At 59.9% G+C, this 57,671-nt stretch carries 39 protein-coding genes and 1 rRNA gene (1 of these 40 running past the window's edge); 14 read left to right on the forward strand and 26 right to left on the reverse strand.

The window, feature by feature from the left end:
* Both EXY20_RS03470 and EXY20_RS03475 read right to left on the reverse strand, forming a co-directional pair.
* A 16S ribosomal RNA gene (locus tag EXY20_RS03470) occupies positions 1-103 on the reverse strand; the annotation flags it as partial.
* A 654-nt stretch (positions 104-757) separates the two neighbouring features.
* Positions 758-2,605, reverse strand: coding sequence for an exosporium glycoprotein BclB-related protein (locus EXY20_RS03475; RefSeq protein ID WP_167858957.1), 1,848 nt, complete (start codon positions 2,603-2,605; stop codon positions 758-760).
* A 213-nt stretch (positions 2,606-2,818) separates the two neighbouring features.
* On the opposite strand from EXY20_RS03475, the gene EXY20_RS03480 reads away from it, so the two are divergent.
* Positions 2,819-5,860: a hybrid sensor histidine kinase/response regulator gene (locus EXY20_RS03480; RefSeq protein WP_135547728.1), complete on the forward strand. Its 3,042-nt coding sequence runs from the start codon at positions 2,819-2,821 to the stop codon at positions 5,858-5,860.
* Positions 5,841-6,986 carry a response regulator gene (locus EXY20_RS03485; protein ID WP_135547730.1) on the forward strand — a complete coding sequence of 382 codons (1,146 nt, stop codon included), beginning with the start codon at positions 5,841-5,843 and terminating at the stop codon, positions 6,984-6,986. The genes EXY20_RS03480 and EXY20_RS03485 overlap by 20 nt, the downstream gene beginning before the upstream one ends.
* Before the next feature lie 33 nt (positions 6,987-7,019).
* On the opposite strand, the gene EXY20_RS03490 is transcribed toward EXY20_RS03485, so the two are convergent.
* The 4 genes from EXY20_RS03490 to EXY20_RS03505 form a co-directional block, all read right to left on the reverse strand.
* The gene (locus tag EXY20_RS03490; protein ID WP_407944888.1) at positions 7,020-7,238 is read right to left on the reverse strand and encodes a cold-shock protein; all 219 of its coding nucleotides are present in this window, start codon (positions 7,236-7,238) and stop codon (positions 7,020-7,022) included.
* Between the two features lie 110 nt (positions 7,239-7,348).
* Positions 7,349-7,549: a cold-shock protein gene (locus EXY20_RS03495; RefSeq protein ID WP_135547733.1), complete on the reverse strand. Its 201-nt coding sequence runs from the start codon at positions 7,547-7,549 to the stop codon at positions 7,349-7,351.
* Between the two features lie 524 nt (positions 7,550-8,073).
* Entirely contained in the window at positions 8,074-8,910 is an 837-nt protein-coding gene (gene hisJ / locus EXY20_RS03500; protein WP_135547735.1) for a histidinol-phosphatase HisJ, read from the reverse strand.
* Positions 8,907-9,821, reverse strand: a complete 915-nt coding sequence (locus tag EXY20_RS03505) for a helix-turn-helix transcriptional regulator (RefSeq protein WP_167858958.1) — start codon at positions 9,819-9,821, stop codon at positions 8,907-8,909. The genes hisJ and EXY20_RS03505 overlap by 4 nt, the downstream gene beginning before the upstream one ends.
* Before the next feature lie 120 nt (positions 9,822-9,941).
* Here EXY20_RS03505 and EXY20_RS03510 point away from each other — a divergent pair, with 120 nt between their 5' ends.
* The 3 genes from EXY20_RS03510 to EXY20_RS03520 all read left to right on the forward strand — a co-directional run bounded on the left by EXY20_RS03510 (position 9,942) and on the right by EXY20_RS03520 (position 17,004).
* A complete protein-coding gene (locus EXY20_RS03510) occupies positions 9,942-11,903 on the forward strand; it encodes an ADP-ribosylglycohydrolase family protein (RefSeq protein ID WP_167858959.1) in 1,962 nt (653 codons plus the stop codon).
* Between the two features lie 414 nt (positions 11,904-12,317).
* Positions 12,318-15,275, forward strand: a complete 2,958-nt coding sequence (locus EXY20_RS03515) for a DEAD/DEAH box helicase (protein ID WP_235885336.1) — start codon at positions 12,318-12,320, stop codon at positions 15,273-15,275.
* A gap of 340 nt (positions 15,276-15,615) precedes the next feature.
* A complete protein-coding gene (locus EXY20_RS03520) occupies positions 15,616-17,004 on the forward strand; it encodes a glycine--tRNA ligase (protein WP_135547743.1) in 1,389 nt (462 codons plus the stop codon).
* Between the two features lie 142 nt (positions 17,005-17,146).
* Here EXY20_RS03520 and EXY20_RS03525 read toward each other — a convergent pair whose 3' ends face one another.
* The 5 genes from EXY20_RS03525 to EXY20_RS03545 all read right to left on the reverse strand — a co-directional run bounded on the left by EXY20_RS03525 (position 17,147) and on the right by EXY20_RS03545 (position 23,103).
* Entirely contained in the window at positions 17,147-17,338 is a 192-nt protein-coding gene (locus EXY20_RS03525; RefSeq protein WP_135547745.1) for a hypothetical protein, read from the reverse strand.
* Between the two features lie 298 nt (positions 17,339-17,636).
* Positions 17,637-18,020 carry a hypothetical protein gene (locus EXY20_RS03530; protein WP_135547747.1) on the reverse strand — a complete coding sequence of 128 codons (384 nt, stop codon included), beginning with the start codon at positions 18,018-18,020 and terminating at the stop codon, positions 17,637-17,639.
* Between the two features lie 180 nt (positions 18,021-18,200).
* The gene (locus EXY20_RS03535) at positions 18,201-20,852 is read right to left on the reverse strand and encodes an ABC transporter permease (protein WP_135547749.1); all 2,652 of its coding nucleotides are present in this window, start codon (positions 20,850-20,852) and stop codon (positions 18,201-18,203) included.
* Entirely contained in the window at positions 20,849-22,387 is a 1,539-nt protein-coding gene (locus EXY20_RS03540) for an ATP-binding cassette domain-containing protein (protein ID WP_135547751.1), read from the reverse strand. The genes EXY20_RS03535 and EXY20_RS03540 overlap by 4 nt, the downstream gene beginning before the upstream one ends.
* Positions 22,384-23,103, reverse strand: a complete 720-nt coding sequence (locus EXY20_RS03545; protein WP_235885337.1) for a response regulator transcription factor — start codon at positions 23,101-23,103, stop codon at positions 22,384-22,386. Before EXY20_RS03545 ends, EXY20_RS03540 begins: the two co-directional genes overlap by 4 nt.
* A 225-nt stretch (positions 23,104-23,328) precedes the next feature.
* Here EXY20_RS03545 and EXY20_RS03550 point away from each other — a divergent pair, with 225 nt between their 5' ends.
* From EXY20_RS03550 to EXY20_RS03560, 3 genes are all read left to right on the forward strand, one after another.
* Positions 23,329-24,066: a superoxide dismutase family protein gene (locus EXY20_RS03550; protein ID WP_135547753.1), complete on the forward strand. Its 738-nt coding sequence runs from the start codon at positions 23,329-23,331 to the stop codon at positions 24,064-24,066.
* Between the two features lie 59 nt (positions 24,067-24,125).
* A complete protein-coding gene (locus tag EXY20_RS03555) occupies positions 24,126-25,679 on the forward strand; it encodes a copper amine oxidase N-terminal domain-containing protein (RefSeq protein ID WP_135547755.1) in 1,554 nt (517 codons plus the stop codon).
* Positions 25,680-25,768: 89 nt separating this feature from the next.
* On the forward strand, positions 25,769-26,830 hold the full coding sequence (locus EXY20_RS03560; RefSeq protein ID WP_167858960.1) for a stalk domain-containing protein: 1,062 nt from the start codon (positions 25,769-25,771) through the stop codon (positions 26,828-26,830).
* Positions 26,831-26,888: 58 nt separating this feature from the next.
* Here EXY20_RS03560 and EXY20_RS03565 read toward each other — a convergent pair whose 3' ends face one another.
* Positions 26,889-28,409: a DHA2 family efflux MFS transporter permease subunit gene (locus EXY20_RS03565; protein ID WP_207671217.1), complete on the reverse strand. Its 1,521-nt coding sequence runs from the start codon at positions 28,407-28,409 to the stop codon at positions 26,889-26,891.
* Positions 28,410-28,561: 152 nt separating this feature from the next.
* On the opposite strand from EXY20_RS03565, the gene EXY20_RS03570 reads away from it, so the two are divergent.
* Positions 28,562-29,230, forward strand: a complete 669-nt coding sequence (locus tag EXY20_RS03570) for a TetR/AcrR family transcriptional regulator (RefSeq protein ID WP_167858961.1) — start codon at positions 28,562-28,564, stop codon at positions 29,228-29,230.
* A 58-nt stretch (positions 29,231-29,288) separates the two neighbouring features.
* Here EXY20_RS03570 and EXY20_RS40225 read toward each other — a convergent pair whose 3' ends face one another.
* Positions 29,289-29,423, reverse strand: coding sequence for a hypothetical protein (locus EXY20_RS40225; protein WP_268965920.1), 135 nt, complete (start codon positions 29,421-29,423; stop codon positions 29,289-29,291).
* Between the two features lie 200 nt (positions 29,424-29,623).
* On the opposite strand from EXY20_RS40225, the gene EXY20_RS03575 reads away from it, so the two are divergent.
* Positions 29,624-30,871, forward strand: a complete 1,248-nt coding sequence (locus tag EXY20_RS03575) for an S-layer homology domain-containing protein (protein WP_135547761.1) — start codon at positions 29,624-29,626, stop codon at positions 30,869-30,871.
* A 59-nt stretch (positions 30,872-30,930) separates the two neighbouring features.
* On the opposite strand, the gene EXY20_RS03580 is transcribed toward EXY20_RS03575, so the two are convergent.
* The 10 genes from EXY20_RS03580 to EXY20_RS03625 form a co-directional block, all read right to left on the reverse strand.
* Positions 30,931-31,209, reverse strand: coding sequence for a YqkE family protein (locus tag EXY20_RS03580; RefSeq protein WP_135547763.1), 279 nt, complete (start codon positions 31,207-31,209; stop codon positions 30,931-30,933).
* Between the two features lie 540 nt (positions 31,210-31,749).
* Positions 31,750-32,985, reverse strand: a complete 1,236-nt coding sequence (locus EXY20_RS03585; RefSeq protein WP_235885338.1) for a Gfo/Idh/MocA family protein — start codon at positions 32,983-32,985, stop codon at positions 31,750-31,752.
* The gene (locus EXY20_RS03590; protein WP_135547765.1) at positions 32,982-34,862 is read right to left on the reverse strand and encodes a hypothetical protein; all 1,881 of its coding nucleotides are present in this window, start codon (positions 34,860-34,862) and stop codon (positions 32,982-32,984) included. Before EXY20_RS03590 ends, EXY20_RS03585 begins: the two co-directional genes overlap by 4 nt.
* Before the next feature lie 64 nt (positions 34,863-34,926).
* Positions 34,927-35,760 (reverse strand): phytanoyl-CoA dioxygenase family protein, encoded by an 834-nt coding sequence (locus tag EXY20_RS03595; RefSeq protein WP_135547767.1) that lies wholly within the window; start codon positions 35,758-35,760, stop codon positions 34,927-34,929.
* Positions 35,761-35,803: 43 nt separating this feature from the next.
* Entirely contained in the window at positions 35,804-40,234 is a 4,431-nt protein-coding gene (locus EXY20_RS03600) for a carbohydrate binding domain-containing protein (RefSeq protein WP_135547769.1), read from the reverse strand.
* A 59-nt stretch (positions 40,235-40,293) separates the two neighbouring features.
* Positions 40,294-41,175, reverse strand: coding sequence for a carbohydrate ABC transporter permease (locus EXY20_RS03605; RefSeq protein ID WP_235885339.1), 882 nt, complete (start codon positions 41,173-41,175; stop codon positions 40,294-40,296).
* Between the two features lie 66 nt (positions 41,176-41,241).
* Entirely contained in the window at positions 41,242-42,093 is an 852-nt protein-coding gene (locus EXY20_RS03610) for an ABC transporter permease (protein ID WP_235885340.1), read from the reverse strand.
* A gap of 108 nt (positions 42,094-42,201) precedes the next feature.
* Entirely contained in the window at positions 42,202-43,890 is a 1,689-nt protein-coding gene (locus EXY20_RS03615) for an extracellular solute-binding protein (RefSeq protein ID WP_167858962.1), read from the reverse strand.
* 131 nt (positions 43,891-44,021) lie between these two features.
* Positions 44,022-45,320 carry a Gfo/Idh/MocA family protein gene (locus EXY20_RS03620; protein ID WP_135547773.1) on the reverse strand — a complete coding sequence of 433 codons (1,299 nt, stop codon included), beginning with the start codon at positions 45,318-45,320 and terminating at the stop codon, positions 44,022-44,024.
* Between the two features lie 92 nt (positions 45,321-45,412).
* Entirely contained in the window at positions 45,413-46,921 is a 1,509-nt protein-coding gene (locus EXY20_RS03625) for an extracellular solute-binding protein (protein WP_135547776.1), read from the reverse strand.
* A 190-nt stretch (positions 46,922-47,111) separates the two neighbouring features.
* Between EXY20_RS03625 and EXY20_RS03630 the strand changes: the two genes are divergently transcribed.
* Positions 47,112-49,373 (forward strand): helix-turn-helix domain-containing protein, encoded by a 2,262-nt coding sequence (locus tag EXY20_RS03630; RefSeq protein ID WP_135547778.1) that lies wholly within the window; start codon positions 47,112-47,114, stop codon positions 49,371-49,373.
* A gap of 38 nt (positions 49,374-49,411) precedes the next feature.
* Here the strand turns inward: EXY20_RS03630 and trhA are convergent, their stop codons facing one another.
* Positions 49,412-50,062: a PAQR family membrane homeostasis protein TrhA gene (gene trhA, locus EXY20_RS03635; protein ID WP_135547780.1), complete on the reverse strand. Its 651-nt coding sequence runs from the start codon at positions 50,060-50,062 to the stop codon at positions 49,412-49,414.
* Positions 50,063-50,255: 193 nt separating this feature from the next.
* On the opposite strand from trhA, the gene mraY reads away from it, so the two are divergent.
* Both mraY and EXY20_RS03645 read left to right on the forward strand, forming a co-directional pair.
* The gene (gene mraY, locus EXY20_RS03640) at positions 50,256-51,197 is read left to right on the forward strand and encodes a phospho-N-acetylmuramoyl-pentapeptide-transferase (protein WP_407944891.1); all 942 of its coding nucleotides are present in this window, start codon (positions 50,256-50,258) and stop codon (positions 51,195-51,197) included.
* A 63-nt stretch (positions 51,198-51,260) separates the two neighbouring features.
* Positions 51,261-52,445, forward strand: coding sequence for an MFS transporter (locus tag EXY20_RS03645; protein WP_135547784.1), 1,185 nt, complete (start codon positions 51,261-51,263; stop codon positions 52,443-52,445).
* A gap of 21 nt (positions 52,446-52,466) precedes the next feature.
* Here the strand turns inward: EXY20_RS03645 and EXY20_RS03650 are convergent, their stop codons facing one another.
* Positions 52,467-53,678: an MFS transporter gene (locus EXY20_RS03650; RefSeq protein ID WP_135547786.1), complete on the reverse strand. Its 1,212-nt coding sequence runs from the start codon at positions 53,676-53,678 to the stop codon at positions 52,467-52,469.
* Positions 53,679-54,018: 340 nt separating this feature from the next.
* Here EXY20_RS03650 and EXY20_RS03655 point away from each other — a divergent pair, with 340 nt between their 5' ends.
* Positions 54,019-56,058: an acyltransferase family protein gene (locus EXY20_RS03655; protein ID WP_135547789.1), complete on the forward strand. Its 2,040-nt coding sequence runs from the start codon at positions 54,019-54,021 to the stop codon at positions 56,056-56,058.
* A 589-nt stretch (positions 56,059-56,647) separates the two neighbouring features.
* Here the strand turns inward: EXY20_RS03655 and EXY20_RS03660 are convergent.
* Positions 56,648-57,671: the 3' portion of a histidine kinase gene (locus tag EXY20_RS03660; protein WP_135547791.1), read on the reverse strand. The gene runs 1,298 nt beyond the window's last position; 1,024 of the gene's 2,322 nt are visible here — the last part of the coding sequence; the start codon falls outside the window, past its right edge — the gene reads right to left on this strand; the stop codon is at positions 56,648-56,650.

Genomic DNA, 57,671 nt, shown 5'->3' on the forward strand with positions numbered 1-57,671 from the left:
CCCGTCCGCCGCTAGCCCATCCCGAAGGATGAACCCGCTCGACTTGCATGTATTAGGCACGCCGCCAGCGTTCGTCCTGAGCCAGGATCAAACTCTCCATAAAGGTAGTTCGAACTTGCTCTTCAAAACACTAGCTTACGATCCGAAGATCGCTGTTGCTTGCTCACTCGTTGTTCAGTTTTCAAAGGGCAATGACTTGCTGTTGTTCTTGCTTGTCCGTCGCCCGTAAGCGACAGGAATTACATCTTAGCACGTTTCGACATTCGATTGCAACCCTCAATTTTTACCAGTTGGCTGCTTTCTCGCGGTTCGCACCGCTTGCTTCTCGTGCCGTCCGAGCCTGCTCTCGCGGCCGGAAGACCAATATAGCACAGACGCAAAAGCGATGTCAACCCATCGTCCCAACTTTTTATTCAGACTGTCAGGACCGCCAAGCAAGGCCGTCGGAACAGCCCGACCCCAAAAATAACCCAAAAAAAATGGCTTATTGCCGCCATTTCGCCCATGAATCAAAAATAGCCAGTGAATTCATTGGCTATTCGCACCAAACAGCCCTCCAAACGCACATTATAGCCAAATAGCCAATAAAATCGCTGGCTATTTCAGAGAGACTGCCCGAATATCGTGAAATAGCCAGTAAAACATGGCCTATTTCGAAACACACGCTTTGCTGAAGCAACGCCGGCGCGCGAAACGGCCTCCGGGCGTTAGCCCGGAAGCCGCAGCCGCAGCTTGCCGCCAAAATAGCGGAGAACCGTTACTGAATGCTGACGCCGGCACTTGCGTAGCCGTTCATCGTATTTATCAACATGGCTCCGGATGCCGTAGCGGAAAACACCAGCAGCAATCGCGTACCGGCTGTGACCGGGATTGACAAGCCGGTAAGCGTGCCGTAGGACATTGTACCGTCCATCAGCAATGCTGTCAGGCCAGGCGTCAATTGAACAGCCGTGCCGGCGATCGGCGCAAACACATTGCTTCCAGCGTCCGCACTATAAAGTTGGGCTTGTATGTTTATTGTCGTTCCCACAAAAGCGTTGGCAAAAGTGCTGAAAGTTGCCGACACCGCTTTGATCGTACCCGCCTGCGGCACAACAAATGCGTAATTGAGATCGGTACCTGCCGAACCTGTCAAATCGATTGAGCTCCCGACGAGCGACACCGCGACTGACTTGCCGAATCCGATCGCCGCCACGTTACCGGACAGTCCTCCAGCTGCCGTAGTCAAACTGACCGGCATCCCCGACGCATACGGGATGATCGCGCCTGCACCGCCGGCGCCGCCGCTGCCGGCCGGGCCCGTATCGCCTTTCGCCGCCAGAAGTGTATAGTGGGCCGATACATTCGGCAAGCCGACCGGCGGCGCCGTATTCACGATATAAGTGCTGCCCTCGTAGGTCACGACTTTATTGACCGCATAAGTCGGCGCATCCGCGACATTATAGGCAACAACTCCCGCCAGCCCGGCTCCCGCCGGACCTTGCGCGCCTGCGGCGCCTGCCGGGCCTTGAGGACCTGCCGGCCCCGCAGGACCTTGAGGACCCGCCGGGCCTTGCGCGCCCGCGGCACCTGCCGGACCTTGCTCGCCTTTGTCCCCTTTAGCCCCCTGCTCGCCCTTGTCGCCTTTCGCGCCGTCTTTCCCGTCCTTTGCCGGGACAACCGGCTCCTGCTTCTGAATTTCGGCCGCGTCGACAAAAGTGGCGGCGCCGTTCGCATACACGACCGTCACCCGCTGCCCCGGCCGCAGCTCCGAGCCTTCGCCTTCCGAACCGTAAACGATCGTATCCGCGTTAACCTGGAACCGTTCGATCGCCCCGTCGTCCGTGAGCAGCGACAGCGTGCCGTCCGCCAGTCCGGTGAACGTGCCTTTGGCCACCTTGCCCGGCTGCTGGGCGAGATACACTTCCGCGTTGCTCAGCACTTTGGCAACCTGCGCCCGCGTGATCGGCTCGAGCGGCCGGAACGTCCGGTCGGGGAACCCGTCGATGATCTCCAGCTGAACGGCGGCGTTGATATAGCCGGCCCCTCCCGGAGACACGCCGGAGGCGTCGCCGAACGGCACGGGACTGTCGCTGAGCGCCGCGGCGGACGTTTCCTTCCCGAGCGCCCTCACGACAAGCTTGGCCACCCACTCGCGCGTAGCCGCCTCCGCCCCCCAGTTGCCGGCGGACGACTCTTCGCCTGGCGCGATCAGCCCTTTTGCGATCGCGAACTGAACCCAGTTCTTCGCCCAGGCGTCGGTGCCGAGCGGCAATTCGCCTTCCGCCGCCCCCGGGCTTTCGATCCCCATGAAACGAAGCGCCATAACGACAGCCTCTTGGCGGCTGACAGACTGGTCCGGATTGAAATTACCGCCGTCCCCTTCCGCCACGCCGAGCGCTGCCAACTTCGTTATGTACTTGTAGGCCCAGGAATCGGCACCCACGTCGGCAAACGAAACGTTCGCCGCCGCCGACACAACGCCGGCCCGCGCCCACGGCGCAGCGCCGATCGCCTGACTGAACAGCGCCGCGGCCAGCACCGTATGCATGACCGGCTTTATCATCCGTTTGAGAAAACGATTCCGCTGCAAATGTTGCTCCGATCCATTCGATTGGTGTACCACGCCAATCCTCCGCTCCCATAGTAATATCGCTGCAAGCCCACCGGCCCGCACCGTCATCGGCAACGATACCAAAGGCCGCTTAACGTTCGCTTAACAGCTTGCCCGTCGGCCGTCAGCAGCGCCTACGGTTTTCGGGCCCGACGGTCATTAAGCAATTGTTAAGCGGGAACAGGTACACTATAATGGCACGTATCGAAGGAGGCCCGGCGGCATATGCGCAGGTTCGGATTTTGGGCGGGAATCATCGTTCTGACTGCAATCGTCGCGGCAGCGATGTGGATTTCCGCATTCGCGGGCAAGCATGCGCCCGCGGCGGTCCAGGGCGTACTGGACTTGAGCGGCTGGAATTTCGCCAAGGACGGTTCTGTGCCGCTCGACGGCGAATGGGAGTTTTACCCCAATCGATTGCTTGCTCCGGGCGATGTGCAAGGCGCCGCCGCCTACAAGCGTTATATGACGGTGCCGGGCAAATGGGAGCAGCCGCAAATCAATCGCGGGACGCCGATGAAAGCCGCGGGCTACGGCACGTACCGGCTGCTCATCCGGCTCCAGCAAACCGACAGGCAGTTCGCCGTCGCCAAAAACTATGTGCGGTTTGCCGACAAGCTCTATGTCGAGGGCGTGTTGATGGGGCAATCCGGCCTTCCCGGCGAATCAAAAGCAAGCTACACGCCGCGCAACGTACCGTATACCGCCTATTTCCATGCCGACCGGAACGAAATCGAGCTGCTGCTGCAAGCGGCCAATTTCGATTACCGGAGCGGCGGCGTCACCAACTCGCTGTATTTCGGTCTTGCCGAAGATATCGCGGCAGGCAAAACGCTGCAAACATCGTTCGAATGGACGGCTTCCCTCGTTTCGCTGCTGTTCGGCCTGTTCGCCTTGTCGCTCCATCTCTGGTTTCATCGGAACAAGCTGCTGTTGCTGTTCGGCGCATACTTTTTCATCTCCGGCCTCAGCATGATTACGAACGGGGAACGGATTTTCATGCAGCTGTTCCCGCATCTCCCCTTCGAATGGACGTTCAAAATCAAGCTGTTGGCAACGTTTCTGCGACCGGTGGCGCTGTTCTCGATCGTGCGCGTCATGTTCAAGCCGTTCGCATTCAACAAGCTGTTCCTGACGCTGGCGATCGCGTATGCGCTGTATTGCGCCGGCATTGCCGCGCTTCCGTTCCGGATTTACTCGCTGCTGCAGGACGCGGCATATGCCGGCGTTCCGCTATCGCTGGCCGTGCTGGTCGCGCTGCTGCTGATCGCTTACGCCCGCGGAAACTACGGCACGCTCGACAGACGGGCGTTTCAGCTGTTTTTTGCCGCCGTCTACTGCTTGCTGCTTACGGAAGTAAGCATCGTCCTGAGCAATGAAAACAAGATTTCGGGCATCGTCACGAATGTTGCGATCGTGCTGGTTTGCCTGTTCATCGTCATGATGCAGGCGCGGCAATATTTTGTGGCGTACTCGTCCATGAGCCGGTTGACGCGGCAGCTGCAAATGGCCGACCGGATGAAAGACGAATTTCTGCTATTGACGTCCCACGAGTTGAATACACCGCTGCACGGCATTATCAATTTGGCGCAATCCGCGCTCGAAGAGAAGTTCAAAAAATCCGGCGAAGCGAAGCAGCACGAACGGCTCCGCCTGATTCGCAGCACCGCCTACCGGATGTCGAATCTGGTCAAGGACGTAATCGACGCCGCCAAGCTCAAGGAAGGCCGGCTCGATCTGGAGCCGCGCATCGTCGATATCGTCGCGTGCGCATCCGTGGCGATCGAGGTGTTCGGTTTTCTTGCCAAGGGCCGCAACATATCGTTCGATTCCGACTTCGCTCCGAGCGCCCGCCTGATCGTCGCCGACGAAATCCGGTTCATGCAGGTGCTTTACAACGCGATCGACTACGCCTTGCGGCGCGTACAGGACGGCACGATCGCCATCGGAAGCCGCAAGGTGCAGGACGGCTCCTTTGTCGAAATCGCGATCGACCCTGCGGGCGTGGAGCGCGAATCGACGGCGGACAACGGCTCCGTGGCGGTTGGCCTGTCGATCGCAAGCGAGCTGATGGAACGAATGAACGGACAGTTTGCGCTTGACGAAGCGGCGGGAACGATTCGCCTCCGCTTGCCGGCAGCGGCAAAAGCCGCACCGAAAGAAGGCGCGAAAGCGGCCTCCAAGCCGCCTGTCCCGCCGGGCCCGCGAACGACGGCCGATCGCGGCGGGCCCAAAGTGCTGCTCGCCTCCGCCGACCCGCTCAATCTGGAGCAGCTGTACGGCATACTGGAAATGGAAGGGTACGACGTGTCGGCCGCCTCCTCGGACAAAGAGGCGCTGGCGCTCGTCGCCCGCAAGGAAAGGCCGGACATCGTGCTGCTGGACGTGCTGCTGCCGGAAGCGAACGGTTATGGGGTATGCCGCGAGATTCGCCGCCATTTTACGCATGCGGAGCTGCCGGTGCTGTTCATCAGCGCGCGGAATACGCCGGCGGACATCGAAGCGGGCATAACCTCGGGGGGCAGCGACTTCATCGCAAGGCCGCTCGATGCCGGCGAAATTCGCGTCCGTATCCGCACGCTGCTGGCGATCAAGCGGCTGGCCAAGGAGTCGGCCCGGAACGAAATGGCGTTCCTGCAATCGCAGATCAAGCCGCATTTTCTTTACAACGCGCTCGGCACAATCATGGCCCTCTGCTATACGGACGGTCCGCGCGCCGGAGAGTTGATTTCGGTATTCAGCCACTATTTGCGCGTCATCTTCCATCTCGACAACACGGAGGAAACCGTCACGTTGCGCAAGGAGATGGAGCTGGTGCAGGCGTATGTCGATATCGAAAAAGCGCGGTTCGGCGAACGGCTCCGCTTCGAGCTCGATGCGGATACGGAGCTTTACGATTGCCGCGTCATGCCGCTGACGATTGAGCCGCTCGTGGAAAATGCGATCCGGCACGGCATTACAAAACGAATCCAGGGCGGTACGGTCCGATTAACCGTTCGCGGCCAAACCGGTTATGTGCAAATTACGGTGGAGGACGACGGCGTAGGCATGACGCCCGAGCAGGCGGAGACGGCGTTCGAGCGGCACGATGCCGACCAGGGCGTCGGCTTGCTCAATATCCGGCGGCGCATCGCCCACCTGACGGACAAGCGTCCGGTCATCGAAAGCGAACCGGGCCGCGGGACGAAAGTGACCGTCTGGCTCCCGATGGAGCGTCCCGGCACAGACGAAGGAAGTGACAAGCAGGATGAAAGCGATATTAATTGACGACGAGGAGCATGCGCGCAATTTGCTGGCGTTGTTTCTGCACAAAATCGGCGGTGTGACGATTGTCGGCCAAGCCGGCAATGCAAGGGACGCGCTGGCCTGCATGCGGGAGCGGCTGCCCGACGTCGTGTTCCTCGATATCGAAATGCCGGAAGTAAACGGCCTCGAGCTGGCCGAAACGATCAACGGCGAGTTCGCCGACGTTCATCTCGTATTCGTGACGGCCTATGACCGTTACGCAATTGCCGCCTTTGAACAGGAGGCGCTCGATTACATCCTGAAGCCGCTGGAAATGAAACGTCTGGAGCGTACGGTGGCCCGGGTCCGCAAGGAGCTCGAGAAGGGCGCGCCCATAGCCGCTCCCGCTTCGGCAGCCTCCGATGGCGATGCGGCGCCGAAGCTGCATATCCGCTTGTTCGGCGGCTTCGAGGCGACGGACGGCAGCGGGCGACGGTTCAAGATGCGAACGTCCAAGGAAAAGGAACTGCTCGCTTATTTGGCGGCGCATGCGGACAGCCGTCCCCACCGAGACGTCATTCTGGAGCAGTTGTGGCCGGAGGAACACCACCAGAAAGCAAAAGTTTACTTGCACACCTGCGTCAGCTACTTGCGCAAAAATTTGAAGGCGCTCGGCACCGGCCCTATTGTGTTGTTCGAGGATCAGCGCTATTTTCTCGACGTGGATCGGGTCGCTATCGATTGGCTCCTATTCCGAAGGAAATTGGAGGCGATCAGACGGCAAAAAACTCCCGCGCCCGACGAAATCGAAGATGTCCTGGCGCTTTGCGGGGGGCCGCTGTTCGGGGATTCGGACTACATGTGGGCGGAAGGAATGGCGGAGGAGTGCGACCAGGAGACCGCACACTTGTTGCTGTCGCTGGCGAAAGCTTATTGGGATCGCGGAGAGGCGGAACAAGCCGCACAAACGGCGGAGCGTCTCTGCAGCCAGGATCCGTACAACGAAGAAGCGCACCGCTGCTGGATCGCCAGCCTGCAGAAGCTCGGCCGTCACCAGGAAGCGGTCCGGGTGTACCGGAAACTGGAGCAGACGCTGCGGCAGGAGTTGCAGTTGGAACCCTCCGGCATAACAAAAAGGCTGTTGCAAGGCAACAGCCGGACCCCGTGACGGGTTGGTTACCCGGCTCTTGTCCGGGCGCGATTATTGTTTGATCTGGTTGTGGCTCGTATTCGCGAGGGCGATCAGATTGCGTTCGCCTTTCACCATCACGGAATGACATTGGGGGCATACGGGAGCGACGGATAACGAAAAGTTATCTCGCATCCATCCCTTGCAGTTTTCATTCGAGCAAGACCAAACTGGCGTCATTTCCAATGGGGTATCGTCAAGCGGTCTTTTCCGGGAATGATACATGTGCATCCCTCTTTCCGTTCCGGATTCGGTGCTGCGATTCGCAAGCGCCGTTTCGAGCCTGTTGCCGAAAAAATAAGGCCCCAAACAAATTGTTTGGGGCCTTATTGCGCATCGATTTACAGTTTAACGACGTTCTCGGCTTGCGGGCCGCGGTTGCCTTGAACGACGTTAAACTCGACGCGTTGCCCTTCGTCCAACGATTTGTAGCCGTCGCCAACGATTGCGCTGAAGTGAACGAAAACGTCTTTGCCGCCTTCCACTTCGATGAAGCCAAAGCCTTTTTCTGCGTTAAACCATTTTACTGTTCCTGTTTCCATTTCGAATTACCACCTTTTGGTTATTAACATGATCTTTTTCATTTGCAAACAAATAAAAATTCACACATCGTACATAGTTATTGAGATGAAGCAATAACCATCTACGCTATGTGAATTTGGTTAATATCTAGAATATACACTATCCTAACACCAATTGCAAGCCCCATTTTGAAAAAAAATGAGAAAAACCGTCAGAGAAGATCATCCTCACGGTCCTTTTTGGTTTGGAGTCTGAAAGGGCGGCTTTTTTGCCCGCGGCCATCGGGGCAAGCGCCATCCCCCCATTTGCCAACTAACCCCTTGCCAAATAGGCCATGTTTTCTTGCCTATTTAACCAAAAACGGGCAGCCTCTTCAAAATAACCAGCGAAATCACTGGCTATTTCGCTTGAAGTGCCGATTTGAAGTCGATCGGGAGGAAATAACCAGTGTTTTCACTGGTTATTTCCGATGAGCCGGGCAATAGGAGGCAAATAGGCCATTTTTCATGGGCTATTTTCGTTGCCGAGCAAGAAATCGTAATTCTTATCTACCAATATTGCTTTGTGCGGCAAACCACTCCCAGCCGAAGCCGACATGATCCGGTTTATGCGAATCCGAGCCATACACACAAGCGATGCCCCGCGCCCGGCAAGCGGCGAGAAACCAGGCCGGTACGTACGGCTTGCCGCATGTCGCCACGCGCATCCCGGCCGTGTTCACGTCGATGCCGACGCCGGTCGCGGCCAGCAGCGGCAAAATCGCTTCCAGCCGGCGGCGAATGTGGTTTTCGTCGATCGGCGGCAGCGCCGACGCGAACTTTTCGATCAAATTAATATGGCCGATCCGCTTGCGGATGTGCGAAGGGAGATGACCCGCCCGCGCGATCGCCGCTTCCACATGGTCGTAATATTCGTCGACGACATTCGTCATCGTGCCGTAATAAGCCAGCAGATGCTCGGCAAAGTGGTCGGGTTTGTAGTCGACGCACTGCATGACCCCGCCTCGCCCGCGCAAATAATGCACGGAATACACGACATCCTCCAGCTCGCCCTGCCACTCGTCGACGATCCGCTCCGTAAAGCCGAACGCCCCCGGCAAATAATCGAGCTCCAGCCCGACCGTCACGTCGAGCCGTCCTTCATATTGGCGTTTCATCGCTTTGGCGTACGCCATATAAGCCGGCAGTTCGTCCATCGGCATCGCCAGCTCGCGGAACAGCTCCCCATCCTCCACCCACCCTTGCGGCAGCGGCGGATGCTCGCTGATCGTATACCGCTCGAAGCCGAGTGCGAGCGCGCGGTCTAGATACGCCTCCTGCTCCGCATCGTTGCCGTGGTAACAAAACTTCGTATGCGTGTGGCCGTCCCATTTTAGCGTCAACGGGGGTTCTCTCCTTTATGCTGTGATTTGTTCGCTTCGCGATAGGCGGAAGGCGCCAGGCCTTCCAGCTTCTTGAACACGCGGCTGAAGTAGAAGGTGTCCTGAAACCCGACCGCTTCGGCCACTTCCTGCAAGCTGCAAGGGCCGGCGTGAAGCAAAAATTTTGCCCGCTGGATCCTCAGTTGGTGAATATAAGTGACTACGGAGATGCCGGCGTACTTTTTGAACACCTGGCAGATGTACTCGTAATTGCGGCCGATCGCCTGCTCGATCGTTTCCTTCGAATTGGGCTGCATGTACGATTCTTCCAAATGATTGACGATCCGGCGAAACGTCAGAAAGGGTACCGGCACTTCCGTTTCCGCGTTCTGACGCAGCACTTCGTCCGCCAATTGTTCCAGCATACCGGCCAGCACGATCGACAGCCGGAAACGAAAATAGCCTCTCGGCTGGCGGAATTCACGCAGCAGCCGCTCGAACTCGCCGAGCAACCGGAACCGTTCCGTCGTCCGATGACGGCGCGGCAAAAGCAGGCTGTCGACGTCGCGGGTGCCGGACGTGCGCAGCAGCGATTCGGGGGCATGGACGATTCTGCGTTCGTCGCTAAGTATCGTCCCGTTCTCCCGTTCGGTCAAGCCGGGATCGGCCGTAAATTGCGCCCAAAAAAACAATCCGCCGTCGCTCGGCTTCCAAATGTAATGCGGGTCCCACGGCAATAACAACAGCGTGTCGCCGGACAAGAGCGTGAGCTTGTCGTCGCCGACCGCCAAATGCACCGGGCCGTCCGCCACCACAATCAGCTCGTAATGGGGATTGCTGTGCACTTCGCCGGGTTTGCCGTTCGTCCTGTCGTGGTGTCCCGCCCACTTGACGTCGAGCGCCGCGTGGCGGGCGAGCGAAAAGTAGCGCAAGATGCCCTCCGTTTCCCGATATTGGCGGCCGGCCAAATCGCAATAACGTTCATGGAAGCGGCCGCTTGCCGCCTGTTATGATGATTATATCGGAGACCCCGCAGAAAGGAAATGATCCCTTTGACAACCATTGTACTGAACGAACAGGACTATTACCGCAAAGTATACGGAGGCTGGCTCGGCAAAAATATCGGCGGCACGCTGGGCGCTCCGGTGGAAGGCAAAATGGAGCTGCTGCAGCTGACCTATTATCCGGTGCTCCCGGACGGCCCGCTCGAAAACGACGATCTCGACCTGCAGCTCGTCTGGCTGCATGCGCTGGAGCAGTACGGGGCGCGGTTGACCGCGGAGGAGCTTGGGAAGGAATGGGTGGAGCATGTCTTTTTCCCGTTCGACGAGTACGGGTATGCGCTGACGAATTTGCGCCGGGGACTGGCTGCGCCGGTGGCGGGCTCGTTCAACAACCCGTTCGCCGATTGCATGGGTTCGCCGATTCGTTCGGAAATTTGGGCGATGGCCGCACCCGCAGCGCCGTCGGTCGCCGCATATTACGCGTATCAGGACGCCATTGTCGACCATGCCGGCGGCGAAGGGGTGTATGGGGAAATGTTGTTTGCGGCGATGGAGAGCGCCGCTTTCGTCGAATCGGACCGCGATCGGCTGATCGCGATCGGGCTGGCGCACATTCCGCCGGATTGCCGCACGGCGCTCGCCGTGCGCGACTTGCTGCGCTGGCACGGCGAAGGCGTCGACTGGCTGGAAGCGCGCCGCCTCGTGCTTGCTCATCACGGCAGCCCCAACTTCACCGACGCGCCGCAAAATATCGCCTTTACGATTCTCGGCTGGCTGTACGGCGCCGATTTCGAGGATTGCATTCTGAAAGCCGTCAACTGCGGCTACGACACGGACTGCACCGCCGCCACGCTGGGGGCGTTGCTTGGCATGATTCTCGGGCCGGAGGGGCTGCCCGAGCGCTGGGTGAAGCCGGTCGGCGACCGGATCGTCGTCAGCCCGCCGATCAAGGGCTTCCCGGTGCCGGCCAATCTCGACGAGCTGACCCGCCGCACGATGCGCGTCGGCCGCGAAGTGCTCGCCGTGTGGGACGCCGGCGTCGCGATCAGTCGCGATGCGGCGACTTCGGCTTCGGCTTCGGCTGCGGCGGCCTTGCCGGCCGAGCCGAGCGAAGCGGTGCGCGCGTTGTGGCGTGCGCCGGCGACGGCGAACCGCTTCCTGCTGCCGCAAGGCACCAGTGCGGAAGGTATAGGCGTCGAGCTGACGGTCGACTACGGCGAGGAAGGGCCCTCCATCGCCCGTGGCGGTACGAAGCGGCTGGCGCTGACGCTGGCGAACCGCTCCCGCGAAGCGTGGGAAGGCGCCGTGCGCTGGGAACTGCCGGCCGGCTGGAGCGGCGCGCCGGCGGAGCATCCGTTTGCGCTGGCGCCCGGCGAGGCGCTGGCGTGGGAGGAGACGCTGGCCGCGCCGGCAGCGGCGGAGGCGCCGGACGGTGCGCACCGGCTGGCGCTGCTGCTGGATCGCCGCCACGACGGCGACCTGTGGGCGACGGAGCGCGTCGGCCTAGCGCTCGTCGCGGCGTCGCGCTGGCGCGTCAGCGGGCCGGGCGGAGCCGCGACGAGCAAGGCGGCGAGCGGTAGCGGCACAAGCGAGGCGAACGAGGCGGCGAGTGGCGGCGTTATCGCCGGCTTCGCGGGCGACCGGCTCGACTTTGCCGGGGCGCTCGGCACGGAGGCGCCGGGCGTCTACCGCGCCGAGTCGAAGCTGCACAACCCGCGCGAGCGCGCCGTGCGCCTGATCGCCGGCACCGCCAGCCCGGTGAAGCTGTGGTTGAACGGCAAGCTCGTCATCGACGCGCCGCAGCGCACCGACTTCATGCCGGCGTACCATCGCGCGCCGCAGAGCAAGCTGTACGAGCTCGTGCTTCCGGCAGGAGCGCACGATATCGCAATCGAAGCGGTCAAGGACGACGAGCCGCTGGAGCTGTACGTGCTGCCGGTCGCCCAGCGCCCCGAGCGCCAGCCGGGACCGTTCTTCTACTTGACCGGCATCCGGTTCGACGTCGACTGACGGGCGAACCCGGGCCGCGGAAGTGAGTGGACAGCGAGTAACCGAAGCGCATAACGAAAGCGAGCAACCGAAGCCAGCAACGGAAGGTGCGACAGCAAACATCGGCTTCACATGAACCCCTCATTCGAAATAGGCCACAAAAAATGGCCTATTAGCCCTTTTTCCCCGCCTCGTCGCAAATAGCCAGTGAAATCACTGGCTATTTCCTCCCGAGCGGCCCAATACCGGGCTTTCCAGCAAAATAACCAGCGAAAACATGGCCTATTTGGGCAACGAGACCCGTTTTTCGCGAAATAGGCCATTTTTCATGGCCTATTTCGTTATATACAGCTACACATACGCCGTTCGCTTTCTCCTGCCGTTGTTGCTATCATGGAAAAAAGACAACCACGGCTGAAAGAAAGGACCAACGCCATGAGCACGAAAGACGAGCGACTGGCGGGCGAAGTGCTGGCGCTGTTCGGCGACAGCCGGAAGCTGCCCAGCGGCGTCCGCCCCCGCTTCGAATCGCGGCAGCGGCTGGAAGCCGAATTTACGCTGACGCCCCGCCAATACGGATATCGCGACTGGCTGTTCGATATCGAGCTGCGCATCGGCCCCGGGCGGCTCTATATCGTGCGGGATATCCGCGATTTTCTCAAACGCGTCGACGAAGGCCGGACGCTGAGCTTTACGCCGCAGTTCGAATACGACCCGGCACAGCACCACTTCGGCGCCGCGGACGACGCGCTGATCCGCGAGCTGGTCCGCGTCGTCCGGAGGGAAGAGTTGTACCGCCACACGAACGGCATCACTTCGTTCCAACTTTCCCGCAGCAGACAGAACGATCGCGAGCGCGTTTTGCCGCTCGATTCCGCCTCGTGGCCGGCAGCGCGCCAACTGCTGACGGCGGCTCCCGCCGTAGAGCTGCAGCATCGCCGCCGCACCTGGCGCGGCTTCCGGATCAGCGACGAACCGCTGCCGCTGCAATTCGCCGTCGACCGCGCCCCCGAGGAAGACGGCTACCTGCTGCTGATCGAAGGAATGCCGGAGCTGACGATCATGGAAAGCTACAGCGCCGTGCTTCACGACGGCAAGCTGTGGCAGCTGCCGGCCGCCGACTGCGCGCGGCTCGCCGAACTGAAGCAGCTCACCGAGCGCGAAGGCACCGGGCGACTGCCGTTTGCGCCCGAACAAGCCGAACAACTGATGGAGCGCGTCGTGCCGGGGCTGATGAAGCTCGGCGCCGTCCGCATCGCGCAGGCGGTCAGCGACCGGATCGTCAAGACGAAGCTGAAGGCGCGGCTTTATTTGGACCGGGTGAAGGACCGGCTGCTCGCATCGCTGGAATTCCAGTACGGCGATATCGTCGTCAACCCGCTCGCGCATACGAAGACGCAATCGAACCGGCAAGGGCAAGGGGAAAGCCGCATTCTGCTGCGGGACGGCGATCAGGAGCAGCGCATTCTCGAGTTGATGGAATCGGTGCCTTGCACGATAACGGATGGCGGCTACATTTGGCCGGATGAAGAGGAGCAGTTCGATTTTCTGCACAACGTCATTCCGGAGCTGGAGAACCAACTCGCGGTTTATGCGACAACGGCGGTCAAGGAGCGGCTGTTCGTCGGCTCGGCGCCGCCGCGGATCAGCGTACGGCTGTCCGAACGGACCGACTGGATGAGCTTCACGTTCCACATGGCCGGCATTACGGAGGCGGAAATTCGCCGCGTCCTGCAGGACTTGGAAATGAAGCGCAAATACTACAAGCTGCCGAACGGCGCGCTGATGCCGCTGCAGACGCAGGCGTTTGCGGAAATTCGCCATTTCCTGAAAGGAATCGGCATTACCAGCCGCGACGTGCAGGGCGCCGAGCTGCGGTTGCCGGCGCTGCGCGGGCTCGGGCTGCTGGACGCGCGCGACAACGGGTCGAGCATCCATTTTGACAAGTCGCTGCGGCGGTTTCTCGACGACCTGCGCAACCCGGACAACCTCGAGTGCCCGCTGCCGGAGCCGCTGGCCCCGGTACTCCGCGACTATCAGAAGTTCGGCTTCCAATGGATGAAGACGCTCGCCCATTACCGGTTCGGCGGCATTCTGGCCGACGACATGGGGCTCGGCAAAACGGTGCAAAGCATCACTTTCCTGGCATCCGTCCTGCCGGAGATCCGCGAGCGCAAGCAGCCGGCGCTGATCGTATGCCCCGCTTCGCTCGTCTACAACTGGCTGGGCGAGCTGCGCAAATTCGCGCCCGACATCGCCGCCGTCATCGCCGAAGGCACGAAGCACGAACGAAGCGCCGTGCTGGATGAGGCGGCAGGCAGCGCGGACGTCGTCATCACCTCCTACCCGCTGCTGCGCAAGGACCCGGAGCTGTATGCCGGCCAGACGTTCCATACGCTCATCCTGGACGAAGCGCAAGCGTTCAAAAACTACGCCACCCAAACGGCGCAAGCGGTGCGGCAGCTCGCGGCGGCGCATCGTTTTGCGCTGACCGGCACGCCGGTGGAAAATTCGCTCGACGATTTGTGGTCGATTGCGGAAGCGGTCATGCCCGGCCTGTTCCCGGACCGGCGGACGTTCGCCGAGCTGCCGCGCGAAGCCGTGGCGAAGCGCATCCGGCCGTTCCTGCTGCGGCGGCTGAAGGCGGACGTCGTGCGCGAGCTGCCGGACAAAATCGAGTCGCTGCAAACGTCCGAACTGCTGCCCGAGCAGAAGAAGCTGTACGCGGCGCTGCTCGCCGAGCTCAAGGCGGAAGCGCTGAAGCACCTGCGCGACAACAACTTTCAGCGCAGCCGCATTCGCATTCTGGCCGGCCTGACCCGGCTGCGCCAGGTTTGCTGCCATCCGGCACTCTTCGTGGAAGGCTACGCCGGCGGCTCCGCCAAATTCGAGCAGCTGCTCGAAATCGTGGAAGAGTGCCGCGGCGCGGGCAAACGGGCGCTGATCTTTTCACAATTTACCGGCATGCTGGGGATGATCGCACGCGAGCTGGGGGAGCGCGGGGTGCCGTTCTTCTATCTCGACGGCAGCACGCCGGCCGAAGAACGCGTCGCTTCCTGCGCCCGCTTCAACGAGGGCGAACGCGAGCTGTTCCTCATCTCGCTCAAGGCGGGCGGCACCGGGCTCAACTTGACCGGGGCGGACACGGTCATCCTCTACGATCTGTGGTGGAACCCGGCAGCCGAGCAGCAGGCGGCCGACCGGGCGCACCGCATCGGGCAGAAGCAGGTCGTGCACGTCATGCGGCTCGTCGCCCAGGGCACCGTCGAGGACAAAATGATCGCGCTCCAGGAGCGCAAACGCAGCTTGATCGACGAGGTCGTGCAGCCGGGCGAAACGGAGTTGTCCGCGCTGACGGAGCAGGATATTCGCGAGCTGCTGGCGCTGGAGTAACACGGTTAGCCGCCCTCTATGCCTGGCGTCGCGAATGGCCCTTGAATTTGCCGCGCCGTTTCGGTAGGATAAGGGAAGGTTGATTTTTGAGGCGATGAGGGACCGAAGTACTTGATTCACCCGCTGCGCAGCGATTCGGGGACGGTGGAAGCCCGGAGGCGGCATCAAGGAAAGGCAGTCCGGAGCCGATCTCGTTAGGCCAAAAGAGGGCGTTCGCGCGTGCGTGCGGATCGTCAACTAGGGTGGAACCGCGGGTGCGCCATGCTCTCGTCCCTAGGCATCGAAGCTCGATGCCTATTGGGCGGGAGCTTTTTACGTTGATAAAGGAGATGGATGGGAAATGAGCACGAGCAAAACGATGGAGCAAGTCGTCGCGCTGGCCAAGCACCGCGGATTTATTTTCCCGGGCTCGGAAATTTACGGCGGTCTGGCGAACACGTGGGATTACGGCCCGCTGGGCGTCGAGCTGAAAAACAACATCAAACGCGCCTGGTGGAAAAAATTCATCCAGGAATCGCCGTACAACGTCGGCCTGGACGCCGCGATTCTGATGAATCCGCGGGCGTGGGTCGCCTCCGGCCACGTCGGCAACTTCAACGACCCGATGATCGACTGCAAGAACTGCAAAGCCCGCCACCGCGCGGACAAAATCATCGAAAACGCTCTCGACGCCAAAGGCATCGAAATGGTCGTCGACGGCTTGTCGTTCGCGCAGATGGCCGAACTGATCAAGGAGCACCAAATCGTCTGCCCGGACTGCGGCAGCCGCGATTTTACCGACATTCGCCAGTTCAACCTGATGTTCAAAACGTTCCAGGGCGTCACCGAGTCGAGCACGAACGAAATTTATTTGCGTCCGGAGACGGCGCAAGGCATTTTCGTCAATTTCAAAAACGTGCAGCGCACGATGCGCAAAAAAATGCCGTTCGGCATCGGCCAAATCGGCAAAAGCTTCCGCAACGAAATTACGCCGGGCAACTTCACGTTCCGCACGCGCGAGTTCGAGCAGATGGAGCTTGAATTTTTTTGCAAGCCGGGCGAGGATCTGAAGTGGTTCGAATACTGGCGCGGCTTCTGCCGCGACTGGCTGCTGGCGCTGGGCATCAAGGAAGAGAGCATCCGCCTGCGCGATCATTCGGATGACGAGCTGTCCCATTACAGCAACGCAACGACCGACATCGAGTACCGGTTCCCGTTCGGCTGGGGCGAGCTGTGGGGCATCGCCGACCGCACCGACTACGACCTGAAGCAGCATATGGAGCATTCCGGCGAAGATTTCAACTATATCGACCAGGATGCAAGCGAGCGCTACATCCCGTACTGCATCGAGCCTTCGCTCGGCGCCGACCGCGTGACGCTGGCGTTCCTGATCGACGCTTACGAGGAGCAGCAGCTCGAGGGCGACGACAGCCGCACCGTGCTGCACTTCCATCCGGCGCTGGCGCCGATCAAGGCGGCGGTGCTGCCGCTGTCGAAGAAGCTGGCCGAAGGTGCCGGCAAAGTGTTCGCGTCGCTGGCGGCCGAGTTTATGGTCGACTACGACGAAACCGGCTCGATCGGCAAACGGTACCGCCGCCAGGACGAAGTCGGCACGCCGTTCTGCATCACGTACGACTTCGAATCCGAAACCGACGGCCAAGTAACCGTGCGCGAGCGCGATTCGATGACGCAGGTGCGCCTGCCGATCGGCGAGTTGAAGAGCTATTTGGCGGAACGCGTCCGCTTCTAAAGATTGTTATGGAAACAAGGCACCGATCCGCGAGGAATCGGTGCCTTTTATTTGTGCGCTATTGAACAGTACTGCTACGCACTCGTAACGTACGAGTCACCCGAATTTCCGGATATCGTTCCGACACCTCTCGTTCTTCCAGTTAATGAATGCGTTCATGCAAATCGATGCGTTCAAAGCTATAAATCCAATCGGATTGACGGTATTGCCCCGTCGCTCCAGTTTCATATCCCCCACGAACCCCTATGCTCAAATAGTTCTGGAGCAAAAAGGTTGGAGGGCCGATCAATGTTGTCAGGTTAAACGCCCGCCCGCTCCATTCCATGTCATTCATAGGAGCGTCTCACCTCTCTCTGTTTGACTGGGGCGAAATAGACCATGAAAAATGGCTTATTGCCCCCATTTCGGCCGTCTCATCAAAAATAGCCAGTGAAATCACTGGTTATTTCGGCCAAACAGCCTCAATCAGAGCAGATCGACACGAATAGCCAGTGAAATCACTGGCTATTGCCCATTTTAGTAGAAATAGGCCTCGAAAAGTGGCTTATTTCGCTTCGGGCCCGTTTGTGCGCATTAAATTGAAAACAAGCGATGGATCTCCATCGCCGCACTATCGTGCTCGTTACTTCAGTTCATATACGAATCTTTGTTGAACTCTCGTTACCGATCGGGAGTGGTTTTTTTGTTTTGTCGGGTAATATATTTGTGTAAATCCTCTGGGTTGTAAATCGGAATGAAATACCGATCTTACAGTCGATTCGATGACGCAAGGCGTCCAGTCGCTCGGATAGCTGTTTAAACTCATCCGGAGATGATGGTGGCAAGGACATTTGTACCCCTACCATTTTCATTTCGATAAGATCAATGGTCGAGACCTCCACAAGATCATCCACCCTCATTGCCTCCTTAGATGGTTTGTTTTTAGTATTTGTAATAACTTTCAAAGCTTTTGGAATAATTTGCGGTTTATACCCATCTGAATTTTCCCTAAGGGGTCTGCTGGCATTCTCGCTCATCCATGCTCCTCCCTTCGATTTCCGCTGCATACTGTTTCCTTCCCTTATGATATCAAATAAGTTAAGCGGAACTTGTGTCATTTATTATCAACTTACAGGTGTCCAAATTTATGCGCTTTCCGGACCATTCCAGCTTTGTGTTTACTGATTTGGACGGCAATAAGGTGGGATGTCTCGCCGTCAGCCAACATACCGGGTTGCCTCCGTCGGCGGCACGCGTTGCGCTTTGCCTGCGGGGAGGCAGGATATCGCAAGTGAAACGGCGAGCGTGCCGGCGAATGCGAGGAATAGCGTCGCATACGGAAGCGCAAGGTCGGCGAAATAACCGTCTCGAAACATGGCATCGAAAATAATAGCGCTCATATAAACACCGATGGCGAAACCAAGCGTAACGCCGATTCCCGCGAGGAACGCCCCTTCCGCCAACAAGACCCCGTATACCTGCGCGGGCGTCAACCCGACTGCCCGCAGCATGCCGATCCGCTGCCTTCGCTGCCGGATGAGCCGGTACATCACGACCAGCAATCCGGTTAATCCGATGAGCATAGCGAATTGATTAAACCATCGGAATAGAGAGATAATCGCCATCATGTTGTAATAGTAGCTGTTCTCCATCTCCGCGATATTCGATACGGGAGCGATGTTAACCGCCGAAAGCGCGCTTATGATCTCCTTTTGCAGCTTCGCGTCCGGCTTCTCAAGCATGACGAGCACGGTCGAGGTGATTTCATTCTCGCCTTTTGTCAACGCGGCCAGTTCGCCTCGCTTCAACCACGCCCCGTATGATTCGGGATGGTACCCCGTTGTCTTGGCGATGCCGACGATCGTCTTCGTGATCGCTCGATCATCGATCTTGATCGTGTAAGGATCGCCGATTTGATAGATTCTCCCCTCCTCATAGCGCAGCGCGTCTTCCGATACGATCACGACCGATCCGTCGTTCGCGATTTCCGACCATGCCTCCCGGTCGTCAGCGAACCTGGCATCCCGCTTTACAAGTGGAATTCGATTCGTTTCGGCGAAACTCGAGTCGATTCCGTTCGCTTTCAGCTGGAAGGTTCCCCAATCCGTCGGCTGTTCTTTCCACGTCACTTGCTGGACGGCCGCCAATCGAACCCTTTGCCGCTCGCCCGAATATCCCGCTTCCCGAAGCTGGCGTTCGATCTCTTCGGTTTTCAACGCGCGCGGGATTCTGGCCACAAGATCATACTGTCCGACCAGCTCTCTTGGGTCGGGGCCCTTCAATGACTGCATCATTACGCTATGGTACACGATCGGCAGGCTGATGAAGCATGCAATCGATGCGAACATGAGGAGCAGCAGTCCCGTTCTCGTGCGGCTTTCGTTCAAATTTCGGAAGGCAAGGCGCAAAATCATCGTGAAGGTTGCCGACCGGCGGAATATTCGCAAAAGACCGTCGCACAGAAAACGCATGTATTGCGCCAGCAGCAAAACGAAGAACGGGACGGTGAGCAGCACGAGCACGATGACCAATCCCAAGTTATCTTCGGAAATCCATTCGCTGCGAAAATCCGGAACGGCCGTCGATGCGATAATCCCCGCAACGGCGATGACGGACAGGACGGATGCCCATGCGTTCAGAAGGGAATGCCGATGGGAGGGAAGCGTGTCTCGCGCCCCAAGCACCTTGATGATCGAAGCTTTCGCCGCTTTACGCGCGACGTTCCATACGCAGAGGAGCACGATCAGCAGTCCGATGGCGAATCCGGTCAATAATGCTTGAGGCTCGACGTAAAAGGAAGCAAACATTTCCCGGTCGAACGCAGTGCCGGTAATCATATTCCCGATGGAGAACAGCAGCAGATAGGCAAATCCTGCCCCGGCAGCAACACCGATCAAACCCGAAAAAATGCCGTACAGCAGCCCTTCCATCGTCAGCAGCGCTGTCAGATCGCGTCTGCCTAATCCGATCACCCGTAAAATTCCCATTTCCAGCTTTCGTTCGTCCGCGATCATCTTGAAAATATTCGTCATCAGCACGATGCCGATAATGACGGCGATGCCGCTCGTCAGCCCGAAAATGACCGTTACAAATGCAGCGGCATCCCGGCGCTCTTTTTCGAAGGTCGCCCGAACCGGGACTGCTCGCCATTCGGAAGGATTGCTATCGGTTACCAGCAGGTTAGTGTAGCCTTCGTCGTCCGTTCCGGACAGGAGTCGAGCGTCGTCGGCACGAACGAGCACCGTTGCGTTTGCGTTCGCGAGGCCGCGATAGCCGGTCATTCCCCGTTCCGGGACAACGTCCTTTACCGTGAAGCGATGCTCCCGAGTGCTTGCGTCAAGCAAATAAACGGAATCTCCCGCACGCGCATTCGTCGCTTTCGCCGCTCTTTCCGACAAAATCAGCTCGCTTGGCCCCAGCTCTTCCTTCAGCAGCGGCGCCAAGCCGGGATCGAAGCGGATCGCCGCTTCAAGGTCGAACCCGATGGCATGAAGATGAGTCGTGATTCCAACCCGGCCGCCTGCCTCGTCTTTCCGAATGAGTGTCGTCAAGCCGGAAACGATCGGCAACAGCTCCGCCCCTTCCGGGGTCGTGTCCGCATAGCTCGCCGTCACCTTCGCAATATCCTCGGCGAAGAAAATCGGGGTTTTCAGCATCTGTTGTTCCACGGAGGGAATGTCGAAAGCGATATTGCCGAACTGCCGTTTGACTTCGTCCTGCAAACTATGCTTCAGCGCGGCTGTCGAGATCAGCGTCATTGTCATGAGCGCCGTGCTGACGGCAAGTCCGAACGCGGTCAAGAGGGACGTTTTTTTCTGCCTCCATATGTTGCGCCAAGCCATCCTCCACAAGTGGGGTTTCCGCATCATGCCAAGCTCCAAGGCATTGATTTCTGGCGCCCGGCGGGGTCGGACCTGCGCTCGTCGACGATTTTGCCGCTGTCCATGAAGAACGTACGGTTGGCGTAGCCGGCCACTTCCGGGTTATGCGTCACGATAACGAAAGTAATGTGCTCCATCCGGTTCAGATGCTCGATCAAATCCATCACCATGGCGTTCGTCTTGCTGTCCAGCGCGCCGGTCGGTTCGTCCGCCCATACAATCAGCGGGCGGTTGACAATCGCCCTTGCTATCGCCACCCTCTGCTGCTGCCCGCCGGACAGTTCGGCCGGCCGATGCTTTTCCCTTGCACGAAGCCCGACCCGGGACAGCGCTTCGACCGCCCGCTCCCTCGCCTCCTTCGGTTTCATGCCGAGGCAGAGCAGAGGCATCTCCACATTTTCCGCCGCGGTCAGCACCGGAATCAGATTGTAAGACTGAAAGACAAATCCCATATTTTTCGCACGATACGCGTCCCGCAGCCTCGGCCGCAAGGCAGACACATCCGTCCCGTCAATCAGCACCTCTCCCTTGCTTGCGTCGTCCAGACCGGACATGCAATTCAGCAGCGTCGTTTTGCCGCAGCCGGACGGTCCCATGATCGCTATCATTTCGCCTTTGGCGATGCCCAGCGACACGCCTTTCAGCGCTTCGATTCCGCCCTCGCCCTTACCGTAGATTTTCCACAAATGCTGCACTTGGATTAACACCGACCCGTTGTCCGTTACCGCGATTCGGATCGCCTCCGCATCCGGACGATAGGCGACTTCGACCTTCCCGCCGGTCCCGCCGTAGCGGATCGCATTGCCGATCAAATTGATCAGCACTTGCTTGATGCGCGCGGCGTCGCAATACAGTTCACCGTCCCAGTCGCCAACTAACGACAAAGTGACCGATTCGGATTCGGCTTCCAGTTCCATGATCGACAGGATCTCCTGCAGCATCGCTCCAAGAGGCACCCATGACCATACCAGAGACAGCTGGCCCGCTTCAGCCAAATTCAAGTCCCGCATATCCTGCAGCAAGCGGGACATCCGTTTCGTCTCGTCCAGCAGCGGGAGCAGATTGTCCGGGGTAAGCTCCACGGCTCCCTTCAGCATCGTCTCCAGATGCCCCCGCACAATCGCTACCGGCGTTCTCAGCTCGTGCGCCACGTCCGCAACCATTTGATTACGGGCTTCCTCGCCTTTCGTCAGCTTGGCGATCAGCTCATTGAAGGAGCCGGCCACGGAGGCGATTTCGTCGTTCCTGGCGCCCGCTATCTCGATCGTCCGGAGCGAGAGGTGCGAACGGACCTGTTTCGCTTTGGCAGCAAGCTGAACCAGGCGACGGCAGTTGGTGAGCGCAATCAGATACGAGAAGCCCCCGATCGCAATCACGGCGATAAACAGCAGCACCGCTGTTACCGATAAGCTGGTATCGTTGCCGGGCAGGAATCCGAGCCCTTGGAAAAAAAAGCTCGCGCACAGAAATACCGTCACTCCAAACGCAAAGAGAACGAGACTTAGCTTCGTCTGCGCTTTCATGACGGATCGCCCATTTTGTAACCGATGCCATGAACGGTCAGAATGATTTCCGGATTCGAGAAATCTTTCTCCACTTTCTTGCGCAAATTGCGAATGTGCGTGTCGATGGAGCGCTCGTAGCCCGAATATTCTTCTCCCAGAGCGATCTCAAGCAAGTCCAGCCGGCTGAACACCCTGCCTTTATTTTTCGCCAGTGTCGTCAAAATTTTGAACTCTGTAGGCGTCAAGCTAACGGGAACGCCTCCCAAGTACGCAATGTGTCCTCTCAAATCAATCGAGATTTTCCCTCTCGTCAACAGCTGCTCTTCCTCGGGGGGAGCGACCGCTCTAACCGACCTCGTCCTTCTTAGCACCACGCGTATTCTCGCTTCCAGTTCTCTCATGGAAAAAGGTTTGGTAATAAAATCGTCCGCTCCGATCTCCAGCCCCAGCAGCTTGTCGAGCTCCTCCGATTTGGCGGTCAGGAAAATGACCGGCACTTCGGAAATGACGCGCAGCCGGCGGCAGACGTCCAAGCCGTTCATGCCGGGCATCATCCAATCGAGCAGCACAAGATCGAAGGCGGGGCCGCTTTCGAAAGCTTCCAAGGCGTGCGCTCCGCTATGTGCTTCCGTCACCCGATACCCTTCATTGGACAAGTAGGACGCGATGAACGAAGTCATTTTCTGCTCGTCATCGACGACCAATATGCGGATCGCTTCATCCATATTCGTCATGCTTCGTTCTCTCCGTATCTTCTTAGCGTTTAATAGGCTTTACATACAATATAGTGGAAAATCATCAAAGGCATGCGATCAAAATGCGAAGATTTTGCGAAGACGAAAAGAAAGACCCGCAGGATCTTCGTATTTTATTGACATCCTCTCGATCAGAAATTCATTTCCTTCCTGTAACGTTAATTCCGAAAGGCTTGAATGAATGGAGGGAGAAGGCAATTGAACATGAAGCGGTTAGGCTTGAACTATTTAGCGGGAGCGGTTTTATTCGGATCCCTATGTTTTACGGGGGTTGCAATGGCGCAGCCGGAAAAAATCTCCGTTGGATTCGAAAAGCTGCGATTTATCGTCGCGGGAGATGATCGTACCTCACAGGACGGCATGTACAACAATAACGGAACGATAGTCCCGGAATCCATCATCTACGAAGGGACGACATACGTGCCGGTTCGCAAAGTGGGCGAAATGCTGAAGATGCCTGTGGAGTGGGACGGCATTACGAAAACGGTATCGATTGGCGCGGTAACGGTCGACATCAAAGACGCGAAGGGTAGCGTAATCGGTCAAGCGGCACTTTCGCAGGGCGTGAATGGCGTGAACATCGATGTCGAAGCATCCGGGCTAACGCCTGGCAAGCATGGCTTCCATCTGCATCAGAATCCCATCGCAGGAAACGACTTCGCAACAGCGGGAGGACACTTCAATCCGCTAGGCAAAAAGCACGGGCTTCACAGTACGGAAGGACATCACATGGGTGATTTGCAAAATCTGGAGATCGCAGCGGATGGCACAGTGAAAGCCCATATGCATCTTGAAGGCGTTACGCTCGAGAAAGGGAAAGACAACTCGGTATGGGGAAAAGCCTTGATCGTCCATGCAAAGGAGGATGATGGGGTAACGGATCCGTCCGGAAATTCCGGGGATCGAATTGCAGGCGCAAGTATTGTTGAATTGGCGAAATGAGAAAACCTCTATTTTATCCATTCTGATGTGGTGACAAAAGGAAAACAGGAGGAAGGAACATGAAATTGAGGATGTTTCATTTATTGTTGGCGTTGTTATTGGCCTCCGTTAGCGTCATGCCCGCCGGTGCGGCCTCGGCGGCAGGCGAGATCCAAAAGTCTGTCGCCGTGACGGTCAACGGCAGCAAGCTGGAGGTGGAAGCTTATTTGATCGATGGAAGAACGATGGTGCCCCTACGCGCTATTTTTGAGCGGCTCAGCGCAACGCTGGAATGGGAGCCAACCACGAGATCGATTACCGCGGTAAAAGGGTCGACCGTCGTTCATTTGCAAATCGATAACGTCGAAGCAACGATCGACGATCGCACGTCGACGCTGGATGTGCCGCCGTTGTTGGTCAATGGAAGCACCTTTGTGCCATTGCGATTCGTCTCCGAGGCTCTTGGCGCTGCCGTTGACTTCGACGCAGCGACCAACACGGCCATCGTGACGACAGACGGCAGCTGCAACTTGCCCGGAGGCCAGGTGCACAGCGGCAATATCAAGCCTGGCGGTGAAACATGGGGAGTATGCGGAAGTCCTCACTTTGTAAAGGAAGACTTCTATGTGGAAGGCAAGGATAGCCCGAATCTTGTCATCGACGCGGGTGCGGTCGTGCGCTTTGAGAACGGAGCGGGCATTCTTGTGGGGCTCAATGCTCCCGGCGGGCTCTTGATCGAAGGAACGGAGAAAAATCGCGTCGTCCTGACTGCGGATACGGCAGGGGCGCAGCCCGGCTTTTGGAAAGGCATTCACTTCTACGGACAAACGGTAAAAGGCCGCGCTTCCATCGACTTTGCCCGGATCGAGTATGCCGGGGGATCCAATGGCGCCGTCACGGTTATGGCGGGAACCTCGCCCGTTGAGCTGACTATGCGCGATACGCAATTGAAGCATAATGCTTTCGCAGGCATTGAATTGACGGATAATACCCGCTTGTCTTCCCAAAGCAAAAACCTGACGATAACAGGTACGAAGACGTCCCCTGACGGCGGCGGGGCGCCAATCGTAACTGCCGCGCTCGGAACGGATAAATTGCCCGATGGCGACTATAAGGGAAACGACCTCGATGTCGTATTGATTGCAGCCTCCATGTCGTCGACAACGATCAATACCAATACGACCTGGAACAAATTGAGTATCCCGTATCAAGCCAAGATCACCGTCTATATTGACGGCCCATCCAGTCCTGTCTTGACGATTGCACCCGGTACGGAAACGATATGGGAAAAATTAACCGGTTTGGCGGCGGGCAACTACGATCGAGGCGGCTTAATCGCCAAAGGCACGAAAGATCAACCGATAACCTTCAGTTCCCAGTTGGAACGCCCCGGAAGCTGGGACGGCATCGAAGCGGGTCCTTATGTCGGCAAAGATTTCAAGCTTGATCATGTCCTCATCAAGGATGCCATTAAGGGAATCGCGTTGCCGGAAGATTTAGGGCCGATCCTGACGAACGCCACCATTGAAAACAGTAAAGAATACGGCGTCTTTATCCATTCCCAAGCAGCAACCGATTATTTGGCAGGCAATACGTTCCGCAACAACGCGCAAGACATTGGCATGCTGCAATGAACGCGACAAGAGGGACGATAAGGAGGGAATTGACCCTGAAAAAGATGCTGATCCTGTTATTCGCGGTCTTGATCTCCGGCGTTGCGAGCATGCATGCACGGGCTAACGGCTATAAGGAGATCGGCGTTGAAATAGACGGCAGCAAGCTGGATGCCGTCGGCCTTCTGGTGGAAAGCCGAACGATGGTGCCGATGCGGGCCATCTTTGAAAAACTGCAGTCCGAAGTCATTTGGAATCAGGAGAAACAGTCCGTTACGGCTACGAAAGGCACCACTACGGTCAATCTTGCCATTGGCGACGTCTCTGCTCGCGTGAATAATCGCACCCTTGCGCTCGACGTTCCCCCGATGCTTATAGAAGGAACGACGTATGTTCCGCTTCGTTTCGTATCGGAGTCGCTTGGTGCGGAAGTCGATTTTGACGCCGCTCGCAGCATCGCATCGGTCCATACAACCGGCAACGGTCCAACGAGCCCCGGTCCCGCCACGCCGCCGAAGGAGCTGTCCGCAGAACCGTTTGTCGTGAAGGGTCGGGTAACGGACAGACAAGGCATGCCCCTTGAAGGCGTCGAAATCATTGCGGATAACCAATTGGCCCGCGACAGTTATCAAGAGGCGATCACCGACGAGGAGGGGTACTATCAGATCGATTTGCCGCCCATCAATACCACATGGAACATGATCAGTTATTATGAGCATAAATTCGAAGGAACCGTACAAAAATTTAAATTGACTTCCGTTACGGATCGGCCGTTTGGGGGGAATAAAGGGGCTGTGCGGGATTTTGTCTGGGATGATATCAACGGGATGGTCATTATCCAATACAACTATCCGGATGAAGAAAAATGGCCTGGGTTTTCGCTCGATGAAGTGGAACTGACGTTGATCCCCGTGTCGCGATTGATTGACGGCAGCGAAGGGAAATTGATCCGGGAGACGACGACTTTTTCGCCGGACGGGCCGGGTCTGCAGTCGGTGCCGATCGCCAAGTACGAGATCAGCGCCAGATGGGTGCCGGACGGGATGAATCCCGTTCCGATGCTCGTATCGAAATTCGATACCAATCAATATGGCGCTTCCATCGTCACCTCCGATTTCAGCGCCGTCGTCGGCACAACGAAGCGGGTAGCGATTAAGCTTGTTTTTCCGTAGTTGGGCGAATAGATGAAAGTGAAAGGCACCGATCCTCCGATCGGTGCCTTCGTTTTGTTTACCCCATATGCATGCCTTCCAGTGCCGTATCCGGTTTGGCCGCGGGAACGGTGTCGCCTGACGGCTTGGCGCCGCGCCGCAGGAGCAGCCCGAGCACAATGCCGAACAGCGCTACGCCGAGCATGACGCGGAACGTGTAGTCGAACGCCTTGGGCGCCATCTCCAGCATAATCTGCTTCATGTCGGCTTTCTCGCCGCCCGCGGCTTGCGCGTCGGTCACGAGCGTCGTCATGTGCGTCGTCAGAATCGTCACGAGCGTTGCGATCGCCAGCGAGTTGATGACCTGCTGCATCGCGCTTGTCAGCGATGTGACGCGGCTGACCAGCTCCCGCGGCGCTTTGTTGATCAGATGCGAGTTGAGCGGCATCATCATCAGGCCCATGCCGCCGCCGGCCATGATAAGCGGCAGCAGCAAATCCGTCCGTCCCGTCGTCAAATCGACATGCGAATATTGGAAGATTGCGCCCGAGACGAGGCTTAGCCCGATGACGACCAGCCAGCGTACGCCGATGCGGTCGAACAAGTAGCCGCCGATCGGCATCATGCATGCCGACGCAAGCGCCTGCGGGAACAGGGTCAAGCCCGTATCGAATGCGCCGAAGCCGCGCGCTTGCTGCAGAAACTGCGGCAGCAGGAAGATGGCGCCGAACAGCGCGAACTGCACGATCCACTGCACGACGATGCCGAAGCTGAAGTCGACCGAGCGGAACACGCGCAGCTCCAGCAGCGGAATGCGCGCCCGCAGCTCGACGATGATGAAAATAATCATCGACACGCCGCCGACGATGAGACCGGTGAACGTTTTGCCTGACGTCCAGCTGCTTGCGCCTTCGCTGACGCCATACGCCAGCGCCGCAAACGCGAGCGGACCGAAAATCATGCCGGGCAGGTCGAAGCCCGCTACCTTCTGCTTGCCGACCTTCGGCAGCTTGCTCATCCCGACGATAACGCTGAAAATGCCGACCGGGATGTTGATCAGAAAAATCCAGCGCCACGAATGGTACTCGACCAGCCAGCCGGATACGATCGGACCGATCGCCGGCGCGAACAGGATCGGGATGCCGAGCATGCCCATCACTTGCCCGATCTTGTTCGGCGGGCTCAGCCGGTACACGTATGCCATCGCCACAGGCATGACGAAGCCGCCGCCCAAGCCTTGGATGACGCGGAAAATGATCAGCCAGTGAGCGCTGTTCGGCGTTGCGCATAGAACCGAACCGATCGTGAACAAAATAACGGAAGTCAAAAAGACGTTCTTCGCGCCGAACCGGTCGGACAACCAGCCGGCCAGCGGAATGACTGCCGCTGTCGCCAGCATATAGCCGGTTACCGCCCATTGCAGTGTCGGCAAGGTGGCGTTGAAGTCGACCACGAGCTTCGATAACGCGACATTCATCGCCGTGGTATCGAGAATGACCATAAAGACGCCGGAAATGATGGCGATGAGCGGCACCAGAATGCTAGCCATCCGGAATTCCGGCTGCTGCTGGCCGAGCGCGGCAGTTGGAGCTTGCGCCATATGTCGGTTCCTCCTTCGCATGCTCCGCGGAACATGGTATAATGATCTTATCCAGGACAATTGTCCGGCAATCGATACTAATACATTACGGACAATTGTCCGCAATGTCAAATAATTATTTTGTGAATGTTCCAGCGAAAGGGGCCGTTATTATGCAATCGCCGTCAGACAACCATCCGAACGCGCCGTCTTTTCCGGATTTGCTCCGCTGCGATGCAATCGCGGCCTGCGGCAAGCGCGAGATGCGCGACGAGGAATACCGTCGGCGCATTCATTCCGCCACTCGCGAGCTGCTGAACGAACACGGCATCGATTCGATTACGATGTACCAGATCGCCCAGACCGCCGGAATCGGACAAGGCACCTTGTACCGCCGCTACGCTCACGTCGGCGAAGTGTGCACCGACATGTTGAAATCGACGACCGGCCAATTTCTCGACAGTCTCGACAACGTCTCCGCAACGGCGGCAACCCCGCTGGCGCAGCTGGAGGAGACGATCGAACGCATCATCGATTACGTCGACGGCAAGACGGCGCTGTTCGCGGCCATCAGCCAGCAATACGCCGGCAAGAAGAGCTTCCTGCCGCACAAGCAGCCGATCGCGCAGAAGCTGCATGCGCTGCTGTCGTCCATGCTGCAGCGTGCGGTTGACCAGGGCGAGGCCGTGCCGTGCGACGTTCCGCTGACAATATCCGCCCTGCTGTCGACGCTCGCGCCGGAGAATTATATGTACTATCGCGATACGCTGGGCTACGACAAGGACCGTTATACCGCCGGCCTGCGCCGACTGTTCATCGACGCGCTGCGCAGCGCCAAATAGAAGCCATCCCTTAAGCAAAAACAAGCGCCCCGGACGGAAGTCCGAATGCGCCTGTCGGTTACTGCGGGTTGTCCTGCTTCGGTATTTTGTTCAGGCTGGGCGGATAAGGCGCCGACTTGTTCGCCTTCAGCGTGTCCATGTCCTTCTTGGCGAATTTGTTCGTCCGGAATGCGGGCGGCTTCTTGTTCTCCACTTCCTTCACCTCCGTCTATAGGATGCTCCCGCCGCCGCCCGATTATGACTGCTGCTATAGTCCCAGCGAGACTAGTCCTTCGCCGGCGCGCGCTATAGGCTTGCGGGCCGTTCCCAAACTGCCGCGGAACGCTTATCCTTAGTACTGGCGCGGTATTTCAGCCGCGTCCGTACCTCTACATAGAAGCGGAGACCACCAACATGAGACCTATTCGAACAATCATTGCCGCACTGCTCGTTGTAAGCTGCCTGCTTCCATTCGCCTCACCCGCTGCTTCCGTCCAGGCGGCTGCCGCGGGAACCGCCGTCTTCAGCGACATTCGCGGCCACTGGGCCGAACAAACGATCGGGAAACTCGCGGCGCAAGGGCTGCTCGACGGCTTCCCGGACGGTACGTTCCGTCCCGACGACACCGTAACGGCCGACCAGTTTATCAAAATATTGCTGCTTTCCTTCTCCGAGCTGTACCCGAACGGAGAGCGAAGCTGGACGAGCTCGTTCCTGTCGCGCCTGAGCCCCGCCGGCCAGCGGGTGATCCAGCAGGATTACCGCGATTTTACGTTCCGGCCGAATACAGTCGGCTACTGGGCCAAGCCATACATCGATTTGGCGGGTGATCTGAACCTGATCGGCAAAAGCCAGTTCGCGGATTACAAAGCGAGCCTGAAGCGCGAGGACGTCGCCGAGATTCTTTACTATACGATCAGGGAAACGGAATATGTCGAGGACGAAACGTACAGCCGTTCGCTGGCATCGGCGTTCGGCGATTTCCAGAGCGCAACCGCGCGGCAGCAGAAGTTTATCGCCGAAGCGACAGCCAAAGGAATTATGGAAGGTTATCCGAACGGTTACTTCGGCGTCGGTCGTTACGTAACGCGGGCTGAGGCGCTGCGCATTCTCGAGCGGCTGACGGTGAAGAGCGCGCGGGTCGACGCGCAGGGCGGCGACAATACGTACGTCAAGGTAGTGCCGACAAGGGACGGCAGCTACAAGAAGCTTGTTTTCCCCGACCGCGCGATGATGGACGCCTACGGGGTCATGGAGGAAGCCGGCAAGCTCCGCGGCACGAACTACGACCTGGAGGAAACGACGCTGCGCCTGTTCAAGGATGCCGACGCCAAAGCCGCGGCGCTGAAAGGCGGCACCGACGCGGAGCGGTTCGCCAACGAAACGACGCTGTGGCTCGATCCGAAGTTCAACACGTACGGCGTCACGATCCGCCTGCAGGATGGCGTGCTGGCACGCAATACCGAAAGCATCCGCAAGTTCACCGACTTCATCTTCGGCTACAATGCGGATACGTTCTACAACGCGTTCGCGAATATATGCGGGCTGATTGCCGCCGGCAAGCCGGTGGAGAACGCTACGCTGACCATCGGCGATTACGCCGTGGAAACGAGCGTACAGCCGGACGGGCAAACGGTCGTGTTTTCGATCCTGCGCAAATGAACGAAACGGAAAGCGCCCGCGAAGCGATTAAGCTTCGCGGGCGCTTTCGTTGGCGCGGGCTATTTTTTCGCCTGCTTCCAATCGATGCTGCTGTTGTTTAACAAATATTCAAAATCGTTTTCCAGCCGCTTCTGCTCCGCCTTTCGCCGCTCTTCGGCTTCCTGCCGCGCCCGTTCCTTGCGCTGCTCTTCCGCCGCTTTCATCTCGTCCGCCTGCGCCTTCAGCTTGCTGACGACCTCGGGGCGCAGCAAATCTTTCAGCATCGGGACCTGCTCCGGTCGCTCCGGCTCGCGGGCGTGCGTGCGCGTCGATGACGGGCGGTGTTTTTTCGGGGACATCCGTCTCACCTCGTTGCTGCGTAATGCCGCTATTATAGCACAAGCGGGCGGCTTCGGCTCGCACACACGCGGCGGCAGAGGCGGAATTGCGAAGGTAACAATGCATTCGGATGGTAAATGTTAGGCGATTTCCGAGCAATGGTTTCGCGGCGCTCGTTTTTCTGAGCGATGTGCCTATATGCGCAATGCTCAGAAAAACTGCGGCCGAGCTGCAACGAGCAGGCGTCACGCCCTGCCCTCAAAATAGGCCATAAAAAATGGCCTATCCGCCCCTTTTTACTCGGTTCGTCCGAATTAGCCAGTGAAAACACTGGTTATTTCGGCCAAACAGCCCCAAAATCGCTCTGGCCAGACAAATAGCCAGTGAAATCACTGGCTATTTTCATGAGACTGGCCATTTTGGTTGAAATAGGCCATGATTTCACTGGCTATTTTCGCCGCAACGGCCCCCCATCCGATCGATGAAGTGAGGAGAAGGAGCGAGGGCCGACGGCAAACCCTCTCTCCCGTCGTTGCCAGGCTCGCGGGCATCCTTCGACGCTAACGCAGCAACTCGGCGATCGATACGACGCCGCCCGCCGCGATCGATCGATTGGCCGCGTCGCCGATCAGCAGCGACATCGCGCCCGCCCGGCTGCCGGCCTGCTGGCCGAGCGTGTCCTCCACGTCGCCGACAAACAGCATCCGGCGCAGTCGTTCGTCGCCGCCGCCATGGCCGCCCGCAACGACGGGCACATCCACAAGCTCGATTGCGCCGTCCGATTTGACGATGCGAATCGTGTGGTTTGCCTCCGCCGCCAGCTCGGCTTGCGGGCCGCGATACAAATTGGCGAGCTCCATCCGCCCTTTGCTGCCGGTAACGGTTGCTTTCCAGCCTTCGACCGGGCTGTAGGCGACCAGCGAATAGGTCAGCAGCGCGCCGCTTGCGTACCTGACGTTCACCGACATCGTATCGTGGATGTCGATATGCTCGCCGAACACGCAACGGTCGCGGATATAGCCATCCTCCCCCTCCGCCTGCAAATAGTAGCGGCGCACAAAGTCATCCAACGAGCCGTCCCAATACAATTCGCACGTGCGGTCGTATGCGCATGTCAGACAGCGCTCCCCCCGCTCCTCGCGGGTCGGCCCGTAGAAGCGGCGGTCGCCGAACGCATGCACGTCGCGCGGCTCGCTGCCCAGCCACCAGTTGACGATATCGAAGTGATGCGTCGACTTGTGTACGAGCAGGCCGCCGCTGTTGGCGAGCTGCGCATGCCAACGGCGGAAATAGTCGGCTCCGTGCTGCCGGTCGAGAAACCATTCGAGAGCGATATGGGAAATGTCGCCGACGGCTCCGTCGCGCAGCAGCTCCTTCACCCGGGCAAAATACGGCATAAACCGCATATTGAACGTCACGGTTACCGATCGTCCGGTCCGCTCCTCGGTTTCCAGAATCGCCCTGCACTTGCCGGCGTCAATCGTCATCGGCTTCTCGGAAATGACGTCGCAGCCCGCTTCCATCCCCGCGATCAAATACGTATGGTGCGTGGCATCCGTACTCGCCACGAGCACCGTATCCGGCTTGGCCTCGCGGAGCATGCGCCGGAAATCGTCATAGACCGGGATGCCGTACGCTTCGCCCAGCAGCCGGGCGCGCACGAGATTGCTGTCGTATACGCCGACGGGCGCAACCAATCCGCGCAAATCCTCCGCGAACGGCTTGGCAAACATATGCAGCGCTCTTGCTCCAGCGCCGACCAGGGCAATTTTTTTCATGGAGGCACGGATGGTCATGGCCGCGTCCCTTCCACCGCGCCGTCGCCCGGAGCGGGAACGCGATAGCGCAGCCGCGCGATCGCGAGCGGCGGGAGCCGCAGCTTCCCGCCCGCCGTGCCCGCGTCCGCGTCCAACTCCGGCTCCGCCTCACGCAGCGGCGCCTGATAGTGCGCCGCCGCCAGCACAGTCGCCGAGTCGAGCCGAAGCCCCGCCAATACGGCTCCCACCAAGGCGACTTCGGCCGGCCGCTCGTGCGAGCGGTTGCCGACGAACAGCCACAGGCTGTCCGGCGTGCGCAGCGCAAGGACGTCCAGCTGCGGATAACCGTCGGCCAGTTCGCCGGCAACGACGCGCACCGGCACGACCGCTCCCGGAAAGGCCGGCCGGTACAGCCGGTATAAGGCTGCCTGCGACGTTTCGTATACATGGCCGCGTTCGTTGCGGACGATGCCCATCGGGTTCAGCAGATGGTAGAACGTCGCCGCCTCCACGTCGGGAGCCTGCCGCGCCATCGCATGGATCATGCCGGCGTAGAACAGCGCGTGCTGCGCGTCGTCGGGCTCGTAGAACGAGCCGTCCCACGTCGTCGCCCGCATCCAGTAGTTCCATTCGGTCAGCGCGACAGTCGCCGCCGAACCGTTTTTGCGGCAGTCGCCTATCATCGCGGTCAAATCGTCCATCACTTTGTCGACACTCTGCACGACGTTAAGCATCTGCTCGTGCGGGTTGTCGTACCACTGGCCTTTGTAGCGGTTGAGCGACAGCACGTCGAACAGCCCCAACGCTTCCGCCAGCAGCGTCTCCCGCAGCGGCGTGCCCGGCTGCCCGGCGATGCCCATGCTAAGCGGCTCGCCGAGCGCAACGATCCGCGCCCGCGGGTAGCTCGCCCGGATCCGCGGGACATACTCCCGCAGCGCCTGCACGTACATCGGCGCCGTCATATGGGAGATTTCCCATGCGCCGTAATGCTCGTTGCCCATGTGGAAATAAATGACGGGCGCTTCCCTCCCCCTGCTGCCGTACCATTCGGCGCAATATGCCGCCAGTTCGCCCGCTTCTTCCGGCGTGCCGCTGCCGATGTTAACGGTCAGGAACGGCTGGATGCCCATTTCGCCGCACATCGCCAAATATTCGTCCGTGCCGAAATCGTAGTCCGCGCGCGCCTTGCCGACCGGATCGGGCAGCGAAGGGCGCAGGTATGCGGGGCCGGTGCCGAACTTCCAGCGATAGTTCGTCGAAGCGCAGCCGCCCGGAAACCGCAGCGTCGACAGCCGCAGCGAACGAATGCGCTCGAGCGTCTCCGCGGACAGATGCGGCTCGCCAACCGGGCGCAGATGCGCCTGGTCGATCATCACCGTACCCGTCTTCGGCAGCAAAATCATCAGCACCGCGTCGCGATCGTCGGCGGGCGCGCGGAATGTCGCCGTATACCGCTTCCAGTAAGCGGCGTCAATCGTCAGCTCCACTTTCCCGTAATCCGGCTCGCGTGCCGCCGCCGGCCGCAGCATAATCGACAGCGTCGCCGGTTGGTGGCGCACCATCGCCCACAGCTCAAGCTCCAGTTCCTCCCCCGCTTTGACCGTGATGCCCTTCTGCACGATGCCGCCGGATAACGCCCCGGTGTAATTGTGAATCATTTGGCATTCGGCGCCCGTCAGGCCAAGCCCGGCAATCAGCTTGCACTGGACCGACATATGGATGCCATATGACGTCCAGCCCGGGGCAATGCCCGTCTGGGCGTCGGCAGGGCCGCAAAACTTCGGGTTGTCGAGCCGGTCGGACAGCATGGCGCCGGTCGTCCCGAACACCATCTCCAGATTGAAGCCAAGCAGCGCTGCCGATGCGACCGGCCCGCTCTCCGCGCCGATTTCGATCGTATGATGCGGATTCGTCATGGTGTGCGTTTCCTCCCCGGCATAAGCGCCGTATCGTTTGGCTGGCCCGCAGCGGGCTCATTGCTCATTTGCTCCATTCCCACGGCATCATCGCCGGCTGGCCGAGCTTTTCGTACCGGAACAGCTGCCGCGCTTTGGCGGACAGCCCGTCGTACGTCATCTGCGGGATGGAGATGCGCGAGCCGTAACCGAACCAGCTGCGGCTGTAGATGAGCGCCACGTTCGTACGGGCGGCGTTTGACCGGTTCGGCGTGCCGCGATGCCACATCCGGACGTCGCGGATCACTATCGAGCCGGCGGGCATCAGGACGCGAACGGAAGGCAGCGACTGCGCCGCCCGGTTGATGTCGATGTGCGGATTGACGGTGTCGTAAATCGCGTTGTGATTTTCCCGGTCCGGCAGCAAGTGTGTGCCCGGCCATACTTCCAGCGGCCCGTTCTCTTCCGTAGTGTCGACCAGCGGGATGTTGACGACCAGACAGTAAGCCGGCAGCGCCACGGACAAATCCGCAAACAGCGGATCGTTGTCGCTGTGCACGCGCTGGTAGTCCGATCCCGGCATCGGCGTATCCGACGCCAGATAGACGCAGCGACAGTCGCTGCCGAGCAGCTTGTCGACGATCGGAATGACGAGCGGATGCGCGATAACGGCTTCGTCGATGAAGGGTGCCGCAAACGGCAAATGCATCTGCGCCCGGTTCGTCCCCGTGTTATAGCCTTTGCGGGCAATGTAGTCGGCGAACAGCGGCTCGAACGACGTGCGGACACGCTCCAATGTCGCTGCGGCCAGCGCTTGCTCCAGCACGACATAGCCGTTCGTGCGGATCTGTTCCAAAGCGGATGCATAACGGTCCGGCTGCAGCCGGCAGGTCGCCCGTTCTTCTGCTGACAGTTTCATGGCGGCAGCGATCGCTCCTTGTTCGGTGGTTTGAAAAGACGGCTTACGGCCCGCTCGTTTCTTTCAGAAACAGATCGTCCAGAAATGCCACTCCGTTCGTGGACTGATCCGTTTTGAAAAATATTTGCGCATTTGCGGCATTCGCCGGCGCTGTAAAGGTCTGTGTGTATTTCGTCCAGCCTGAATTGTTGGCCGTTTGCTGCCACTGGTAAACGATCGTGGAGCCGGCGCCGTCGATCAGCCGCACGCCGAGATGCACCGCGCCGGTCGTCGACAAGTTGCGCACCCAGCCGCTCAGCTCGTAGACGTGCCCCGGGACCACAGCGATCGAATCGGAGTCGATCACGTTCCATGCGTTGCCCGCATCTGGCCGGATGCGCGCCGAACGGCTGCCGCTGTGCACATACTGCGCCTGCCCTTCCCACAGTCCGGCGCGCAAGTTCCATCCGGCCGGTTTGCCGCCGCCCGTTGCGGCGGTTTCAAAGCCGGGATTCGGCGCCATGTTGCTGTTGGTCGCAACGGCCAGCGTCAGCGCGTCGTAGATGTCGACGGACCCAAGCTGCGGCCGGATCGTCACCGCGTACACGCCGTCGGTGACGGTCGCTGCGGCGTACACCGTGCCGGTTACCGTGCGCTGCTCGTTAGCGGCGAGCGCAACGGCGGCGTCAAGCTGGACGGTAAAGCCCGCGGGCGCCGTAACCGGCAAATCGACGGCGATCGGTGCGTCGGATAAATTCGTCAGCTGCACGCCGAACGTCTGGCCGTCGCCGCCCGGCCGCACCGTTACCCGATCGGGGGCAAGCGCTGCACAAAGCTTGATGTCCCGCTCCTTCAGGTACACATCGTCAAGGAATGCAACCCCGTTCGCCTGCTGATCCATTTTGAAAAAGAGTTGCGCATTCGCGGCGCCCGCCGGCGCCGTAAACGTCAGCTCGTACCGCGTCCAGCCGGAGTCGCCGGCCACCGGCTGCCAGTCGTAGCGGATCGTCGCTCCCGCGCCGTCGATCAGCCTTACGCCCAGATCGACCTTGCCCGCCGTCGCCAAATTGCGGACCCAGCCCGACATCGTGTAGCGATGGCCCGGCGTCACCGCAATCGAAGCGGAGTCGATCACGTTCCACGCGTTGGCCGCATCGGGCCGGATGCGCGCCGAACGGCTGCCGCTGTGCACATACTGCGCCTGCCCTTCCCACAGCCCGGCGCGCAAATTCCACCCGGCCGGACCGGCGCCGCCCGCTGCGGCCGTCTCGAAGCCGGGATTGGCGACGGCGCCGTTGTCGACGGCGATGCCAAACGGCAGCGCATCGTACGGCGTGCCGTCGACGATCGGCCGGATGGCCAGCGCGTAAACGTCGCCGGTTGCGTTTGCCGCAACGTACACCGTGCCTTGCACCGTCCGGCGTTCGCCGGCGGCAAGCGTCACCGGCGAAGCAAGTTCGACAGTGAACCCGTCCGGCAGCGACGTCTGCCACACGATGGCCGCCGAAGACGCTGAATTGTTGCGCAGCTCGACAGCAAACGGCACGTCGTCGCCCGGCGCCACCGTCGCGTACCCCGGCGTCAGCACAGCGTCGACTTTGCCGACGACGACGATCGGCTGTTCGCTCGTTGCGCTGAAGCTGGAGCCGTCGTAATCGAAATCGGCTTGCACCTGCAGCGGATACGCACCCGGCGCCACGCCATACGGCAAGCTAAACGACAGCGAGTACACACTTTCGGTCACGCCCTGCAGCGTGCCGATCGCCGCCTCCGCCGGCGGCAGCCCGAACGCCGCGGGGTACGTTACCGTCAGGCGCACCTGCTCCGCATCGACGTTCGTGGTGCTCGTCAGCCGCACGGTCAGCTCGTTCGCCGCATCCGCAACGACAGTGCCATTCTCCACCTCGATCGCCTGGCGGATCAACGACTGCACGATCGTACGCAGCTTGCCCGCCGCGTCGTCGATGACGGCCAGCAGCTCGCTGCGCTTGTACGCCAGCGCCGCGTCGCTCTGGCCGTCGACCCACGCTCGCAGTGCGGCCAGTTCGTGCAGCTGCCCGGCGCTCGCCGCAAACGCGAGATCCGATTGCGCCGGCGGCGTTGCCGCTGCAAGCCAGTCCCGCACCGCGCCCAGTTGCTGAGCGATCAGGGCCGTTTGCTCCTGCCAATGGGCAGACGCAATCGTATACACCGCATCGGCGACCGCCGCCCGCGCCGCTTCCGCGTCGGACGACAGCGGCACGATCCGGTAGACGAACGCCTCCTCCGCGCCCAACGCAACCGGCAGCGTATCGTCCAGCCCGCCGACATGCGCCGCCGTATCGCCGCTGTCGTCGCCGTACAGCAGCTCGGCGCGGTAGCCGGCGAACGGCAGCGCGATCACGGCCGTCTGCCGCTGCTTCGTCACGTTCACGGCCACCGCGTAATACGCGTCGCCGTCGCCGCTATGCCACAGCCCCCAGCGCACCGCTTCGCCATCCGCGCCGCCGACACGCTCGGCGGTCGTCGCCAGCTCGGCGACAACGCCGTACTCCTCGCCGAACCGGACCATGCCCGGCCAAAGCGCGGAGCCGCTCATCAGCCAGCCCGGATCGCTGAACGAATAGTAGCCGAGCCCTCGGCCGCCGGCGAGCAGCGACTGGTACGCCATGTTGCGGATTTCGCCGATAGTCGGCAAATACGTCCAGCGCGGATTGCTCGGCATCTGGAACGCCTGCAGCGCTTCCCACACCGGCTTCTTGCCGCCGACGGCAGCGTTCGCCGCCGCCATGGCCGGGCCGATGGCGGACAGCGGCTCGTCCGGCAGCGGATACACGTCGATGCCGAGCGCGTCGACGACTTTGCCCGTATCGGCGTAATGCTCCGCCCGGCTCTCCATGATGAAGACGGGATGCGCCGGGTCGATCGAACGGATCAGCTTGTAAGCGTCCGTCAGCTCCTGCGGATCGATGCCCCGCTCGTTCGGCTCGTCGATCACATACCAGCCCAGCACGGCCGGGTGGTCGCGATAAGCCTCGACGGCCTGCTCCGTATAAGCGAAGTTTTCTTTGACATACCCGTCGACATACAACGTCACCAGCACCTTCAGGCCGTTCGCCTGCGCCTGGTCGAGCTGGCTGCCCAGCTCGGGCAGCGAACGCGTCCAGTCGCCCTGAACGGCGTTGACGCCGATTTGGCTCATCAGCGGATAAGAGGACTTCGGCACGTGATACATGAAGACCGGGTAGAACGGCTCGCCGTCCACCTGCAGCGTGCCGTCCTCGGCCAGCATCGTCGGCCGCTCCCAGCGGTAAATGTCGGTCGTCGCCGCAGCGAGCACATTGTCCGCCGCATCGCGCAGCACCGCCTTGACGCGGTACGGGCTGTGCAGCGTCATCCCGCCCGGCGCAAACGCCGCCGATAACTGCGCCGCCGCCGGCATGCCCGTTTTCTCAAGCAGCGTCTGGCCGCCTTCCGGGTCGTAAATCCACAGATCGACCGTACGGCCCGCATAATCGCCGCCGGGAGCATTAACGGCCACATCGACCGTGCCTGCCGCCGCTTCGCTCTCGTAGAACACCTGATCCGGCGCAAGCGCAAGCAGCGGATTCGCTGCCCGCACCAACCGTGTCTCCGCGTCGTCGTAAGCGACGGCGCCCGCGCCGTACAGCCGCACGAACAGCTCCGCCGACTGCGCCTCGGCCGGCGCCCTGATCCGGTAGACGACCTGCTGCCAGTCGCCGGTCAAGCTGTCCGGTTTCAGCTTGTAAGCGTAGTCGCCGGTAATCCATGTCTCCGCGCTCGGCGTCTGCGCCGTGTAAAACTCGACTTTAAAGCCCGGGCTTCCGGTCGTGGCGCCGACCCGCTTGATCCAGACGGAAAATTCGTACGTCGCACCTTCCTCGATACCCGCAACCGACTGCTTCACCCAAGGGTTCGCGGTTGCGGAGCCTGTCGCGATCGTGACGCCGTATTGCCCCGACCGGGCCGCTTGCGCGCTGCGCTCGACCGTGCCGCCCCAGGCGCCGCCATACGGCGCCCAGCCTGCCGCGCCGCCGCCCGCCTCCGTCTCGAAGCCGGCATTCAGCAGCGCGTTTGCGCCGCTGCCGCCCCCGGCAACTTCAACCGTCCCCGTCTCCGGCGCCGACGACTGCGCGCCGTTCGCGGCTGTCACTTCATAGCTGTACACCCCGGCCGGATACGGCGCTTCCGGGGCGAAGACGAAGCTGCCGTCCGCGTTCAGCCGCACGGCGTCCGGCGTCGACGAAGCCGTATACACGTATGTGCCGAACGTCACGCTGACATCCGTCGCCGCGTAAACCGCGCCGACGATCGCGATTTTGCCGCCGTCATACACGCTCGGATGGGCGTAAACGACCGCCGGCACGGCATCCGGCGGCACGGGGTCCGCATAAGCGGGCCGCGTCGGCCCGAACCCGGCCGCCGCCAGCGCAACCGTCAAACATACGACCAACATCAAAGCCACCTGGGAGCGAAACTGATTGATCCCTCGCATAAATATCCTCCTCACGACTCGATTCCCCGCATTCGATTCCGCGACGGAAGCCGATCCCGTCACTCCTTCAACGATCCGATCATGACGCCTTTGACAAAATACTTTTGCAAAAACGGGTAAATCATCAGAATCGGCGCAATCGTGACGATAATCATCGCGTACTTGAGCTGAACGGATATCATGGAGCGGTCGTGCTGATCGATCATATCCTTCAGCGCCACGTCCGAATTTTGGATGATGACCTTGATCAAATAAATCGACAGCGGCTGCAGCCGCGGGTCGGGCAAATACATCATCGCCGGGAAGAAGCTGTTCCAGTGCCCAACGGCGTAGAACAGCGCCAGCACCGCCACGATCGGCATCGACAGCGGCAGCACGATCCGCAGCAGGATCGCAAATTCGCCGGCGCCGTCCAGCTTGGCCGATTCGTGCAGGCTTTCCGGGATGTCCTGGAAAAACGTGCGCGAGACGATGATCAGAAACGCGCTCGCCGCTCCCGGCATCAGCATCGCCCAGCGGGTGTTGTACAGCCCGAGCTCCTGCATAAGCAGAAACGCCGGAATGAGGCCGCCGCCGAAAAACATCGTCACGACGATGAACACCATTATCGGCTTGCGCAGAAAAAAGTGCCTGCGCGCCAGCGGATAAGCCGCCAGCACGGTCATCGCAATATTGATCGAAGTGCCGGCGACCGTGTAAAAAATCGTATTCCCGTACGACCGCCACATATCCGGGTTATCGAAGATGGTGTCGTACGCCCGGAGCGAAAACCCTTTCGGGTACAGCCACACCGAACCGTCGATCACATAGACCGGGTTGCTGATCGACATGCTCAGCACATACAGGAACGGGTACAGCGTAATCGCGACCACCACCCACATGCCGGCCGCAATCAGCCAATCGACGGTGCGTTCTCCCGTTGTTTTGCGGATTGCCGTCACTTGTTTGCGTCTCCCCTCGCGGTTTTCGTATCGCCTCGTTCGTCCGTGTTTCCCGCGTCGGCCGCACTACCAGAGGGACGTATCCGTCAGCTTGCGGCTGATGCGGTTCACCGTCACCAGCAGCACGACGTTGATCGCGTTGTTGAACAGGCCGACCGCCGCCGCATAGCTGAACTGCGAGCCGACGATGCCGCTGCGGTACACGAACGTGCCGATCACGTCCGCCGTTTCGTAAGTGGCCGGGCTGTAGAGCAGCAATATTTTTTCGTATCCGACGTCCATCAGATGGCCGACCTGCAGAATGAACAAAATGACGATCGTCGGCAGCAGCCCCGGCAGCGTGATGTAGCGCATCTTGTGCCAGCGCCTTGCGCCGTCCACCTCGGCCGCTTCATACAGCTGCGGATTGATGCCGGCGAGGGCGGCCAAATAAATGATTGAGCCCCAGCCGAAATCCTGCCAGACGCCGGAGACGATGTAGACGGTGCGGAACCAGCCGGGTTCGTTCAGGAAATTGACCGGCTTCTCGCCGATCCATTGCAGGAACGCGTTAATGACGCCGTCGATCGGCGACGTGAACGTGACGATCATGCCGGCGACGACGACAAGCGAAATAAAATGCGGCAAATAGCTGACCGTCTGGACGAACCGCTTGAAGAAGCGCTCGCGCAGCTCGTTCAGCAGCAGCGCAAACGCGATCGGCGCCGGAAACCCCCAGAGGAGCGAATACAGGCTGAGCAGCACCGTGTTCTTGATCACGCGGCCAAAATAAACCGATTCGAAAAAGTGCCGGAAGTTGTCGAAGCCGACCCACGGGCTGCCGACGATGCCTTTCAGCGCCTGAAACTTCTTGAAGGCGATCAGCACGCCGTACATCGGCACGTAATGGAACACGGCAAAATAAACGATGACCGGCAAAATAATCAGCAGCAGCTGATAGTCTCGGCGCAGATGGGATAAGATCCGGATCGCCCCTTTCGTTGTGCGGCGGGACGCGGTCCGTCGCCCCGCCGCTTCATGGCCGGTTTATTTTTGCGCCCGGTCGTATTGGTTCTGCTTGTTCTTCAGCACCTTGTCTATGCCCATCGATTTCAACGTCGACGTGAACTTGTTCCAATCGATCGGCGTCTGGCCGGTGATGAATTTCAGCAGCGTTTCGTCGCGGTACGTGTTGATGTCGGCGAGCAATTGCGCCGTCTCCTCCGCTTCGCTGGCGGACGGCAGCGTCGACATGTAGCTGAAGGACGGCACCATGAACGGCTTCGTCCGCTCCGACTGCCGGAACAGCTCCGGCGACAGCTTCTGCGTCAGCTTCGGCGAAATCGACAGCGGTCCCGAGCCCGTGCGCGCCCACAGCGTCGGCGGAATGGCGCCCAGCGAACGAAGCGCGTTGGCGAATGTCAGCCCGTCGGGGTTCTTCAGCGCCCATTCGGTAAACTCCGGCTGCCCGTTTACGATCGAATAGCTTTTGCCTTCGATGCCGAGCGCAACGAGCCGGTTGCCTTCTTCGCTGGCGTAGATGTAGTCGAGCCACTTGATCGCCACTTCCGGGTTTTTGCTGTCCTTCGAAATGCCGTACCAACCGGAAGTCGGTCCGACCATTTCGTAGAAGCCTTTCTGCCCGTCGCCCGCAGGCGGCAGCGTCGATTGCCAGTCGGGATCGGCCACTCCCGCTTCCTTCAGCGCCGCATTAAACGTCGGCTGGTTGCCGAAGAAGTAGTCGGTTGTGCCGACGAGGTTGCGCGCGTTGATTTTTGCGAACCCTTCTGCGTCCGGACGCATGAATTGCGGGTTGATCAGTCCGTCCTTGTACAGCTTGTTCAGCCAGACGATCAGCTGGTGCGCCTTTTCGTCCATCCATTGATACTGCACCTTGCCGTTCGCGTCCGGATAGTAGCCTTCGCTGTACAGCAGATGCAGCCCGAGCGCGCTGCCGAAAATGCCGACCCCGCCGATGCCGTTCTGCGGCGACAGCGGAATTTCGTCCGGCTTGCCGTTGCCGTTCGGGTCCTTCTCCTTGAACGCCTTCAGCACGTTGTACCAATCGTCGAGCGTGCGCGGCTCCTGCAGGTTCAGTTTCTTCAGCCAGTCCTGGCGCACCATCAGCCCGTACGGCTCGTTCTCGGCGATCCCGGTGACGACGTTCGACAGCGCGTAAATTTTGCCGTCCGCCGACTGCATCGCGCGCCGCAGCTCGGGGAAATCGGCCAGCAGCTTGCGGATGTTCGGCGCATACTTGGCGATCAGGTCGTCGAGCGGGATAATCAGCCCCTCGTTCGCCAGCCGGATCGGGTTCGGCTCGGGAATCGTGAAGATGTCGGGCAAATCTTTGGCGGCGGCGAGCCGGACTTTCATGACCTGGGCGTACTGCGCCTGGGGCGTGACGTCCCACTTGATGCGGACGCCGGTTCGTTTTTCGATTTCATCCCAGACGGGCAAGCTTTGGGTGAAGCTCTTCGGCGCGTAGTAGTTGTCGTTCATCGCGAAGCTGAGCTGCACCGAGCCGTCCTTGACGATCGGCAAGGTGTAGTCCTGCGCGGCCGCAGCCGAAGGCTTCGCCGATGTTCCCGGCGACGCGGCGGCGCCGGACGGGCTTGCGGCGGGCGATACGCTTGCGGCCGACGGTTTCTCTTCCTTGCTGCAGGCGGCAAGCGCAAGCGCCGAAACGAGCAGCACGGCGGCCGACTTGCCGGCCCACGGTTTGACGGTGTTCATGTTTGGTTGACCTCCTCTTGTTCGGTAGAAATGCGATCGGGAAATGCCGGTACTCCTGGTTTTACAGGTTGCCGATTGCTTGCCTTCCGCCGTTTGCGGCGGCATCACCGCCTTTCCGTTACGGTAATCGATTACTTATAAAACTCCTCCAGCCGCACCACCCGGTTTTCGAGCCGGGACCGTTCTGCGGCAAACGCCATCAGATGGCCTTGCACCGACTTGTCCGCCGACGTCCGTCCGCCTTGCCCGCCGCCGGCGGCGCTTCCGCCGCTTTCGCCGCGCTCCTGCCGGGCGACGCGCTCTCGCACCTGCCGCAGAAAATCGGCCATCAGAACGAAGTCGCCGCCGCCATGCCCTGCCTGGCCGTTGTCGGGGACGCGCAGCGCGATCGTCTGCCTGTGGCCGGTGGCGAACTCGACGATTTCGAGCTCGCCCTTGCCCATCGCGCCGCGAATTTCGCCCTTCGTCCCCATCAGCTTGATCGTGCGGTCGTTGTCGTATGTAAACGCGCTCATCGTAAACGCCGCCGTCACCCCGTTCGCGAACTGCAGCGAGGCGACCTGGTGGTCGACGACGTCGTTGTCGCAGGCGTACACGCAGCGCCCGTACGGCCCTTCCCGCAGCGCGCGAAGCCTGGCTTCGTAGCTCGGGTCGTCGCTGATCGCCGCAGTCGGCCAGCCGACGTTGGCGGTCAAATAATGCCGGGGCGCGTAGTAAGCGCATTCGTCGGCGGCCGCGCAGCCGTCCAGACAGCGGGCCGTCGCCCCGGCCGGCGCCTGCTCCGGCCGGAAGTGGGCGAGCGAGCCGAACGACGACACCAGCTCGCAATCGGCGCCGGCCAGCCACAGCAGCGCGTCCATGTCGTGGCAGCATTTGGCCACGATCATCGGGCTCGACTGCGCCGCGTTGCGCCAGTTGCCGCGCACGTAGCTGTGCGCCTGATGCCAATACGAGACGTTTTCGTTGTGCTGGATCGTCACCAGCTGCCCGATTCGCCCTTCGTCCAGCAGCCGCTTGAGCGTCGCAAAAAAGACGGTATACCGCAGCACGTGGCAAATCGCAAACACGGCGCCGTGCCGCTTCGCCCGCTCGCCCATGTCGACGCATTCGGCCGGCACGGTCGACATCGGCTTTTCGAGCAGCACGTGGTAACCCGCTTCCAGCGCACGGATCGTCGGCTCGTAATGCATCGTATCCTGCGTGCAAACCAGCAGCGCGTCGGCGCATCGCGGCCCGGCGAGCAAGTCGCGCCAATCCGCGTAACACGCCTGCGGCGCAAGCCCGTGCCGCTGGCGGAACGCTTCCCGGCGCGCCGGGTTCGGTTCTGCCACGGCCGTAATCTCCATCTCGTGCGGGTAGTGCAGCGCATAGCCGGCATACAGGCTGCCGCGGCCTCCGGCGCCGATAACGGCCGTTTTGATCGTTTTCATCGTGCGTATGTCCCTCCAGCGAATATAGTAATCGATTTCTTTTAACGGGATACCGCGCCGCCCGCAAGAGGAGGGACGGCAGCGGTCGTCCCCTACGGCTTCGCCTGCAGCGAGCGCGCATACGCGTCGCGGTAGATGCGCTCCAGCCGCTCCAATCCGAGATTGCGCACCTCCTCGACAAATTGGTCCCACTCGCCGAGGCTTCGTTCGCCGGAAATGAACTTGCGGATATTGGCCAGCTTGAGCTTGTCGATCTCTTGCCCGACGGTCGTAAATACGTCCATTTCGTTCACGTTGAACGCCGGTCTCGGCTGCAGCGGGGAGTCGTATTTGCGCGCCTCGCGGTAAGCGTCCTGCGCTTCCTTCGCCATCAGCGACATGTGCGCGTCGAAGTCGATCCACGTGTACGTACCGTGCGTGCCGAGCCCGGTTTTGTTAATCATGTCGGCTACTTCCTGGTAGCCGCCGATGAACGATTTTTTGCCGTTGTCGACCTTGTAGGTGACGCCTTCGACTCCCCAGCTCGACAGCCGCCGGCCTTCCTCGGAATAGAAAAAATCCATGTACTTCATCACCGCCGCCAGATGCGGCGAATTGACGGCGGCGCTCATCCCGTATTCGACGTAATGCAGGTTCGGATTCACCTGCGCGCCTCCCGGCAGCCCGGCCGGCGGCGGCATGAACAGCAGCGTAAAGGCGGGATTGTCCTTGCGCAGCGGAATGTTGTAATAGTCCATGACCGGGTAGTACAGCGTGACGAACACCTTGTTCCCGGCGATCATCTGGCCGAACTGTTTGCTCTTGATCGTCATCCAGTCCGGCGGGATCAGCCCCTCCGCATAACACCGGTGCCAAAATTGCAGCAGCTTGTAGAAGTTGTCTTCAATCGGCCCGTACCGCCACTCCGCCTTCTTCTCGTCATAGTACATATCGTCGTATGTGCCGAAATTGACGGCCGAGAACGGCACATAACTGTCGTTCGGCGACAAAATCGGGTAGCTGTCCGGATACAGCCGCTTCAGCTGTTTGGCCGTTTCGTACAGCTCGTCGTAAGTGGCCGGAACGGCAAGGCCGTGCTCGCGGAACACGTCCTCCCGGTACATCCAGCTGATCCGGTTCGTTTCGCCGTAGCCTTGGTTCGGGAACAAATACATTTTGTCGTCGGCGGACAAGTAACGCTGTTTGATGTCCGGGTAACGGGCCAGCCATTTGCGCAAATTCGGCATCGTCTCCGCATAGTCGAGAATGTTGGCCAGCGCGCCTTGCTGGCCGTACATGTTCGCCATCGTCACGGAGTTGATCCATAGCAAGTCCGGCATGTTGCCCGAAGCAATCGTCGCGTTCAGCACGCCCGAATAATTCAGCACGTCCGGCTGCGACTTGATCGCAAGCGACACTCCGGTCGCCTGCTCGATCATCTTCCACACCGGCCAATCGGCGCGATACGGCCAGTTTTGATTTTCGCCGAGCAGCATCGAGATTGTCGTGCGCGGAGCGGCAGCAACGTTCGTCCCGTCGTCGCGCGACGCCCCGCAGCCGGCCAGCGCCGCCGCAAGCGCAAACAGGAGAACGATCGTTAGCCCCCGGTGCCTGCCGTTCATGGCGTCCCCTCATTTCCGTGTTGTCAGCAAAATCGATTTGTGTTTACAATAAAATTACTTGCAACCCCGCGGTTTTGTCCATCCCGATTGTGTCGGAATGTCGTCGATTCGTTCGCTTATGACAAGATGAATAGAAACGAACCAATCGCATATTCGGTATGCGGCGCCTCGTTCGTTCAAGGAGTGACTGATGAAGACGATGAAGCTTCCTTTACGCTGGAATTCGCTGTTCACCAAGCTGCTGCTCGGTTTTCTATCGATTATCGCGCTGCTGCTTTCCTTTAACGTGCTGTCGTTCGCTTTCTTCAAGACGAACGTGCAGCAGGAGATCATCCGCCACAACCGGCTGAACCTGAACAATACCGCCCACAATTACGACAACCATTTCCAGCTGGTCGAAAGCGTCATTTTGCGCTTTTACTTCAACGACCGCATGGGCGCCTTCCGCAATGCCGGCAACGTCTACAAGTCGAGCACGATCGATCAGTTCCGGACGGAAATGAACACGCTGCTGTCCAATCCGATGCTGTATCTGGACAACATTATTTTTTATTCCGGCGGCAGCTCCTACGTCCTGGAGAAGGATGGAACCGGCAGCCCCGAAGACATGTTCGGCAAATATTACGTCAGCCCGGACTACGATTTGGCTTTCTGGAACAAGCAGCTGTCGGAGTCGTATTCGTTCCGCATTTTTCCCGCATCGGCCTTCAAGGAGATCCGTTACGACAACACCGAGGTTCCCAAAGGGACGCTGCTTCCGGTCGTGATCAAAAACAAATTCAATCCCGACTTGTCGATCATCGCGCTGCTGGGCGCCGACAAGCTGTTCCAGGCGTTTCATTACTCCGGGAAAGACGCCTTCTATATTCTCGACGCGGACGGCCGCACGCTGTTCCGGTCGTTCCCGGACCGCGGCGCCGTTCCGGCCGATCTGATCTTCCCGGCGGATGCCGGCTTCGTGACGCGGCACAACGATTATTATTTTTACCAGAAGGGCGAAGCGGGGCTAATCTACGTCAACGTCATACCGAACGTGGCGATCGCGTCCCAGGTGTCCCGGCTGAATTGGCTGCTGATCGGCTTGCTGTGTGCGGCCGTCGTCATCGGCGCGCTTATCTCCGTGCGGCTCAGCTTCAAGTTCAACCGTCCGATCCGCAACATGATTGCGGCCATGCAGCGCGCCAATCCGCAGCAGCCGAAGCCGGCGCCGAGCAACATCCACGAGTTCGACTGGATCAGCGACAACATTTCGCATATGATCGAAACGAACGATGCCTACCAGAACGACCTGCACGCCAAAAACCGGTTGCTGCAAAATTACGGCTACATCAACAAAATCAAACGCATCTACCAGAAAAACGACCTGCACGACTTGATAAAAACGGACGCCCCGTTTTATTTGATCGTGTTCCAGATCGTTTTCGCCCGCAAATTCCATACGCTGACGGCGGAGGAACAAGGCAAGGCGGCTTATTACATCAAAGAATACATCGACCGCCATATCGCCGAGCCGTTCGCCGGTTCGGTGACGCTGCAGATGGAGAAGGACCAGATTCTGTCGCTCGTCTTTGCGGACGTGCCCGCGCCGGAGCTGCTCAAGCAGCTGCAGTTGCTGAAGGAAGTGCTCGACCGCGACCGGGAGTTTTGTTTCCTGACGATCGCCGTCATGCCGGAGCGGCGCGATTCGGCGGCGCTTGCCGCCGCTTACGAGCAAGCGGTTGCGCTGACGCGTCAGCGGCTGTTGAACGAAGCGACCCAGATCATTACGGAGCCGAAGGAAGAGCGGATCGAGCTGGCGTTTACCGCCTCGCGGGAGCAGGAGCTGCTGGCGGCGCTGCAAGCGGGCCAACCGGCCAAAGCGAACGAACTGATTCGCCGCCTGCAGAACCAACTGGACGCCAGGGAAGCCGGCGCACGCGAATACGAGCGTCTGGCCAAGGAAGTCGTCACCATCGTTACCAAGGCGCTGCTTGCGAACAATCTCGACATCGGCGCGCTATTCGACGCCAGGTCGCCTTACGAGCATATCCGCTCCTGCACGAGCCGGGAGCACTTCGACGCGTTTTTCGAACAGATCGTAAGCGAAGCGATCCGGCTGATCCTAGACAGGAAGGCGGCGCACGATCCGATCAGCGATTTTGTCATGAACTATTTGGACAACCATTACGGCGAGGAATTGACCGTGGAGCTGGTGGCGGAGAAGCTGAACCTGTCGCGGGCTTACTTGTCGACTTATTTCCGCGAGAAGACGGGGACGACGTTTTCCGACTACTTGAACGGCGTGCGCATCAGCCGGGCCAAGGAGCTGCTCCGGCACAAGGATGTGCAGATCAAGGCAATCGCCGCGGAAGTCGGCTACCTGAACGTCAATTCGTTCATTCGCATGTTCAAAAGCGTCAGCGGGCTGACGCCGAACGAATACCGGCGCACGCTGATGACGAGCGAAAGCTGAGCGCCCGCCGCTTGCGTGCGATGGCGCCCGGCGCGCCGTCAGGACGACGCCGGAATCGCGTACAGCAGGATGGCGAAGAAATGCGCCGCCGACCCGGCCATCACGAACAGATGCCACACCGCGTGATGGTACGGGAACGCCCGCCAGACGTAAAACACCGTGCCGAGCGTGTACAGCACTCCGCCGCCGACCAGCAGCACAAGCCCCGCCCCGGCAAAATGTTCGGTGAGCGGCTGCCAGGCGAACACGATCAGCCAGCCCATTGCGATGTAGAAAAGCGTCGACGTCACGAGGAACCGTTTGACGAAATACGCCTTGAACGCCACGCCGACGACGGCGATGCCCCAGACAAGCCCGAACAGCGTCCAGCCGAGCGGGCTGCGGATCGCGCTGAACAGAATGGGCGTATACGTGCCGGCGATGAACAAATAAATCGACGAGTGGTCGAATATTTCGAACAAATCTTTCGCTTTGCCTTGCGGCAAGCTGTGCAGCAGCGTGGAGGCGGTGTACAGCAGCACCATCGTGGCGCCGAAAATCGCAAAGCTCACCACGTGCCAGGCGGTGCCGTACAGGCTGGCGAACACAACGAGCAGCACGAGCGCGGCGACGCTCAGCAGCGCGCCGATGCCGTGCGTTATCGCGCTGGCGGCTTCTTCCCGGCGGGAATACGTGTACGTATCGACCATTTGCGGACAAACTCCTTTCATCGGACAACCGATTGTCGCTTGAGTTCGTCCAGTATAACACAACGCCAGCCCGGGCGCTTCCGGCTGCGGGCGGAAGCCGCGCTCAGGCAGGCGCAGGAATAATTGTCCTCACGGGCGAATCAACTAGTACTAACACTTTTATTGAAGGAAAGAGGCTCCCGCTATGACTTCCATGATCGGCGTGGCCGGGCTGTCGTTTCTGCTCGTCGCCGTGCTTTCCCCTCTGCTCATCTGGGCGTTGCGCCAACTGAAGCTGACCCAGCCGATCCGCGTCGAGCTGCCCCCGGACCACCAGGCCAAACGCGGCACGCCGCTGATGGCCGGCCTGATCCTGCTGACCGGCGTCGCCGTGTCGCTGCGGTTCCATCCGGCGCCGCTCATGCAGCTGTTGTGCGCGATCTTCCTGCTGTTCAGCCTGGTCGGCTTCGGCGACGATCTGAAAAAAGCCGTCTGGCAAGACCCTTCCGGCATATCCGGACGCGCCAAACTGGTGCTGCAGTTCGCTTTTGCCGGCGCCATCCTGTATTTGCTCATCAACTCCTTTTCGCTGACTGCGGACGTGGCGCTGTTTCACGGCTTTAAGCTGCAGCTGCCGATCGCCGTTTACGTTGCGATCATGCTGCTGTTCGTCGTCGGTTCGGCCAATGCGATCAATTTTACCGACGGGCTCGACGGGCTGCTCATCAACGTCGCGATTCCGACGTACTTTTTCTTTTTCCTCATTTCCGACCGGCCGGAAGTGCAAACCTTTTCGCTGGTCATGATCGGCTGCCTGCTCGGCTTGTTCCTGTACAACATTTACCCGGCGCGCGCGTTTATGGGCGATACGGGGTCGCTGGCTATCGGCGGTTCGCTTTCTTTTCTGGCCGTAATTGAAAAGGTGGAAATATTGATCCCGATCCTGTTCTCCGTTTATTTGGCGGAGCAGCTTTCGGTCATTCTGCAGGTGTGGTACTACAAACGAACGAAGCTGCGGCTGTTCCGCATGGCGCCGATCCACTACCATTTCAGTCTCAAATACGGCTGGAGCGAAAATAAAATCGTGATGATGTTCGGTTTCGTCTCCTGGCTGTCGGTGCTGATCTGCTGGCTGTTGTGGAAATTCGCGATGTAGTCGTGTATATTTTCCAATAACGGCTTTTGCGGGCGATGCACTTACCGGTAAGGATGTGACAGCATGACTTTCTCGTGGAAACGCAACCTGCTCGTCGTGTGGACGGGCGTCTTTTTTTGCAGCGCGGCGTATTCGATTTCGGTTCCGTTCATGCCGATTTTCCTGACGACCGAGCTGGGCGTGGACAAGCATCTCGAGCTCTGGTCGGGGTTCGCCTTCGGCATCACTTTTTTCGCCAGCGCGCTGATTGCGCCGTTCTGGGGCTCGCTCGCGGACAAGTATGGCCGCAAGCCGATGATGATCCGTTCCGGCTTCAGCCTTGCGGCGCTTTATATGATCACGTTTTTCGTGCATGATCCGTATGTGTTTCTGATCGTGCGCATCTTCCAGGGGCTGCTGGCCGGCTTCGTGCCCGCCTCGATTGCGCTTGTCGCCACCAATACGCCGGAGGACCGAGCCGGCTACGCGCTTGGCATCATGGCGACGGCAGGCGCCACGGGCAGCATCGTCGGGCCGTTCCTCGGCGGCATCATCAGCCATTACGCCGGCAACCGAGAGGCGTTCCTGATCTCCGGCTTCGTGGTGCTCGTCTCCGCGGCGATCGCCACCTTCTTCGTGCGGGAGAAGCCGTTCAACACGTCGAAGCCCCGCTCCCGCATCAAGGACGACATCAAGCTCGCCTTCTCGAACCGCACGTTTGCGGCGCTGCTCGGACTGGTCGGGCTCGGCACGTTTTCCGTGATGATTCTCGAACCGCTGCTGACCGTATACGTGATGAAGCTGGGGGTGGCGAACACTGACGCCTCGCTGAAATCGGGCATCATCTTTTCGGCCGTCGGCATCGCCACCGTACTGGCGGCTCCGCTATGGGGACGCCTCGGCGGCAAAATCGGCTTCTCCCGCGTGCTGTTCATCGGTTTGCTGGGGGGAGGCGTCGGCAATATTCTGCAGTTTTTTGTCCACCATTACGTCGAATTCGGGGTGCTGCGGTTCGTGTACGGGCTGTTCTTCGCCGGCGTGTACCCGGCCGCCAACGCGATGATCGTGCGTTTTACCGACCCGAGCTTCCGCGGGCGCGCCTTCAGCCTGAACCAGACCTCGACGCAAATCGCCACCATGATCGGGCCGATCATCGGCGGCGCTCTTGGCGGCTGGATCCCGATTTCCTGGGTGTTCCTGCTGAACGGAGCGATGCTGGTCGCCGTTGCGCTGCTCGTGCGCAGACAAAAATTAGGGGCGACCGGATAGTCGCCCCTTCTTCTTGCCCTCTTACGCCGCCGTCCGGCGATCTTTCGGCAGCAGCACGGCGAACACGCCGAGCAGCGGCAAATACGCGCACAGCTTCATGATGAAAGCGATGCTTGTCGCGTCCGCGATCGAGCCGAGCACGGCCGAACCGAGCCCGCCGATGCCGAACGCGAAGCCGAAGAACAACCCCGACACGAGCCCCACTTTTCCCGGCAGCAGCTCTTGCGCATACACCACGATGATGGAAAAAGCGGACGAAAGCACGAACCCCGCGCACGCGCACAACACCCCGGACCAGAACAAGTCCGCATACGGCAGCAAAATCGAAAACGGCGCGGTGCCGAAAATCGACAGCCAGATGATGTTGCGCCGCCCGAACCGGTCCGCCAGCGGACCGCCGAAAAACGTGCCGATCGCCGACGCCGCCAGGAACACAAACAGGAACAACTGGGCGCGTTCGACGGAAACGCCGAATTTTTCGATCAGGTGGAACGAAAAGAAGCTGGTGATGCTCGACATGTACACGTGTTTGGAGAATACGAGAAAAATCAGGATCGCAATCGCAGCTGCCACCCGGTTGCGGGAAAGCCCGTCCCCGCGTTCGACCGAGCTGCCGCGGGAAGCGGCGCGACGCGGCGCAACCGACTGCCGGCTGTACCAGCCGGCCACGCGGTACTGCAGCGCAATGGCGATGACGGCGGCGATCACGAACCACATGACGCCGAATTGACCGAGCGGCACGAACAGCACGGCCGTCATGATCGGGCCGAGCGAGCTGCCGATGTTGCCGCCGACCTGGAAGATCGATTGCGCCAGCCCACGTTTGCCGCCTGCGGCCAAATAAGCGACCCGCGACGATTCCGGGTGGAAGATGGCCGAACCGATGCCCATCGTTGTCACCGCCAGCAGGATAACGGCAAAATTCGGCGCAATCGCCAGCAGAACGACGCCGATCAGCGTAAACACGACGCCGGCGGGAAGAATGTACGGCCGCGGCTTGCGGTCGGCGTACAGGCCGACGGCCGGCTGCAGCAGCGACGCGGTGATATTCATGGCAAACGCGATGAAACCGATCTGCTTGTACGACAAGTTAAGCGAATCTTTCAGGATCGGGAACAGGGCCGATACCGTCGATTGCATCGTGTCGTTAAGCAGGTGAACGATGCTGATGGCGAACAAAATCGGGAATACGGTCGATGCCGCCGCCATCTGTTTTGATGAAGTGTTTGACATGGTTGACGTCCTTTCGTGCAATAAGAAGACTCGATCATTCTGCCGATTATAACACGGTGCGTCATGTTGTCAATGCGACTTGCGGACCGGGCAAAATTCCGACGATTTTTTCCGATCTTTTTCTGCGATTTGCAACGTATTCGCCAGGTAAAGAGTCTATAATAGAGGAAGAAGATTGGAGCACAATCGGCAAATTTGGAGAGGGCATCAGAAATGAAAAGAAGCATGTCAGTCGCAGCAGTTGTCCGCCCGCGAACCGTTCGCCCAGCCGAGCGGCGGCTCGCACCCACGAGGTTGGTAAGGCCGGTGCAAGCCGGTATGAAAGACGGAGGTGTCTTTCATGCCTGAGCCGGTCAAAGGCACCGGGCGCTACATGCCCGGACTCGACGGATTGCGCGCCATCGCGGTGCTCGCCGTCGTTGTGTACCACCTCGCCCCTGACGCCGTACCTGGGGGACTTTTGGGAGTCGGCGTGTTTTTTGTCCTGTCGGGGTATTTGATCACGGACCTGCTGATCGGCGAGTGGAAGAATACCGGTACGATCCGGCTGCAGCAGTTTTGGCTGCGCCGGGCGCGCCGGCTGCTTCCCGCCATGCTGCTCATGGTCGCCGCCGTGTGCGTCTGGACCGCGCTCGTGAACGGCCATCGGCTGCCCGCGATGCGCGACGACGCGCTCGGCGCCTTGCTTTACGTCAGCAACTGGCAACTGATTTACAAGCAAGTATCGTATTTCGAGACCTTCGGTCCCCCCTCCCCGTTCGGCCATTTCTGGTCGCTGGCGGTGGAGGAGCAGTTTTACCTGCTGTGGCCGCTCATCCTGGCGTTCGGCCTTCGTTTCCTGAAGAAGACGAGCCACTGGATGATCCTCACGCTGGCAGGCGCAGCGGCATCGGCTTGCCTGATGGCGCTGCTGTACGAACCCGGGCTCGATCCGAGCAGGGTGTATTACGGGACGGATACGCGCGCGTTTTCGCTGCTGATCGGAGCGGCGCTCGCCTTCGTCTGGCCGAGCCGGAAGCTGAACGCGTTGGCCGGCCCGAAGGCGCGCCGCGTCCTTGACGCGGCGGGCATCGCCGGCATCGCCGTGATGCTGCTGCTGATTTGGCGCACGCAGGAGTACAGCCCGTTCCTGTATCAGGGCGGCATGGTGCTGTTGTCGTTCGTTGCGGCCATCGCCATTGCGGCCATCGCCCACCCGGCCAGCAACATCGGCAAGTGGCTGGGCGCGAAACCGCTGCGTTGGCTCGGGCTGCGATCGTACGGCGTCTACTTATGGCACTATCCCGTCATTGCGCTGACCGGCTCGCAGAACGCGCAGCAGCCGGACCCGGTGCTGACGACGTTCCAGCTCGCCGCAACGCTCGGCCTGGCCGAATTAAGCTGGCGCTTCGTCGAATCGCCCATTCGCGGCGGCGCGCTCGGCACGGGAAGCTCGGCTTTGCGCCGGCGGAAGTCGCAGAAGGGCAGCCAGTCTCCCGCGTTCCGGCTGCGTTCGGCTTATGTGCCGCTGGCGTTCTTCATCCTGTGCCTGGGCGGCGCCAAGCTGCTGCCGACGGCTACCGCCAGCTTCGCGACCTCGCCGTCGTTTGAGCCGCAGCCCGGCCAGACGGCCGGTGTCGAGTTGGGCGAAGCGGGCGCAACGCCGGGCGTGGCGCCCAGCAGCACGCCAAGCGCGACGCCAAGCGTCACGCCCGGCGCGAAGCCCGGCACGGCAATAGCCGGCGGGAACGGCTCGCCGGCTACGGCAAGCCCCGGCGCCGGCAAAGCTTCGGCCGGCCCGCAGGCAACGCCGGGCGCAAGCGGTGCCGGTGCAACCGGCAATGGCGCCGCAGGCAGTCCCAGCGCGACGCCGCAGGCAACGCCGAAGCCGAAGCCGACACCAACGCCGGCCCCGCCGGCAACCGGTGGTGCCGGCCAAGGCATCACCGTCATCGGCGACTCCGTCGTTCTTGGCGCGCAAGCCGATCTGGAGCATTTGCTCCCCGGCATCGTCGTCGACGGCAAGCTCGGCCGCCAACTGGTGCAAGCATCGGAGGCGGTCGAGCAGTTGAAAGCCGACGGCAAGCTCGGCGACCGGATCGTTATCGAGCTCGGCACGAACGGCCCTTTTACGAAGAAACAAATGGAAACGCTCCTGCTTTCGCTCGGGGACGCCAAACAAATCTGGCTCGTCAATACGCGTGTGCCCAAGCAGTGGGAAGACAGCGTAAACAAGACGATCGCCGAAGTGGCGGCCGATTTCCCTCATGCGTCGGTCATTGACTGGTATGGGGCGAGCGACGGCAAGACGGACTACTTATATACGGACGGCGTTCACCTGCGCCCCGAAGGGGCCAAACAGTTCGCGTCGCTTATAGTCCAGGCGGCGCAGCATTCGTAACTTTATCGGCAAGCAGCAGCCATCGACCCTCCAATCTTCTTCCGGAAGAAGCCGTCCCGTCATCGGGCGGTTTTTTTTCGTCCGGCAGCTGTCGGGTTAAGCGACAATAGCTGTCATCGTACCGGTTCGCCACGCTCACGGCTCATTTTCCCCGCTACGATCACAAACTAAAATCGATTCAAACTGGCGCGGCGGCGAGCGTGCGTATATTCGGCAGCAGTTTGCGTCTGTTGGTTATCCCGTCGGCTCAGACCGGTGCGGCAATGAGTATATGGGGAGAGGAGGGGAGCGAGGCGGCGGTGGTCAACGGAAGAATGTGTTTGCCGGTTATCCCGTTGGCTCAAGTTGGCGGTTGGATGTATCGGGTTTGGAAGCGATACCTGAATGGCGTCAGTGCATCGTAGAAGGCACTTTTCTAGAAATGGGATACAAGTTCAAGTTGTTGATGCTTGAAATTGAGTCAATGGGATAACGGGCAGAAAGGAAGCTCCGGAGATCCCCCAATGTTGTCGGGTTAAGGAAAAGCAAGTTTTTGCAATGCTTGAAAACTTAACGAAATAAGGCTGATTGCAGCCTTGCAGCGGTCCCCCTACCCCGTCACCGCCGGATCATAATCCGCCACGATCAGCATATCGATTTGGCGGGCGCGGCGCAGCAAAAAATGAATGACCGTTTCCTTGAACAGCGAGTGCCAGAACGGTTTGCGCGACTGGCCGATAATCAGTTGGGTGGCGTGCAATTCGGTCATTCGCTGCAACAAGGCTTCGCCGACATTGCTGCGGCTGCCGATCGCGGTAACGTCCATTTTGCCCCCGAGCCGTTCGCACAATTGGCGCAGCGTCTCCAGCCGTTTCGAGTCGGCACTCCCCGCATGGCCGCGCTGCATATATTGCACGTGCCATTCGGCCTTGAGCCGATGCGCGATGCGGAAGCCGCGGCGGATGAGACGCTCCGCCCGCGGGCTCGTGTCCACGCAGACGAAAATCACCTCGCGCCGGTGCCATTGCCCGCGAAGCGAAGAATGGCGATCCCAGGCTTCCAGGCGTTCGTCCACATCGTCGGCGATTTCCCGGAGCGCAAGCTCGCGCAGCGCAATCAAATTGCCGATTTTGAAAAACGAACCCAATGCCTGGTCCACCTTGTCGAGGGCATAAATGTTCCCGTTTTTCATGCGCTGCTGCAGCATTTGCGGCGTAACGTCGATCAGCTCGACCTCGTCCGCCATCTTCAGAATCGCATCCGGTACGGTTTCCCGCACGCGAACGCCGGTCAATTGCTCCACTGCGTCGTTCAGGCTCTCCAAATGTTGAACGTTGACCGTGGAAATGACGGAAACGCCGCTTTCCAGGAGGCGGATCACATCCTCGTACCGCTTCTTGCGGCGGCTGCCCGGCACGTTCGTGTGCGCCAGCTCGTCGACAAGCACAACTTCGGGATGGCGCGCGAGAATCGCATCCGTATCCATCTCTTCCAGCTCGGCCGACTGGTACGCCATTTTCGCTCGCGGCACGAGAGGCAGCGCGCCGACCTGCGCCGCGGTATCCTTCCTCCCGTGCGTTTCCAATAAGCCAATGACGACATCGATCCCCTTGTCGCGCAAAATATTGCCTTCC

Origin of the sequence: Paenibacillus cymbidii, assembly GCF_004764705.1 — a bacterium.
In the GTDB taxonomy this organism is placed as follows: Bacteria; Bacillota; Bacilli; order Paenibacillales; family NBRC-103111; genus Paenibacillus_AN; species Paenibacillus_AN cymbidii.

Coding starts and splice junctions, on each gene's coding strand:
- EXY20_RS03540 (WP_135547751.1), bottom strand. CDS start 22,387: ATGAAAGCGCAGACGAAGCTAAGTCTCGTTCTCTTTGCGTTTGGAGTG.
- EXY20_RS03565 (WP_207671217.1), bottom strand. CDS start 28,409: ATGGCGCAAGCTCCAACTGCCGCGCTCGGCCAGCAGCAGCCGGAATTC.
- EXY20_RS03495 (WP_135547733.1), bottom strand. CDS start 7,549: ATGGAAACAGGAACAGTAAAATGGTTTAACGCAGAAAAAGGCTTTGGC.
- EXY20_RS03485 (WP_135547730.1), top strand. CDS start 5,841: ATGAAAGCGATATTAATTGACGACGAGGAGCATGCGCGCAATTTGCTG.
- EXY20_RS03570 (WP_167858961.1), top strand. CDS start 28,562: ATGCAATCGCCGTCAGACAACCATCCGAACGCGCCGTCTTTTCCGGAT.
- EXY20_RS03580 (WP_135547763.1), bottom strand. CDS start 31,209: ATGTCCCCGAAAAAACACCGCCCGTCATCGACGCGCACGCACGCCCGC.
- EXY20_RS03545 (WP_235885337.1), bottom strand. CDS start 23,103: ATGACGAATATGGATGAAGCGATCCGCATATTGGTCGTCGATGACGAG.
- EXY20_RS03530 (WP_135547747.1), bottom strand. CDS start 18,020: ATGAGCGAGAATGCCAGCAGACCCCTTAGGGAAAATTCAGATGGGTAT.
- EXY20_RS03595 (WP_135547767.1), bottom strand. CDS start 35,760: ATGAAACTGTCAGCAGAAGAACGGGCGACCTGCCGGCTGCAGCCGGAC.
- EXY20_RS03645 (WP_135547784.1), top strand. CDS start 51,261: ATGACTTTCTCGTGGAAACGCAACCTGCTCGTCGTGTGGACGGGCGTC.
- EXY20_RS03525 (WP_135547745.1), bottom strand. CDS start 17,338: ATGAATGACATGGAATGGAGCGGGCGGGCGTTTAACCTGACAACATTG.
- mraY (WP_407944891.1), top strand. CDS start 50,256: ATGATCGGCGTGGCCGGGCTGTCGTTTCTGCTCGTCGCCGTGCTTTCC.
- EXY20_RS03630 (WP_135547778.1), top strand. CDS start 47,112: ATGAAGACGATGAAGCTTCCTTTACGCTGGAATTCGCTGTTCACCAAG.
- EXY20_RS03550 (WP_135547753.1), top strand. CDS start 23,329: ATGAAGCGGTTAGGCTTGAACTATTTAGCGGGAGCGGTTTTATTCGGA.
- EXY20_RS03650 (WP_135547786.1), bottom strand. CDS start 53,678: ATGTCAAACACTTCATCAAAACAGATGGCGGCGGCATCGACCGTATTC.
- EXY20_RS03515 (WP_235885336.1), top strand. CDS start 12,318: ATGAGCACGAAAGACGAGCGACTGGCGGGCGAAGTGCTGGCGCTGTTC.
- EXY20_RS03615 (WP_167858962.1), bottom strand. CDS start 43,890: ATGAACACCGTCAAACCGTGGGCCGGCAAGTCGGCCGCCGTGCTGCTC.
- EXY20_RS03480 (WP_135547728.1), top strand. CDS start 2,819: ATGCGCAGGTTCGGATTTTGGGCGGGAATCATCGTTCTGACTGCAATC.
- EXY20_RS03490 (WP_407944888.1), bottom strand. CDS start 7,238: ATGCACATGTATCATTCCCGGAAAAGACCGCTTGACGATACCCCATTG.
- EXY20_RS03575 (WP_135547761.1), top strand. CDS start 29,624: ATGAGACCTATTCGAACAATCATTGCCGCACTGCTCGTTGTAAGCTGC.
- trhA (WP_135547780.1), bottom strand. CDS start 50,062: ATGGTCGATACGTACACGTATTCCCGCCGGGAAGAAGCCGCCAGCGCG.
- EXY20_RS03590 (WP_135547765.1), bottom strand. CDS start 34,862: ATGACGAATCCGCATCATACGATCGAAATCGGCGCGGAGAGCGGGCCG.
- EXY20_RS03620 (WP_135547773.1), bottom strand. CDS start 45,320: ATGAAAACGATCAAAACGGCCGTTATCGGCGCCGGAGGCCGCGGCAGC.
- EXY20_RS03560 (WP_167858960.1), top strand. CDS start 25,769: ATGCATGCACGGGCTAACGGCTATAAGGAGATCGGCGTTGAAATAGAC.
- EXY20_RS03600 (WP_135547769.1), bottom strand. CDS start 40,234: ATGCGAGGGATCAATCAGTTTCGCTCCCAGGTGGCTTTGATGTTGGTC.
- EXY20_RS03585 (WP_235885338.1), bottom strand. CDS start 32,985: ATGACCATCCGTGCCTCCATGAAAAAAATTGCCCTGGTCGGCGCTGGA.
- EXY20_RS03535 (WP_135547749.1), bottom strand. CDS start 20,852: ATGATGCGGAAACCCCACTTGTGGAGGATGGCTTGGCGCAACATATGG.
- EXY20_RS03625 (WP_135547776.1), bottom strand. CDS start 46,921: ATGAACGGCAGGCACCGGGGGCTAACGATCGTTCTCCTGTTTGCGCTT.
- EXY20_RS03655 (WP_135547789.1), top strand. CDS start 54,019: ATGCCTGAGCCGGTCAAAGGCACCGGGCGCTACATGCCCGGACTCGAC.
- EXY20_RS03520 (WP_135547743.1), top strand. CDS start 15,616: ATGAGCACGAGCAAAACGATGGAGCAAGTCGTCGCGCTGGCCAAGCAC.
- EXY20_RS03555 (WP_135547755.1), top strand. CDS start 24,126: ATGAAATTGAGGATGTTTCATTTATTGTTGGCGTTGTTATTGGCCTCC.